52 protein-coding genes, 2 tRNA genes and 1 riboswitch are annotated in these 54,682 nt (G+C 73.7%); of the genes, 37 read left to right on the top strand and 17 right to left on the bottom strand.

Translation table 11 applies throughout. The annotated features are described in order from the left end of the window. Nucleotides 1-80: 80 nt before the first annotated feature. Both ACFV7Q_RS02020 and ACFV7Q_RS02015 read left to right on the top strand, forming a co-directional pair. Nucleotides 81-545, top strand: coding sequence for a heme-binding protein (locus ACFV7Q_RS02020; protein WP_385422561.1), 465 nt, complete (start codon nt 81-83; stop codon nt 543-545). Between the two features lie 66 nt (nt 546-611). Next, complete coding sequence (locus ACFV7Q_RS02015; protein ID WP_385422559.1) at nt 612-2,267, top strand: glycoside hydrolase family 20 protein; 1,656 nt, start codon at nt 612-614, stop codon at nt 2,265-2,267. Between the two features lie 28 nt (nt 2,268-2,295). On the opposite strand, the gene ACFV7Q_RS02010 is transcribed toward ACFV7Q_RS02015, so the two are convergent. Together ACFV7Q_RS02010 and ACFV7Q_RS02005 are read right to left on the bottom strand one after the other, a co-directional pair. Next, nucleotides 2,296-2,604 (bottom strand): hypothetical protein, encoded by a 309-nt coding sequence (locus ACFV7Q_RS02010; RefSeq protein ID WP_385422557.1) that lies wholly within the window; start codon nt 2,602-2,604, stop codon nt 2,296-2,298. Nucleotides 2,605-2,689: 85 nt separating this feature from the next. After that, a complete protein-coding gene (locus tag ACFV7Q_RS02005) occupies nt 2,690-3,526 on the bottom strand; it encodes an endonuclease I family protein (protein WP_385422555.1) in 837 nt (278 codons plus the stop codon). Nucleotides 3,527-3,794: 268 nt separating this feature from the next. On the opposite strand from ACFV7Q_RS02005, the gene ACFV7Q_RS02000 reads away from it, so the two are divergent. Together ACFV7Q_RS02000 and ACFV7Q_RS01995 are read left to right on the top strand one after the other, a co-directional pair. Continuing rightward, complete coding sequence (locus ACFV7Q_RS02000; protein ID WP_385422553.1) at nt 3,795-4,361, top strand: DJ-1/PfpI family protein; 567 nt, start codon at nt 3,795-3,797, stop codon at nt 4,359-4,361. 149 nt (nt 4,362-4,510) lie between these two features. Continuing rightward, nucleotides 4,511-5,500, top strand: coding sequence for an SMP-30/gluconolactonase/LRE family protein (locus tag ACFV7Q_RS01995; protein WP_385422551.1), 990 nt, complete (start codon nt 4,511-4,513; stop codon nt 5,498-5,500). Here the strand turns inward: ACFV7Q_RS01995 and ACFV7Q_RS01990 are convergent. Continuing rightward, a complete protein-coding gene (locus tag ACFV7Q_RS01990) occupies nt 5,484-6,296 on the bottom strand; it encodes a glutamate ABC transporter substrate-binding protein (protein WP_385422549.1) in 813 nt (270 codons plus the stop codon). The two genes, ACFV7Q_RS01995 and ACFV7Q_RS01990, sit on opposite strands and share 17 nt — an antisense overlap. Before the next feature lie 491 nt (nt 6,297-6,787). On the opposite strand from ACFV7Q_RS01990, the gene ACFV7Q_RS01985 reads away from it, so the two are divergent. From ACFV7Q_RS01985 to ACFV7Q_RS01960, 6 genes are all read left to right on the top strand, one after another. Then, nucleotides 6,788-6,860, top strand: a tRNA-Arg gene (locus ACFV7Q_RS01985). A gap of 58 nt (nt 6,861-6,918) precedes the next feature. After that, nucleotides 6,919-8,058: a gala protein gene (locus ACFV7Q_RS01980; RefSeq protein ID WP_385422548.1), complete on the top strand. Its 1,140-nt coding sequence runs from the start codon at nt 6,919-6,921 to the stop codon at nt 8,056-8,058. Continuing rightward, on the top strand, nt 8,055-9,881 hold the full coding sequence (locus ACFV7Q_RS01975; protein ID WP_385422546.1) for an ankyrin repeat domain-containing protein: 1,827 nt from the start codon (nt 8,055-8,057) through the stop codon (nt 9,879-9,881). Before ACFV7Q_RS01980 ends, ACFV7Q_RS01975 begins: the two co-directional genes overlap by 4 nt. Beyond that, nucleotides 9,878-11,068 carry an AAA family ATPase gene (locus tag ACFV7Q_RS01970; protein ID WP_385422544.1) on the top strand — a complete coding sequence of 397 codons (1,191 nt, stop codon included), beginning with the start codon at nt 9,878-9,880 and terminating at the stop codon, nt 11,066-11,068. The genes ACFV7Q_RS01975 and ACFV7Q_RS01970 overlap by 4 nt, the downstream gene beginning before the upstream one ends. Nucleotides 11,069-11,073: 5 nt before the next feature. Then, nucleotides 11,074-12,270, top strand: coding sequence for a VWA-like domain-containing protein (locus ACFV7Q_RS01965; protein ID WP_385422542.1), 1,197 nt, complete (start codon nt 11,074-11,076; stop codon nt 12,268-12,270). 130 nt (nt 12,271-12,400) lie between these two features. Continuing rightward, on the top strand, nt 12,401-12,955 hold the full coding sequence (locus ACFV7Q_RS01960; RefSeq protein ID WP_385422540.1) for a TerD family protein: 555 nt from the start codon (nt 12,401-12,403) through the stop codon (nt 12,953-12,955). Between the two features lie 163 nt (nt 12,956-13,118). Here ACFV7Q_RS01960 and ACFV7Q_RS01955 read toward each other — a convergent pair whose 3' ends face one another. Next, entirely contained in the window at nt 13,119-13,805 is a 687-nt protein-coding gene (locus tag ACFV7Q_RS01955) for a TetR/AcrR family transcriptional regulator (RefSeq protein ID WP_385422538.1), read from the bottom strand. Nucleotides 13,806-14,102: 297 nt separating this feature from the next. Here ACFV7Q_RS01955 and ACFV7Q_RS01950 point away from each other — a divergent pair, with 297 nt between their 5' ends. The 6 genes from ACFV7Q_RS01950 (at nt 14,103) to ACFV7Q_RS01925 (ending at nt 20,541) form a co-directional block, all read left to right on the top strand. Further along, a complete protein-coding gene (locus ACFV7Q_RS01950) occupies nt 14,103-14,978 on the top strand; it encodes a hypothetical protein (RefSeq protein WP_385422536.1) in 876 nt (291 codons plus the stop codon). Nucleotides 14,979-14,982: 4 nt separating this feature from the next. Beyond that, a complete protein-coding gene (locus tag ACFV7Q_RS01945) occupies nt 14,983-15,339 on the top strand; it encodes a hypothetical protein (RefSeq protein WP_385422534.1) in 357 nt (118 codons plus the stop codon). 73 nt (nt 15,340-15,412) lie between these two features. Further along, nucleotides 15,413-15,679 (top strand): GlsB/YeaQ/YmgE family stress response membrane protein, encoded by a 267-nt coding sequence (locus tag ACFV7Q_RS01940; RefSeq protein WP_385422533.1) that lies wholly within the window; start codon nt 15,413-15,415, stop codon nt 15,677-15,679. A 409-nt stretch (nt 15,680-16,088) separates the two neighbouring features. Then, nucleotides 16,089-17,738 (top strand): peptide-N4-asparagine amidase, encoded by a 1,650-nt coding sequence (locus ACFV7Q_RS01935; RefSeq protein WP_385422531.1) that lies wholly within the window; start codon nt 16,089-16,091, stop codon nt 17,736-17,738. A 27-nt stretch (nt 17,739-17,765) separates the two neighbouring features. Next, complete coding sequence (locus ACFV7Q_RS01930) at nt 17,766-19,532, top strand: serine/threonine-protein kinase (RefSeq protein ID WP_385422529.1); 1,767 nt, start codon at nt 17,766-17,768, stop codon at nt 19,530-19,532. 70 nt (nt 19,533-19,602) lie between these two features. Next, a complete protein-coding gene (locus ACFV7Q_RS01925) occupies nt 19,603-20,541 on the top strand; it encodes a squalene/phytoene synthase family protein (RefSeq protein ID WP_385422527.1) in 939 nt (312 codons plus the stop codon). On the opposite strand, the gene ACFV7Q_RS01920 is transcribed toward ACFV7Q_RS01925, so the two are convergent. Both ACFV7Q_RS01920 and ACFV7Q_RS01915 read right to left on the bottom strand, forming a co-directional pair. After that, a complete protein-coding gene (locus ACFV7Q_RS01920; RefSeq protein WP_385422525.1) occupies nt 20,525-21,274 on the bottom strand; it encodes a transglycosylase SLT domain-containing protein in 750 nt (249 codons plus the stop codon). The genes ACFV7Q_RS01925 and ACFV7Q_RS01920 overlap by 17 nt on opposite strands. Nucleotides 21,275-21,677: 403 nt before the next feature. Then, the gene (locus ACFV7Q_RS01915) at nt 21,678-22,634 is read right to left on the bottom strand and encodes a dihydrodipicolinate synthase family protein (protein ID WP_385422523.1); all 957 of its coding nucleotides are present in this window, start codon (nt 22,632-22,634) and stop codon (nt 21,678-21,680) included. A 71-nt stretch (nt 22,635-22,705) separates the two neighbouring features. On the opposite strand from ACFV7Q_RS01915, the gene ACFV7Q_RS01910 reads away from it, so the two are divergent. From ACFV7Q_RS01910 to ACFV7Q_RS01870, 9 genes are all read left to right on the top strand, one after another. Next, on the top strand, nt 22,706-23,689 hold the full coding sequence (locus ACFV7Q_RS01910) for a LysR family transcriptional regulator (RefSeq protein ID WP_385422521.1): 984 nt from the start codon (nt 22,706-22,708) through the stop codon (nt 23,687-23,689). 73 nt (nt 23,690-23,762) lie between these two features. Continuing rightward, complete coding sequence (locus tag ACFV7Q_RS01905; RefSeq protein WP_385422519.1) at nt 23,763-24,848, top strand: S-(hydroxymethyl)mycothiol dehydrogenase; 1,086 nt, start codon at nt 23,763-23,765, stop codon at nt 24,846-24,848. A gap of 188 nt (nt 24,849-25,036) precedes the next feature. Further along, entirely contained in the window at nt 25,037-25,798 is a 762-nt protein-coding gene (locus tag ACFV7Q_RS01900; protein WP_385422517.1) for a PIG-L deacetylase family protein, read from the top strand. 107 nt (nt 25,799-25,905) lie between these two features. Further along, a complete protein-coding gene (locus tag ACFV7Q_RS01895) occupies nt 25,906-26,883 on the top strand; it encodes an NADPH:quinone oxidoreductase family protein (RefSeq protein ID WP_385422515.1) in 978 nt (325 codons plus the stop codon). Further along, the gene (locus tag ACFV7Q_RS01890) at nt 26,880-28,067 is read left to right on the top strand and encodes an acyl-CoA dehydrogenase family protein (protein WP_385422513.1); all 1,188 of its coding nucleotides are present in this window, start codon (nt 26,880-26,882) and stop codon (nt 28,065-28,067) included. Before ACFV7Q_RS01895 ends, ACFV7Q_RS01890 begins: the two co-directional genes overlap by 4 nt. Next, nucleotides 28,064-29,182: an acyl-CoA dehydrogenase family protein gene (locus tag ACFV7Q_RS01885; protein ID WP_385422511.1), complete on the top strand. Its 1,119-nt coding sequence runs from the start codon at nt 28,064-28,066 to the stop codon at nt 29,180-29,182. The genes ACFV7Q_RS01890 and ACFV7Q_RS01885 overlap by 4 nt, the downstream gene beginning before the upstream one ends. Nucleotides 29,183-29,250: 68 nt before the next feature. Next, nucleotides 29,251-29,787 carry a GNAT family N-acetyltransferase gene (locus ACFV7Q_RS01880; RefSeq protein ID WP_385422509.1) on the top strand — a complete coding sequence of 179 codons (537 nt, stop codon included), beginning with the start codon at nt 29,251-29,253 and terminating at the stop codon, nt 29,785-29,787. A 61-nt stretch (nt 29,788-29,848) separates the two neighbouring features. After that, on the top strand, nt 29,849-30,220 hold the full coding sequence (locus ACFV7Q_RS01875; protein ID WP_385422507.1) for a tyrosinase family oxidase copper chaperone: 372 nt from the start codon (nt 29,849-29,851) through the stop codon (nt 30,218-30,220). A gap of 25 nt (nt 30,221-30,245) precedes the next feature. Further along, complete coding sequence (locus ACFV7Q_RS01870) at nt 30,246-31,109, top strand: tyrosinase family protein (protein WP_385422505.1); 864 nt, start codon at nt 30,246-30,248, stop codon at nt 31,107-31,109. 92 nt (nt 31,110-31,201) lie between these two features. Here the strand turns inward: ACFV7Q_RS01870 and ACFV7Q_RS01865 are convergent, their stop codons facing one another. Both ACFV7Q_RS01865 and ACFV7Q_RS01860 read right to left on the bottom strand, forming a co-directional pair. Beyond that, a complete protein-coding gene (locus ACFV7Q_RS01865) occupies nt 31,202-31,489 on the bottom strand; it encodes a chaplin (RefSeq protein WP_385422503.1) in 288 nt (95 codons plus the stop codon). A gap of 78 nt (nt 31,490-31,567) precedes the next feature. Beyond that, the gene (locus ACFV7Q_RS01860) at nt 31,568-31,912 is read right to left on the bottom strand and encodes a hypothetical protein (RefSeq protein ID WP_385422501.1); all 345 of its coding nucleotides are present in this window, start codon (nt 31,910-31,912) and stop codon (nt 31,568-31,570) included. A gap of 149 nt (nt 31,913-32,061) precedes the next feature. Here ACFV7Q_RS01860 and ACFV7Q_RS01855 point away from each other — a divergent pair, with 149 nt between their 5' ends. Continuing rightward, nucleotides 32,062-33,540, top strand: a complete 1,479-nt coding sequence (locus tag ACFV7Q_RS01855) for a carboxylesterase/lipase family protein (RefSeq protein WP_385422500.1) — start codon at nt 32,062-32,064, stop codon at nt 33,538-33,540. Here ACFV7Q_RS01855 and ACFV7Q_RS01850 read toward each other — a convergent pair. Continuing rightward, entirely contained in the window at nt 33,518-34,738 is a 1,221-nt protein-coding gene (locus ACFV7Q_RS01850; protein WP_385422498.1) for an alpha/beta hydrolase, read from the bottom strand. The two genes, ACFV7Q_RS01855 and ACFV7Q_RS01850, sit on opposite strands and share 23 nt — an antisense overlap. 309 nt (nt 34,739-35,047) lie before the next feature. Beyond that, nucleotides 35,048-35,734: a GNAT family N-acetyltransferase gene (locus ACFV7Q_RS01845; RefSeq protein WP_385422496.1), complete on the bottom strand. Its 687-nt coding sequence runs from the start codon at nt 35,732-35,734 to the stop codon at nt 35,048-35,050. Between the two features lie 452 nt (nt 35,735-36,186). Here ACFV7Q_RS01845 and ACFV7Q_RS01840 point away from each other — a divergent pair, with 452 nt between their 5' ends. Next, nucleotides 36,187-37,476: an MFS transporter gene (locus ACFV7Q_RS01840; RefSeq protein ID WP_385422494.1), complete on the top strand. Its 1,290-nt coding sequence runs from the start codon at nt 36,187-36,189 to the stop codon at nt 37,474-37,476. A 13-nt stretch (nt 37,477-37,489) separates the two neighbouring features. Next, a complete protein-coding gene (locus ACFV7Q_RS01835; RefSeq protein WP_385422492.1) occupies nt 37,490-38,170 on the top strand; it encodes a (2Fe-2S)-binding protein in 681 nt (226 codons plus the stop codon). 106 nt (nt 38,171-38,276) lie between these two features. Here the strand turns inward: ACFV7Q_RS01835 and ACFV7Q_RS01830 are convergent, their stop codons facing one another. Continuing rightward, nucleotides 38,277-40,076, bottom strand: a complete 1,800-nt coding sequence (locus ACFV7Q_RS01830) for a S8 family serine peptidase (RefSeq protein ID WP_385422490.1) — start codon at nt 40,074-40,076, stop codon at nt 38,277-38,279. A gap of 221 nt (nt 40,077-40,297) precedes the next feature. Then, nucleotides 40,298-41,653, bottom strand: a complete 1,356-nt coding sequence (locus ACFV7Q_RS01825) for a cation:dicarboxylate symporter family transporter (RefSeq protein ID WP_385422488.1) — start codon at nt 41,651-41,653, stop codon at nt 40,298-40,300. Between the two features lie 106 nt (nt 41,654-41,759). Between ACFV7Q_RS01825 and ACFV7Q_RS01820 the strand changes: the two genes are divergently transcribed. Both ACFV7Q_RS01820 and ACFV7Q_RS01815 read left to right on the top strand, forming a co-directional pair. Further along, entirely contained in the window at nt 41,760-43,379 is a 1,620-nt protein-coding gene (locus ACFV7Q_RS01820) for an ATP-binding protein (protein ID WP_385422486.1), read from the top strand. Continuing rightward, nucleotides 43,376-44,098, top strand: coding sequence for a response regulator (locus ACFV7Q_RS01815; RefSeq protein WP_385422484.1), 723 nt, complete (start codon nt 43,376-43,378; stop codon nt 44,096-44,098). The genes ACFV7Q_RS01820 and ACFV7Q_RS01815 overlap by 4 nt, the downstream gene beginning before the upstream one ends. Here ACFV7Q_RS01815 and ACFV7Q_RS01810 read toward each other — a convergent pair. From ACFV7Q_RS01810 to ACFV7Q_RS01800, 3 genes are all read right to left on the bottom strand, one after another. After that, nucleotides 44,053-44,901 (bottom strand): tyrosinase family protein, encoded by an 849-nt coding sequence (locus tag ACFV7Q_RS01810; protein ID WP_385422482.1) that lies wholly within the window; start codon nt 44,899-44,901, stop codon nt 44,053-44,055. The genes ACFV7Q_RS01815 and ACFV7Q_RS01810 overlap by 46 nt on opposite strands. Next, nucleotides 44,898-45,296, bottom strand: a complete 399-nt coding sequence (locus tag ACFV7Q_RS01805) for a tyrosinase cofactor (RefSeq protein WP_385422480.1) — start codon at nt 45,294-45,296, stop codon at nt 44,898-44,900. Before ACFV7Q_RS01805 ends, ACFV7Q_RS01810 begins: the two co-directional genes overlap by 4 nt. A gap of 315 nt (nt 45,297-45,611) precedes the next feature. Further along, nucleotides 45,612-46,139, bottom strand: a complete 528-nt coding sequence (locus tag ACFV7Q_RS01800) for a DUF3995 domain-containing protein (RefSeq protein ID WP_385422478.1) — start codon at nt 46,137-46,139, stop codon at nt 45,612-45,614. Nucleotides 46,140-46,210: 71 nt separating this feature from the next. On the opposite strand from ACFV7Q_RS01800, the gene ACFV7Q_RS01795 reads away from it, so the two are divergent. Continuing rightward, the gene (locus ACFV7Q_RS01795) at nt 46,211-46,807 is read left to right on the top strand and encodes a TetR/AcrR family transcriptional regulator (RefSeq protein ID WP_385422476.1); all 597 of its coding nucleotides are present in this window, start codon (nt 46,211-46,213) and stop codon (nt 46,805-46,807) included. 68 nt (nt 46,808-46,875) lie between these two features. Here ACFV7Q_RS01795 and ACFV7Q_RS01790 read toward each other — a convergent pair whose 3' ends face one another. Next, entirely contained in the window at nt 46,876-47,271 is a 396-nt protein-coding gene (locus tag ACFV7Q_RS01790; RefSeq protein WP_385422474.1) for a hypothetical protein, read from the bottom strand. A gap of 441 nt (nt 47,272-47,712) precedes the next feature. On the opposite strand from ACFV7Q_RS01790, the gene ACFV7Q_RS01785 reads away from it, so the two are divergent. After that, the gene (locus tag ACFV7Q_RS01785; RefSeq protein WP_385422472.1) at nt 47,713-48,207 is read left to right on the top strand and encodes a hypothetical protein; all 495 of its coding nucleotides are present in this window, start codon (nt 47,713-47,715) and stop codon (nt 48,205-48,207) included. A gap of 391 nt (nt 48,208-48,598) precedes the next feature. Continuing rightward, nucleotides 48,599-48,919, top strand: a complete 321-nt coding sequence (locus ACFV7Q_RS01780) for a hypothetical protein (RefSeq protein ID WP_385422470.1) — start codon at nt 48,599-48,601, stop codon at nt 48,917-48,919. A gap of 258 nt (nt 48,920-49,177) precedes the next feature. Here ACFV7Q_RS01780 and ACFV7Q_RS01775 read toward each other — a convergent pair whose 3' ends face one another. Next, the gene (locus ACFV7Q_RS01775; protein ID WP_385422468.1) at nt 49,178-50,929 is read right to left on the bottom strand and encodes a sigma-70 family RNA polymerase sigma factor; all 1,752 of its coding nucleotides are present in this window, start codon (nt 50,927-50,929) and stop codon (nt 49,178-49,180) included. A 370-nt stretch (nt 50,930-51,299) separates the two neighbouring features. Between ACFV7Q_RS01775 and ACFV7Q_RS01770 the strand changes: the two genes are divergently transcribed. The 4 genes from ACFV7Q_RS01770 (at nt 51,300) to ACFV7Q_RS01755 (ending at nt 54,630) form a co-directional block, all read left to right on the top strand. Further along, nucleotides 51,300-51,373, top strand: a tRNA-Trp gene (locus tag ACFV7Q_RS01770). Nucleotides 51,374-51,574: 201 nt separating this feature from the next. Next, a riboswitch (cobalamin riboswitch) is annotated at nt 51,575-51,711 on the top strand. A gap of 35 nt (nt 51,712-51,746) precedes the next feature. Continuing rightward, a complete protein-coding gene (locus ACFV7Q_RS01765) occupies nt 51,747-52,748 on the top strand; it encodes an ABC transporter substrate-binding protein (RefSeq protein ID WP_385422466.1) in 1,002 nt (333 codons plus the stop codon). After that, the gene (locus ACFV7Q_RS01760; RefSeq protein WP_385422464.1) at nt 52,745-53,815 is read left to right on the top strand and encodes a FecCD family ABC transporter permease; all 1,071 of its coding nucleotides are present in this window, start codon (nt 52,745-52,747) and stop codon (nt 53,813-53,815) included. Before ACFV7Q_RS01765 ends, ACFV7Q_RS01760 begins: the two co-directional genes overlap by 4 nt. Next, nucleotides 53,812-54,630: an ABC transporter ATP-binding protein gene (locus tag ACFV7Q_RS01755; protein ID WP_385422462.1), complete on the top strand. Its 819-nt coding sequence runs from the start codon at nt 53,812-53,814 to the stop codon at nt 54,628-54,630. Before ACFV7Q_RS01760 ends, ACFV7Q_RS01755 begins: the two co-directional genes overlap by 4 nt. The last annotated feature ends 52 nt before the right edge of the window (nt 54,631-54,682 follow it).

Genomic DNA, 54,682 nt, shown 5'->3' with positions numbered 1-54,682 from the left:
CCGGACCGACCCACCGCCGGACCGCCCGACCGCCCGACCGCCGGACCGTCACACGACCGCGCCACCCCAGGAGAACCGCCATGTCGACCGCCACCCGCCCCCGCACCGCAGTCGTCCCGCTGACCACGGACGACGCCGAGCTCCTCGTCACCGCCGCCCGGGCCGCCGCCGAGGCGGCCGGCGCCACCGTCAGCGTCACCGTCCTCGACGCGGGCGGCCACCTGCTCGCCTTCCGACGCGACGACCGGGCCGTGCTGATCTCCGGCGAGACCAGCACCCGCAAGGCCTTCACCGCCCTCCAGCTGGACGCCCCCACGGCCGACCTGGCCGACGCCGTCCGCCCCGACGGGCCGTTCCACACCCTGCCCACCGCCCTCGACCGGCCGCTGCTGTTCGTCGCCGGCGGGCTGCCCGTCCACCGCGGGGGCCGGATCATCGGCGCCGTCGGCGTGGGCGGCGCGGCGCCCGAAGAGGACCACGGCTTCGCCGCCGCAGCCCTCGCGGAGCTCGCCGCCCGCGACGGCGTCGGGGCGCGGGCCGCCTGAGCCCGGGCGGCCGAGTCGCGAGCCCGTGCCCCACGTGCCACGTTGGTACGGGGGCACGGGTGCATCATGAGGCGGTTCCGGCAGCACAGGAGAGGCCACACACTCGCGACGGCCACCGTCGCCGCGCTGGTCGCCCTTGCCGTCCCCGCCTGCACGGCCGCCCCGGACGACGGCCGCGGACCGGGCGGTGCTCCCGCCGGCCCGACACCTCCGACCGGGCAGGGGCCCGGCACCGGCCCGGCGGCCGTGCCGGTCGCCCCCTCGCCGACCCCCGTCCACCCGCTGTCCTCCGCCCCGCGCACCATCCCGGCGGTACGCGAGCACATCGCCGCCCGCGGCCCCGGATGGAAGCCCGCGCCGGGCGCACGGGTCGTCGTACCGGCGGCGAACGGCGCGGCCCTCTCCGACGAGGGCAGGCTGCTCGCCGGCGAACTCCGGCTCGGGTTCACCGACACGGCGGCCGCCCGCGCCGGAGACGTCGAACTCGCCCTCGCCGCACCGGACTCCGGGCCCCCCGAGTCGTACACGCTCACCGTGAAGGACGGCCGTGCCCGTGTCACCGGCCCCGACGAGGCCGGTGTCTTCTACGGCACCCGAACCCTCAAACAGGCGGTGAAGGCGGCCGGTTCGGCCCCCGAGGGCACCGTCCGCGACGCGCCGGCCAAACCGCAGCGCGGCCTCAACCTCGACATCGCCCGCAAGAACTACACCGCCCCCTGGATCGAGGCCCGGCTGCGCGAGATGGCCGACCTCAAGCTCAACCAGCTCGGCCTGCACTTCTCCGACGACCAGGCCTTCCGGATCCAGTCCCAAACCCACCCCGAGATCGTCTCCACCCCCCACCTGACCAAGGCGGAGGTCCGACGGATCAACCAGCTCGCCGCCCGCCTGCACATCGCCGTCGTCCCCGAGATCGACTCCCCGGGCCACCTCGGCGCCGTGCTGCGCGCCCACCCCGACCTGCAACTGCGCGACGCGCAGGGCCGGGCCGTCAAGGGCGCCGTGGACATCTCGAACCCGGCGGCGGCCCGGCTCATCGACGAGCTGCTGCGCGAGTACCTGCCGCTGTTCCCGGGCACCACCTGGCACCTGGGGGCGGACGAGTACCAGGCGTTGGTCCGCTCCGACCCGGAGGCCTCCTTCCCGCAGCTCGCGCAGGCCGCACGACAGCGGTACGGGCCCTCCGCGCAGGTGCGCGACCTCGCCACGGGCTGGCTGAACGACCGGGCGGGCGTCGTGCGCCCGGCGGGCAGGGTGCCCAAGGCGTGGAACGACGGCCTGTTCGCGGGCGGGGTGGCGCGGCCCGCCCAGGACATCCAGGTCGAGTACTGGACCGGCCGGGAGATCGGGGCCCGGCCGCCGCTCTCGTACCTGGCCGAAGGCCGCAAGGTCGTCAACCTCAACGACGAGTACCTCTACTACGTGCTCGGGGAGCCGAACCAGTTCACGTACCCCACCGGTCGGCGGATCTACGAGGAGTGGACGCCCCTGGTCCTGCGCGGGACCGCCCCCGTGCCCGCCCGGTACGGGCCGCAGATCGAGGGCGCCCGGCTCGCCGTCTGGAGCGACCTCGCCGGGGCCCAGACCCAGGCCCAGGTGGCCGACGGGATCCGGCTGCCGCTGGCCGCACTGTCCCAGAAGGTCTGGGACGCGCGGACCCCGCAGCAGCCGTGGGCCGGGTTCAAGGCCCTCGCCGACCGCCTCCAACCCCCCGCTCCCTGACCGGTGCGCCCGGCCCGGAGGCCCGGCGTCAGCCCGCCCTGCCCGTGTGCTCGCGGACCTGCCAGCGGTGCCGGAGCCACTGGGCGAACAGGGGCAGTGCCATCGCCACCGTCAGGGTCCAGGCGGCCGCGAAGCCCCAGACCAGCGGCGGGGACACGGTGATCGAGGCCGCGATGAGCAGCCCCACCGTGACGACGCCGAGCGCGCACGCCGCCATGGCGCGGTGACGCAGCCGGCCGAAGCGCAGGATCCGGTCGAGCGAGCGGTCCCGCCCCGCCTCCGCCTCGATCGCGGAGAGGGAGCGCTGCTCGCGGTCGGAGAGTCCGGCATCATCCATGACGACCTCCGTCGGCTGCCGCCGCAGGGTGCGTGCCGCAGCCTCCGACCTGCGAATACCCGGCCCACGGGGGGCCAATCCTGGGTCACCAGATGGAGTCGACCCACTCCGGGTGGTCGATGAACGGGTTCCGGTTGTGCTGGTAGGTGTCGAAGATGACCTGGTTGCGGCGCTTCTCGAAGGCGTCCGGCGGGTCCAGCCGGTTCCACTCCTTCAGCACGCTGATCCGGCCGGTCGCCGGAGCGCTGCCGTTGTTGACGCGGTCGTTCATCTCCAGGTCCGCGAAGCCGTCGCCGCCGTCGTAGCGCACCGCCATGTACAGCAGCATCCTGGCGACGTCGCCCTTGACCGCGTTCCGCGGCTCGAAGGAGTCGGCGTCGGTGTAGCTACCGGGGGCCTCGGCGACCGGGCTGCCGCCGCGGTCGAAGTCCTTGTTGCCACGGGTGCTGTTGACCGTGACGTCCTCGGGGCGCAGGTGGTGCAGGTCCGTGCCGGGTCCGGTGGCGGTGCCGAAGTCTCCGTGGCTCTTGGCCCAGACGTGCTCGCGGTTCCAGTCGTTGGCGCCGCCGCCGTTGGTCGACTTGGACTGGGAGCGGCCCGAGTAGACGAGGATGACGTTGTTCGGGTTCGCCGGGTCCTGGTCGGTGACCTTCAGCGCGTTCCACACGGCGTCGTAGCTGATCTTGGACTGGTTCTTGACGATGTCGTGGAGCGCGGCCTTCAGCGCCGCCCCGCTCTTGCCCTCGGCGGGCGCGTAGTACGCGTCGACGGGGGTGTACGCGGTGGTCGCGGCCCGCGCGGCGGCCGTGCCGGTGCTGCCGGCCGCCGGGTGCGCCGTACCCGCCGTGGCGGCGGCAGGTATGGCCACCAGGGTGACGGCGGCGAGGCCGGCAACCCAGTAGGTTCTCCGGGAGATGGTCATGACGTGGGGGATCCCTTCCGTGCGCACCGCCCCCCCGCCGGTGGGTCGACGGGGTGTCAGGTGACGGAGCGACGGTCACATTGTCATGTGCCGTACAGGTGAAGTGCACATGTCGGGAGCTCGGACATTCCTTGCGGGCCCGGTACGCCGATCGGGTGACGGTCCTCTTGGCAGGAGCCCCGGGCGCGGGCAGGGTGGCCAGGGCCCGGCAGCGGCCGGGTGGATGCGAAGACCACGACCGTGCGAACACCCCCACCGGGAGCAGCCCATGGCAGTGAAGATCCTCATCGTGACCGGCGACGCCGCGGAGTCGCTGGAGGTCCTCTACCCGTACCAGCGCCTGCGCGAGGAGGGGTACGAGGTGCACATCGCGGCGCCCGAGGTGAAGCGGCTGCGGTTCGTGGTGCACGACTTCGAGGAGGGCTTCGACACCTACACCGAGAAGCCGGGCTACACCTGGCCCGCCGACGTGGCCTTCGCCGACGTGGACCCGGAGCAGTACGCGGCCGTGGTCGTGCCGGGCGGCCGGGCGCCGGAGTACCTGCGCAACAACGTCGACGTGCAGCGGATCCTGGGGGCCTTCGCCGGCTCCGACAAGCCGATCGCGCAGATCTGCCACGGCCCGCTGATCACCGCCGCGACCGGCTCGCTGGACGGCCGCCGGGTGACCGCGTACCCGGCGCTCCAGCCGGACATGAAGGCGGCCGGCGCCGACTTCGAGGACTCGGAGGCCGTCGTCGACGGCACCCTGGTCTCGGCGCGTGTCTGGCCGGACCACCCCGCGTGGATGCGGGCGTTCCTCCAAGTGCTCGCCGTCAAGGCCCCGGTGGCCTGATCCCACCGGTGGTGAAGGGGACGTTCCCCCTTTGCTTGTGAAGGTCCTGGCCGGGGACTGACGGGGCCGCGGTGGTGTGCTGAGGTGGGAAGCGCCCACCGAAGCCGCTCCCACCACCGCTGTCCTCACGGCGGTTGAAAGGACACATCGTGACCGGACCCCTGGCCCGACGCAGGTTCATCGGCGCGGCAGCAGTCCTGGCCGGCGCGGCGGTCGCGGGGCCGCTCGCCCCGCTCGCCGGGGCCCACGCAACCGGGCAGGACCCCGACGGCGGCCGGGGCGGTGCGGTCCGCCCGCGCCCCGATGCCGTCGCCACCCCGCCCGGCTTCCAACCGGAGGGCATCGCCGTGTCGTCCGGCGGGCTCCTCTACACCGGCTCCCTGATCGACGGCTCGATCTACCGGGCCGACCTCGCCACCGGAGCGGGGCGGGTCATCACCCGCGGCGAGGGCCCCATGTCGGTGGGGATGAAGCTCGACGGGCACGGCCGGCTGCTCGTGGCGGGTGGCGACAGCGGACAGATCCGCGTCGTCCACGCCGGCGACGGCCGCGTCCTCGCCACCCACCGGGCGGCCACCGGCACGGCCTTCGTCAACGACGTCGTCGTCGGCTGCGGGGGAGCCTGGTTCACCGACTCCTTCAACGACGTCCTGTACTTCCTGCCCGCCGGCCGCGACCGGGACGCCGCCCCGCGCACCCTGGCGCTCGGCGGAGCATGGACTCCCACCCCGCCCGGCGGCGGCCACTGGGGCGCCAACGGGATCGAGCGGACCCCGGACGGTCGGGCCCTGCTGGTCGTCAACGACAACGCACAGGCGCTGTTCCGCGTCGACCCGCGCACCGGCGCCGCGGCCGGGGTCCCGCTCGACGGGGGCGGGTCCGTGGGCAACGGCGACGGCCTCGCGGTCCACGGGCGCACCCTGTACGTGGTCCGCAACTGGGATTACGCGGTCGACGTCTTCGCGATCGGCGCGGACGGCCGGCGGGCCCGCTTCGTGAAGCGGATCACCGACCCGCGCTTCGACGAGCCGACGACGGCGGCGGTGCACGGCGGGCGCCTGTGGGTGGTCAACGCCGCCTTCGACTCCGACTGGTCGGACCCCGCCACCGCGTCGGGCGTCGTCAGCTGCCCGTTGTGATCTGCGGGGCGGGCTCGCTGCGGTAGGCCGGGCCGAAGTTCTTCTTCACGGCGGCGTCCCAGGAGCCGTCCGCGACCATCTTCTTCAGGGCGGCGTTGACCTTGTCGACGAGCTCCTTGTTGCCCTTCTTGACGCCGATGCCGTAGCTCTCGTTGCTCAGGCTCAGACCGACGAGCTTGAACTTGCCCACGTTGGCCTTCTGGGCCGCGTAACCGGCGAGGATGGAGTTGTCGGTGGTCATGGCGTCGACCAGGCCGTCCTGGAGGGCGATCACGCACTCCGAGTAGCCGCCGAGCTCCAGCAGGCTCGCCTTGGGCGCCAGGTTCTCCTTGACGTTCTGCGCCGAGGTGGAGCCGGAGACCGAGCACAGCTTCTTGTTGTTGAGGTCCTCGGCCTTGTTGATCGTGGCGTCGTTGGCGCGGACGAGCAGGTCCTGGTGGGCCGTGAAGTACGGGCCGGCGAAGTCGACCTTCTCCTTGCGCTTGTCGCTGATCGAGTAGCTCGCGGCCACGAACTTGACCTCGTTGTACTGGAGCAGCAGCTCGCGGTCGGAGCTGTCGACCTTCTTGAACTCGATCTGCTCGGGCTTGTAGCCGAGCTCCTTGGCGATGTAACTGGCGACGTCCACGTCGAAGCCGGAGAAGGCGCCGCCGGTCTCGCGCAGGCCCACACCGGGCTGGTCGAACTTGATGCCGATCGACAGGGTCCCCTTGGGGCCTTCGTCGCCGCCGCAGCCGGTGGCGGTCAGGGCGAGGCCGAAGACCACGGCCATCGCACCAGCCTTGGGAACCCTCATGTTGTGCACTCTTTCTTCGGGGGACGCGGGACGCGGAGCGGGATCGCCGGAACGCGTGGAACCGCGGGAACGTAAGGAGCGTCAAGACGCGTGTACGAGGAAGCTAGGAATGCCGCCGCCGCGGTGTCACTGCAATTGAGCGAAACTTGAGGTAACGATCCGGCTCGACCGGCGTTTCTGCGGCGATTGCGTCTCCGAAGGGGATAAAGGCGGGCGCACTCGGTGGCGCCTTCGGTGCGGGTCGACGGAAATGCCCCACTCGTGGCGAAGGGGCGGGTATCCGCTTCATCCGGACATGAGGCCTGCCGGAGCCGGGTGCCCACGCCCAGTCGCCCGGCCTCGGCGCATCCCCCGTGGGGGCGGGGTCGCGTCTGGTGGCGTGGCGCCGCCCGTCGTGTCGCGGGGCCCGCGCGTCACCCCGGGCAGTCGGTCGAACACGGATTCAAACTGGTGATCGACTCTGGCCGAAAAGCAGCTATGATCTCCGCAGCAAGGCCGTAGCGCAGAGGTCGTCGCGCCCAAGCATCGAGCTGGAGGACGTCGGTTCGAATCCGACCGGTCTTGCGTCTTCTTCAAGTCGTAGTGGACGCCGGGCACCGGCGAAGGAACCGGTGGAGCGGTGATGACACGGTCGATACCCGTACGGTGCCCCGCGATCGAGCACCCCGACCTGCCCCTCGCCGACCCGGCGGGCCTCGACCCGCTGCTCGCGCGGCTCTCCGCGGCCGAGGAGGTCGCGGTCGACGAGGCCTTCACGATCGGCACCCTGCGCGCCGACGGCCGGGTCGACCTGTGCAAGCAGGGCCTCGGACCGGCCGGCGCGGCCCGTGTCGCGTCCGTCGCCGTCCGCTCCCCGCACGCCCGCCACCTCCTGCTCGGAACCAACTCCATCGGCAACGAGGGCGCCCGCACGCTCGCCGGCGCCCTCGGAGACGGCCACGGCCTGCACACCCTCTACCTCGGCTGCAACAGGATCGGCCCGGACGGCGTCGCCGCCCTCGCCGACGCCCTCGCCGACGACACCTCCGTCAAGGCCCTCTGGCTCAAGCGGAATCCGGTCCTCGCTGACGGCGCCGCCACCCTGGCCGCCCTGCTCCGCCGCAATCGCACCCTGCGCACCCTCGACCTGGTCAACACGGGCATCGGCAGCGACGGCGTCCGCCTCCTCCTCGACGCCCTCCGCACCCGCGAGACCCCCCTGGAGCGCCTCTTCCTCGGCGGCAACGGCCTCACCGCCGACGACGCCCCGCTGCTCGCCGCCCTCATCCGGGACGCCGGCGTCCGCGAGCTGTACCTCCCCGCCAACCACCTCGGCGACGAGGGCGCCGCGGTCCTGGCCGCCGCCGCGGCCGCCGACCCCACCCGCCCGGTCCGCCTCGGCCTCGGCGGCAACGGCATCGGCCCCGACGGCGCCCGGGCCCTCGCCGACGCCCTCGGCGGCATCGAAGCCCTCGACCTCGGCCGGGCCCTGTCCGAGCGCAGCCTCGGCTCCACCGGCAACGCCACCGGTGACGACGGGGCGTACGCGCTCGCCGCCGCCCTGCCCGGGAGCCCGCTGCGCCGTCTGGAGCTGCGCCACACCGGGCTCACCGGACGCGGCGCGAAGTGCCTGCTGGCCGCCGTCCCCGACGGCTCGCCCCTGGAGTACGTCGGCCTCGGCCCCGGCCTGCCCCGCAAGGTGAAGCGCTCCTTCGCGGGCCGGCTGCGCCCCGCCCGGGGTGCCCACCCCGACCTCAGCGCCATCACGAGCGTGTACCGATGAACGCGCGCCCCGAGAACCGCGACCTCGCGCAGCTGCCCGGCGGCTTCCTCCCGGAGGACGGCCCGGCCTGGCAGCGGATCCGCCGCTACGCCGTGCCCGGCTGGATGATCGAGCGCGCGACCGAGCACCGGCTCGCCGGCGACTGGCGGGCCGCCTGCGCGGCCGCCGCCGTCGACGTCACCTTCGAGCTGTCCGAGATCGCCGCCGAATACGGCCGGTCGGTCGCCGAGGCGGTGGAGGAGGACCTGCACCACCTGGCCCCGGACCTGGTGCGCTGGCACCTGCCCCGCCTGCTGGGCGGTCGTACCACCTACGCCTCCGAGACGCGCGTGCTGTTCGCCCGCTACGGAGCCGGCCACGACGCGCCGGTCCTCTCCGTCACGACCGGCCCGATGGCCGACGGGGCGCAGCGGCTGAGACTGCGCTGCACCCCCGTGGACCCCCTTGAAGAGAACCACCTCGTCGACCACACCCGGGCGAGCTACACCCCCGAGAGCTGGATCGCCGCCCGACCCCTCTGGGACGCCCGGCACACCGCCGAGCTCCGCGAACGCTTCACCGGCGGCGCCGACCGGCTGCCGTTCTTCCGCCCGGACGGCACGCCGCTCGACACCGAGGAGCTGCCCACCGCCGATCCCGGCCCGGCGGACCCGGCCGCGCTCGCCGAGTGGGTCGCCCTGCTGCAGGCCCGCGGCGAGTACGACGCGGCCTACGAAGCCGTCGGTGCCGAACGCGACATGACCGTCCCCGAGTCCGGGACGACGTACGGCCGCCCGGTGGACCCGCGGGCACTCATGGCCACCGACGTCTTCGATCTGGCCCGCCTCGAACCGGAGGTCCGCCGCCTGGCGGAGGCGGGCGAAGGCAGCAGGTTCCGGATCCCCGTGCGGTGGAACGGCGCCCTGGCGGTGGAGCCGGTGGGCGCGCGCGGCCTGCGCCTGTCCGCCATCGCAGCGGGGCGCTGGGACACGCCGCAGGAGATCGCCAGGATGCCCCTGTTCGCCCGGAAGCGGCTGCCCGACCTCGAACTCGTCCGCACCGGTCGGATCACCCCGCGCGAACTGCACCCCCTCGTCGCCGAGGCCCTCTTCCCGCAGGCCGGCCCCGCGTCCGGCCCGCCCGGGACGTCCCCGGCGCGACCGGTACGGGTCCGCTGCCGCGGCGCGTGGCACGAGGTGCGCTCGCAGGGCGGCGTACTGGACCTGCTCGCGCACACCGCGGAGGAGCAGCAGCGCGAGCGCGCCATGCGCGCGTTCGGCGGCGCCGTCGCCGGCTGCTTCGCGGTACAGCACGACTGGACCACGGGCGAGGGGCGGCTGCCGCGCGCCCTGCGGGCCGAGATGCGCGACCTGTTCCTGCGCGCACAGCACGGCGACACCCCGGGCGTCATCGCGCTGCTCGACGCCGGCATGGACCCGCGGGTCCGCGACCGCCGCGGGCACACCCTGCTGCACGTGCTCCACCTCGTGGACCACGACGTGCTGCTGCCCCGGCTGCTGGCGGCGGGACTGGACGTGGAGACCAAATCGACGGCCGGCCTCACCCCGCTGCAGGTGGCGGTCCAGAACGGCGGCTCCGCCGACCTGGTGCGGGCGTTCATCGAGGCCGGCTCCCGGATCGACGTCATCGACGACATGGAACTGTCGCTGGCCCAGGTGGTCCGCCGTTACAGGCGCACCGACCTCGCCTTCCTGCGCACCCGTGTCGAGGAGGAGTTCCCCGACATCGGCTCCGAGTGGTTCGACGAGTACATGGAAGAGCGCGAAGCCGAGCTCGCCGACCTTGAGGAAGACGACGAGGACGAAGAGGACGAGGACGCATGAGCACCCGCCCGCCCGCCGCCCTCGCGGCCGCCGACGCCCTCGGCGCCCGGCTGCGCGCCACCCGCTCCGAGCCCGCCGCCAACCCCCAACTGGAGGCACTGGCCCTGGCCGTGACGGCCAACCAGCCCGTCCTGCTGTGGGGCGAGCCCGGCATCGGCAAGTCCGCGGGCATGCAGCAGCTCGCCGACGCCCTCGGCATCGGGCTGGAGACGGTCATCGCCAGCGTCCACGAGCCCTCCGACTTCGCCGGCCTGCCCATCGTCGGGGACGACCCGGCCACCACCGGCGTGCCCATGGCCCCGCCGGACTGGGCCGTGCGCCTCGCCCGCACCGGACACGGCCTGCTCTTCTTCGACGAGCTGTCCTCCGCCCCGCCCGCCGTGCAGGCGGCCCTGCTGCGCGTCGTCCTCGAACGCCGGGTCGGCAGCCTCGTCCTGCCCGAGTCGGTGCGGATCGTGGCCGCGGCCAACCCGCCCTCCAGCGCCGCCGACGGCTGGCACCTGAGCCCGCCGCTGGCCAACCGGTTCGTCCACCTCGACTGGACCCACAACCCGCGCACCGTCGCCCGCGGCATGGCCGGTACCTGGCCCGAGGTGGCCCTCCCGGCCGTGGACGCGGCCCGCGTCTCCGGCGCCGTCGCCCGGGCCCGCGGCGTGGTCTCCGGCTTCCTCACGGCGCGACCGGGCCTCGTCCACCACATGCCGGCGGAGGCGGAGGGCCGTGGCCGAGCCTGGCCCTCCCCGCGCACCTGGGAGATGGCCCTGCGCCTGCTGGCCACCGGCTACGCGGCCGGGGCGGGACGGGAGGCCCTGGCGACCGCGCTCACCGGCGCCGTCGGCGAGGCCGCCGGCATCGAGCTGCTGTCCTACCTGGAGAACCTGGACCTGCCCGACCCGGACCGGGTGCTGGCCGATCCGGACGCCTTCGCCCTGCCCGAACGGGGCGACCGGCAGCTGGCGTTCCTCATCGCCGTGGTCGCGGCCGTCCAGGGCGAGCTCACCCGCCCCCGCTGGGAGGCGGGGTGGGCGGTGCTGGCCAAGGCCGTGGACGCGGGCGTACCGGACGTGGCGGCACGGGCCGCGGCGGACCTCGCCGCCATGCGCGACCTGGACTGGCCGGTGCCCTCCGGCATCGACGCCTTCGTCGAACTGCTCCAACTGTCCGGCGCGCTGCCCGGCAGCGGCTGACGGCCGTGGACACGCCGCAGCCCCGACTGGACCGGGCCAAGCTGCTCGCCGCCCGCTACCGGGCGGCGGAGGCCCGGCCCTACCTGGCCTCGGCCCTGTACGCGCTCACCGTGGTCCCCTCGACGGCAGTCCCGACCATGGGCGTGGACCGGCACTGGCGCTGCTACGTCTCGCCCGCCTTCGTGGACGCGACGCCCGTGGCGCAACTGGCCGGCGTGTGGATGCACGAGGTGGCCCACCTGCTGCGCGACCACCACGGCCGGGCCGACCGGCTCCCGGCCGCCGACCAGGCCGACCACGTGCGGGTCAACATCGCCGAGGACTGCGAGATCAACGACGACCTCCTCGCCGACGGGATCGCGCTGCCCGAGGGGCGGATGGAGCCCCGGCTGTTCGGCCTGCCCACCGGCGGAATGTTCGAGACGTACCTGCCGGCCATCCCGCGCACCCCGCAGCACGGCGTCGACTGCGGTTCGGGCGCCCACGGCGTGCCCGTGCCCTGGGACCTCGGCGAGGCCGCCGGCACCGCCCGGATCAGCCCGGTCGAGGCCGAGGCGCTGCGCCGCCAGACCGCCCAGTCCATGCGCGCCCACCAGCGCAGCCGCGGCACCCTCCCGGCCGGTTGGGAGCGCTGGGCGACGGAGGTGCTGGAGCCCACAGTCGACTGGCGGCGCGCGCTGACCGGGGCGGTGCGGGAGGCCGCCGCCTGGGCGGCCGGAGCCGTCGACTACACCTACCGGCGCCCCTCGCGCCGCACGCCCGCCCTCGGCGGCCGGGTGGTGCTGCCGAGCCTGCGAAGGCCGCTGCCGCGGGTCGCGATCGTCATCGACACCTCGGGGTCGATGGGCGTGGACGACCTGGCCGCCGCGCTCGCCGAAGTGACCGGCGTGCTGCGGGAGGTGGGGGTGCGCGGCAACCGCGTCGCGGTGCTGGCCTGCGACGCGGACGTGCAGGCCGTGGCCCGGGTGACCAGCGTCGACCAGGTGGCCCTGGCCGGTGGCGGCGGGACGGACATGCGGGTCGGGATCGGTGCCGCGCTGGCGGCGCCGGACCGGCCGGACATCGTCGTCGTGCTGACCGACGGTTTCACGCCATGGCCCGACGAACCCTCGTCCTGCCGGCTGATCGCCGCACTGATCGGCGAGGACGCCCCGCAGCCCCCGGACTGGGTGGAGACCGTACGGGTCGCCCCCGGAACGTAGCGTCCGCCGGGCGGAACTGGGCCGCGCACCCCGGAGCCCGAATGGCCGGGAACATGCGGTCGCCCGCGCCGGAGCCGCCCCCGCATGACAGCATGGCCGGGCAACACCCGAAGAGCGGAGGGGGAGTTCGGTGACCGGTTCGGCGAGCGGAGTACGCAAGAGCCTGGCGAAGATCGAGATCGCGCTGCGGTGGGACCCGAGCCCCGCGGGCGCGCCCCCGCACGACCTGGACATCGTGGCGGCGGTCTACGGCGCCGCCGACCCGTACGGGGAGCCCGTCCAGGTCGTCCACTTCGGCAGCCGTTCGCCCGACGGCACCATCACGCTCAACCGCGACAGCCGCACCGGCCAGGGCTTCGGCTTCGACGAGGTGATGACCCTCGAACTGGACCGGATGCGGCCGGAGTCGGTGCGGGTCGTGGTCGGCGTGCTGATCCAGGACGCCGGTCCGCGCGGCGGCCGGCGCAAGACGTTCGCCGCCATAGGGGGTACGGGCGTCCGGATCCGCGAGGGCCACACCGACCTCGCGGTGACCGATTTCGAGGCCGTCCCGCACGCCACCGCCGCCACGATCGCGCGGTTCACGCGCGACGGCGGGGGCTGCTGGCTGCTGGACACCGCCGTACGGGGCTACGACGCCGATGCGGAGGAGTTCGTCCGCGCGATGGGCGCCGAACACGTCTGACCCGCCAGGGGGAGGGGTCGGCCGTGCGGACCGGGCGGCCGCCACCTCGCGCGCGGGTGGCCGCCGCCCGGTCCGGCCGGCGCGCTGCCGCCGTCCCCACGAGGCAGCGCGGGCGGGCTCCGTCCGGTCATCGTGACGGGGGCCCACCGGTTCAGGGGCAGGATCAGAGCCCGCCGGGCGCACGCCGCGGGGCTGCGCCGGGTTCGGACGCCCCCTGCGGGGCGGGGCGGTCGGAACCGGCCCGGGGCGCCGGGGCGGCGGGCAGGCCCAGGGCGGGCAGCACGGCCGCGTCAACGAACCGCACCAGGTAGTCGGCGTCCGCGTACCGCCCCTCCAGAACCGGCCGGATCCGCAGGACGCCCATGAGCTGCGCCGGCAGGAACTCCAAGGCCGGATGGTCCGGAACGATCTCCCCCCGCTCCACGGCCCGCGCCACCATCGCCGCGAACGCGGCCAGCTCCGGCTCGACCAGTGCCTCGCGCAGGGCCGCCTGGAGCTTCTCGTCACTGAGCACCGCGTGCCCGAGGGCCTGGGTGAGCCGGGTGTCGCGCCCCGAGGTGCCGGCGGCGATCCGGGCCGCCTCGCGCAGGTCGCCGGTCAAGGAGCCGGTGTCGACCGCGGCCAGGGTGCCCTGCCGGTGCGCGCGCAGGGCCGCCGCGACCAGGTGCGGCTTGGTCTTCCACTGCCGGTAGAGCGTCGATTTGCCGCAGCAGGCCCGCGCGGCGACGCCCTCCATGGTCAGGGCCTCGTAGCCGTGCTCGCGCAGCTCGTCCAGGACGGCGTCGTAGAACTCCTGCATCCGCTCGGGGGTGATCTTGGAGCGGCGCCCGGCGGGCTGCGTCGACGACATGGGTGCTGCTCTCCTCGGGCTCCGCAGCGGATGCTTCCGTCGCCGAAGTGTAGAGGAACGCTTGCGTATCGGTACACCCGCGTATCGATACGTGCATGTATCGATACACTGGCGTCTCGGTGTTGTAGCGGTCCGGACCAGCCGCTGGTCACCGCCGGACTCGCGCTCGGGCGGCGCCCGCACGCAGGACCGATGAGAGGAAGCGAGGCCGGGAATGAGCTGCCACACCACGTCGGCCGGGCCGGCGGACGGGCCCGGGTCCCCCGGCCGCGTCGCCGGGCCCGCCGGAGCCGGCCGGTGAACGCCACCGTCCTCGCCGTCGCACTCTGCCTCGCCTCCGCCGCGGCCTACGCCTGTGCCGCGGTCGCCCAGGAACGCCTCGCCAGCGCCGCCGTGGCCCGCACCGCCCGCGCCCTGCTCGGTCACGGCGCCTGGTGGTGGTCCGCGGGCCTCAACACCGCCGCCGCGCTGCTGCACGCCGCCGCCCTGCGCTACGGGCCGCTCACCCTGGTCCAGCCGCTCGGGGCGCTCACCCTCGTCGCCGCCGTGCCCATGGGTGCCCGCCGGGCCGGCCGCCGCGTCGCCGCCACCGAATGGCGCGGCACCCTGGCCACCGTCACCGGGCTCGGCCTGCTGCTGCTCCCGGCTTCCGGGCCGGCCCCGGACGACACCCTCACCCTGGCCGAAGCGCTCGCCGTGTCCGGCGCCACCGCCGCCGCGATAGGCCTGCTGACCGTACGCGGGGGCGTGCGCTCGGGGCTGCGGCACGCGACCGCCTCCGGGCTGGCCTCGGCCGTCGCCTCCGCGCTGACGCAGACGGTGGCCGTGGCGGCCGGCCGCGGGGGCTCCCCGTTGAGCGGGCGCGTCCTCGCCGTGGCGGGGCTCGTCGTCGTCTTCGCGGTCGGCGGGATGCTCCTGTCGCAGCGGGCCTACCGGGGCGGACTCGGCGCACCCCTCGCCGTGGTCAACCTGGCCAACCCGCTCGCCGCGGCCGCGATCGGCACGGTCCTGCTCGGTGAACGCCTCCAGGGAGGCGCCGTCGGCCTCCTGCTCGCCGTCGCGGGCGCGCTGGCGGCGGCCCGCGGGGTGCTGCTCCTGACCCGTACGGCACCGGACGGCGGGCGTACGCACTGCGCCGCGAACCCCGGGGAGGCCGGCCGTGTGGCAGCATGACCGCATGAGGCACAAGACGGGTGCGGCTGCTGACGGATCGTTCCTCTCGCTCTGGTCCCGGAACTCGGTGCTGTCCATCGGCTCGGTGGGCTCGGTGCTCTCCGTCGGCTCCCTCGGCAGCGTCCTGTCCGTCGGCTCGGTCGGCTCGGCGCTCTCCCTCGGCTCCGTCGGATCCTGGCTGAGCTCGGGCTCCCTGCTCAGCGCCCTGTCGCGCCGCTCGGTGCTGTCCTACCGGTCGAACCGGTCGGTGCTCGCCGCCGGTTCGCCCGGCGCGGTGCGCTGCCGGCGCGCTTGCGGGGGCCTCGCCGCGGCCGCGGTGTTGGTCACGGCGATCGCCGCGTCGCGGACCCGCCGGGGCTGAGAACCGTTTCGGCCCTCCCCGCGTCCTCCTCCTCGAGACCGACCACGCACGGGCAGAGCGGAGTGAACACGGCATGGGGATCGTCAGCTGGATCGTGCTGGGGCTGCTGGCCGGCGCCGTCGCCAAACTCCTGCTGCCGGGGCGCGACCCCGGGGGTCTGATCGGCACCACGCTCATCGGCATCGCAGGGGCCTTCACCGGCGGCTGGCTCTCCGCGAAGTTCCTCGACAAGCCGATCGCCAACGAGTTCTACGACCCCGCCACCTGGGGCTCCGCGATCGCCGGGTCACTCGTGCTGCTCATCGGCTACCGCATCCTCTTCGGCCACTCCCGCGACTGACAGGGAACCCGGGCCGGCCGGTTCCGCACCACCGTCTTCCGTTCGGCGGGCGCCGGCTCTTCGCCGGGCCGGTGTGCGAACCGTCTCCTTCACGGACGCCGGAGCCGCGCAGCGCAGCTGGACGGGACGGGCCGATCATCAACGGCGCGGTCCGCGAGGGGGGCGCACTCGGCGGCCTCGACCCCGGGGTCACGGCCCCGGGCACCGTGCCGCGCGAGAGGGCAAGACGGCGCCGGCACGGTCGACGAGCCCGTTACCGTCGGCGGGGCCGTCTTCCGCCCGGGGGACACGGTGTACGCGGAACGCACCCCGTCGTTCGATGAAGGGCCCCCGGCGGGGGCGGGATCCGGCCAGGGCGCGGGCGGAGGGCCTGGCGGGGGGCGACGCCGGCGGGCTTCACTGCGGGGCCATGACACGACACCGGATCACCGGCCTGCTCGGCGCGCTCGCGCTCGCCGCGGCCACGCTGGCCGCCGCGGGGCCCGCGCACGCCGCCGGGCCCCCGCCCGCCCCGTCGGCCGCCGCCGTCGCGGCCGACCCGCCCGCCGAGTTCGGCACCGACTGGCACGACCCGCTCACCGCGGCCCCGCCGCTGGAGCGCCCCGCGACCCGGTCCTGCGAACTGACCCTCGTCGAGGCGCAGTTCCGTGACTTCACCCCGTACACCGGTACCTACACCCCGCCCGCCGGCTGTGGCACCGGTCCCTGGGCCAAGGTGGTCCTCCGCCTCGAAGGCAAGGTCAAGGGCCGCCAGTACGACCGCCTCGGCCACCTCTCCCTCGGCGGCGTCGAGATCCTGCGCACCTCCACCCCCGAGCCCTCACCCGACGGCATCACCTGGTCCGTCGAGAAGGACGTCACCCACTACCGGGACACCTTCAGCAAGTCCCGGCCCGTCGAGATGCTGATCGGCAACGTCGTCAACGACACCTACACCGGCGTCATCGACGTCAAGGTCACCCTCACCTTCCACACGGTCGAGCGGCACACCGCGGTCCCCGACACCCCCGACCGGGTCCTCCCGCTCACCCGCCCCGCCGTCACCACCCCGCGCAACACCGAGCGGATCCTCGCCGAGGTGTACGCGACCGGCTCCGGCGGCGGCTGCGAGGAGTACTGGTACATGACCACGCCGGACGCCGCCCCCTACTCCTGCAAGGCCTCCGGCGGCCCCTACCGGGAGGTCCGGATCTCCGTCGACGGGCGGCTCGCCGGCATCGCCGCCCCCTTCCCGCACGTGTGGACCGGCGGCTGGTCCAACCCGTTCCTCTGGTACGTGGTGCCCGCGCCGCGCGCCTTCGACGTCCGGCCGATCGTCTACGACCTGACCCCGTTCGCCGCGCTCCTCAACGACGGCCGCGAGCACCGGATCGAGGTCTCCGTCGACGGAGTCCCGGCCGGGCAGACCGGCTGGAGCACCCCGGCGAACCTCCTGCTGTGGCAGGACGAGGGCCGGGCCGTCGTCACCGGCTCCCTGACCCGGCACGAGGAGGGCGAACCGGCCAACTCCAGTCGCTTCACGCCCGGTACGGGCACCACCGCGCACCGCCTCGACACCGAAGGAGGGCACCGCCTGACCGTCTCCGGCCGGCTCGACACCTCCCACGGCCGGGTCACCACCACCGTCACCCGCAGCGTCCGCAACACGTCGGTGCACCGCTGGACGGACGGCGAGGGCCAGGACGCCCTGACGGCCACGTGGACGGACGAGGAGAGCGTCACCCGCGGCCACGCCACCACCCGCACCGCACGCACCTACACGATGGACGGCGAGACGGTCCTCGGCGCCGGGGACCGGCTGCGCACCGTCATCACCCTCGGCGACCGTGCCGAGAAGACCACCCTGCGCGGCGGCCGGACCGTGGACCGCACCCGCCTCGACGACACCTACACGGGCGACGCGAGCTACACGGTGAACGTGCCGCGCGAGCAGCGGCACGCGGTCGGCACCAGCACCGAGCGCTACCGGCTGTACGGGGCCGAGGCGCCGCGCGGATGTTACGACCGCACCGTGTCCACCGTGCAGGGCATGCTGACGGAGGACCGGCGACGCTGTTGACGGCGGCGCCGCCTACGATGTCCCGCCATGGACAGAAGTGAGGCCGGCAGACAGCTGGTCGACGGCCGATTCGAACTGGTGGCGCCCCTCGGCGCCGGTGGCATGGGCACGGTGTGGCGCGCCCGCGACATCGCCCTGCACCGCGATGTCGCCCTGAAGGAGGTGCGCCCGCCGGACCCGGCGACGGCCGAGGCCCAGCCCGGCCTCACCGTCCAGTTGCGGGAGCGCGCGGTGCGCGAGGCCCGGGCCCTGGCCCGCCTCGCGCACCCGAACGTGGTGACCATCCACCACATCGTCGAGCCCGCGGCCGGCACGGACGGGCACCCGTGGATCGTGATGGAGCTGGTCAAGGGCGGCTCCCTGCACGACCGGCTGGAATCGGGGCCGATGCCGGTCGCCGACGTGATCAGGATCGGCCTCGACGTCCTGTCCGCGCTGCGCGCCGCGCACGCCGAAGGGGTGCTGCACCGCGACGTGAAGCCGGCCAACGTGCTGCTGCGGGCCGACGGCTCGGCCGTGCTGACCGACTTCGGCATCGCCGCCCTGCACGGCTCGACCGCCCTCACCTCCACCGGCGTGCTCATCGGCTCGCCGGAGTACATCGCGCCCGAGCGGGCGCGCGGCGAGGAGGGCCTACCGGCCTCCGACCTGTGGTCCCTCGGCATGCTGCTGTACGTGGCTGCGGAGGGCACGCACCCGATGCGCCGCGCCACCAGCCTGGCCACCGTCGTCGCCGTGCTGGAGGACCCGGTCCCCGCCCCCGTGCGGTCCGGTCCGCTGGGGCCCGTCCTGGAACAGCTGCTCGTACGGGACCTGGCCCTCCGGCCCGACGCAGCCCGGCTGGAACAACTGCTCCGGGACGCGAGCGCTGCTCTCGGGGCTTCGGCCGTCCCGCGGACGCCCCCGGCGGGCCTCGGCCAGTACGGCCCGCCGAGCACCCAGCTCTCCGCGCCGCAGCCGGCTGCGGCCCCGCCGGCGATGCCCGTTCCCCCGGCCGTCCCCCCGGCCGGGGCAGGCCCGGTACCGCCCGGCGGGACGGCCCCCGCCGGACCGTACGCCCCGCCGCCGTTCACCCCCGGCGGCGGATCGCCGTACGGGGCCACCGCACCCGTGCCCACCGCTGCTGCACGTCGCCGCCCGGCCCTGATCGGCGGCCTCCTCGTGGTGGCCCTGGTCGGCGGCGCGGTCGCCCTCGTCAACGGGCTTCCCGGGGGCAAGACGGAGGACGGCGCCAAGGGCGGTGGCTCGGGCGGCTCCGGCGGCTCCAGTGCCTCCGCGCCCGCCACTCCGGCCGCGACCGGCGGCGCCAAGTCGGCCGCGCCCAGCGGAAAGGGCGGCCCCGCCGCAGCGAAGGGAAGCCTGCTCACCCCCGCCAACGTCCGGACCGCGATCGAGGCGTTCAAGCAGAAGACGGGCACGACCACCTTCGTCGAGATGACCGTCTACGAGGAGTACGTCATCGCGTCGATCCCCACCAGCCCCGGCGCCAAGACCTACGACCGCTGGGACTACCGCGACGGCGAGGCCAAGCGCAGCGGCCCCGGCGGCACCGTCAAGCCCGACGAGCCGCCGATCGACATGGGCGGCGTCAACTGGGACGCGTTGCCCGGCCTGCTCGACACGGCCAAGCAGGAGCTCGGCGTCGCCAACCCGACCTCGCGCTACGTCATCATCGAGCCCTGGCTCTTCGACGCCAGCCCCTCCATGCGGCCCTACCTCAGCGACGAGTACGGCCAGGGCGGCTACATCCACGCCGACACCCAAGGCAAGGTGAAGAAGGTCTACCGCCTTTGAGATCGTGTACCCGTACGCACGTCGTACGCACGTGCGTACGGTCCGACACGGTTGGAGGAGCACGACCACCATGCCCACCTGGCGCACGACCCTCACGGCGGCCGGCATACGCGACCCCCGGCTGCGCGACGACTACACCCGCGTCGCCCGCCGGGTCCTGCGCCGGGAGCCGGCCCCGTACCTGACGCTGCGCCTGCTCGCCGCGCCCGCCCTGGTGCCGTGGATGACGGCCGGGGTCGGCTTCATGAACCTGGTCGACGACGTGGCCGAGACCGGCACCCCGCAGCAGCGCCGCCACGGCCTGGCCGAGCTGTCCGGCCGCGTCGACACGGCCCTGCGGACCGGGGACAGTCCCGACCCGCTGCTGCGCGCCTACGCGCACGCGGTGGCATCGCGGGGGCTGCCCGCACAGTGGATCGCCCGGTTCCTGGACGGCGCGTCCACCGCCGAGGCCGGCTTCGACGGCTTCGGCACCGAGGAGGACTTCCAGGCCTACCTCGACGCCTACGCCTGGCCGGGCCTGATGGCCTTCACCGGCCTGCAGTACGAGGGCGGCCCCGACGGGGAACAGGCGGCCGGCTGGCGTCGGTTCGTGGACGCCGCCCAGCGCGTCGACTTCCTCGCAGACCTCGCCGGGGACCTCGCCGACGGCCGGCTCTGCCTGCCGCGCGCCCTCCTCGCCGAGCACTCCGTGACCCGGGCCGACCTCGAACAGGCCCGGGACACCCCCGCCGTCCGCGCCCTCCTCGACGCGGCGACGCAGCGCGCCCGGACCGCCCTGGAGGCCGTCGACGGCATCCTCGGCCTGGTCGAGCCGGGACTGCGCCCGGTCGTCGCCACCATGACCGAGCTGATGGGACACCAGCTGGCGGCGGTGGAGCGGGCCGGCGCGGGCGCCCTGCGCCGCGACGTCGGCTACGGCGTGGCGGCACCCCTGCGCACCCTGGCCCGCGCCCGCGCGTCCCGGGCGGCCGCCGCCCGGTCCGGGTCCGTCAGTACGGGCCGTTGACGTTGTCGATGGAACCGTAGCGGGCGGCCGCGTAGTTGCAGGCGGCCGTGATGTTCGCGACGGGGTCGTACGAGTCGGTCGAGGTGCCGGGCACGTGGTAGGCCCGGAAGGTGGGGTCGATGACCTGGAGCAGGCCCTTGGAGGGAATGCCGGCCGCGGCGTTGGAGTCCCAGTTGTTGATGGCCCGCGGGTTTCCGGAGGACTCGCGCATCACATTGCGGTAAATGCCGTTGTAGGTGCCGGGGATTCCGTGCTTGGCCATGACGGCCAGGGACTCCCGGATCCACCCGTCGAGGTTGTTCGGGTACGTGGTGGCCGGCTTGACCGCGGCCTTCGCCTTGGCCACGGCCGCCTTCGCGGCGGCGCCGATGCTCAGCTTGGTGCCGGGGCGGATGACCGAAGGGTTGGTGCCGATGACGCTGCGGTTGGCCTCGTACAGGGCCTGCCAGCCGCCGCTCACCGAGTGCTGGGCGGCGATCTTCGAGAGGGTGTCGCCGGCGGTCACGGAGTAGGTGGTGGGCGTGGCCGTCTTGACCGCGGGAGCCTTGGCCGGCGCCGCCGCGGGCAGCGACGCGGGGGTCACGGCGGGGGAGAGCGCGGGCTGGCCGACCGCACCGGCCGTGGTCGCGCCGATGAGCGGGAGGGCCAGGGCCGCGCCGCCGGTGCCTGCGAAGGCCAGCTTGCGGGTGATCGGACGCTGCTTGGGGCGGCGGTGCTTGCCGTGACCGGGCATGGCGGAATTCCTCACGTGCGGGTGCGGGGGGAGCCCTGGCGGCGGCCGGATTCGGCAGCTGCCCGCCGGGAACGACGTGACCGTAAGCGAGTCCGCGGGAACGGAACAAGGCTCGAAATCCCCCGGGTGATCGAATGGCCCGCGCGGATCCGGAAAATGACCTTGGGGGGACGCTTCGGGAAATGCCGGAATTCCTTTCCAGAAAAGGGAACCCGGCCTACCGGATAAATGATGTTGAGGCTGCGCGCGTGACCCATATCACGGGTTTCGGGCGCCGAGTGCAAAACGGGCAACTCGCCCCTCTATGTGTCCGATTCGGGCATCCAGGTCGTTCCTTCCCAACCGCCCGCGGCGGGCGCAATCCGGCGCGCCCGCCATGGTCCGGGGCATTCCCCGACGCGTCTCAGCCCCGCGCCGGCCGACCCGTGCGCTCGGGCCCCTCCAGCCGCTCCGGCTGCCCCGGCCGTTCCAGTCGTTCCAGCCGTTCCAACGCCTCCGCCACCGCTCCCGGGCCCGCCGGCAGCAGCGGCAGCCGCACGTCCGGGGTCGGGATCCGGCCCTGTGCGTGGAGCACCCCCTTGACCACCACCGGATTGGGCTCGGCGAAGGCGGCAGCCGACAGGGCGGCCAGGGCGTGGCCCAGCGCCCGGGCCCGCGGCAGGTCGCCGGCCCGCCAGGCCGCGGCCAGCTCCGCGTACCGCGCCGTCGCCAGATGTGCCGAGGCGAGGATCCCGCCGGTCGCGCCCATCGCCAGCATCGGCGACAGGTAGACGTCGTCGCCCGCCAGCACCGTGAAGGAGTCCGGCAGGTCGCCGAGGAGCGCCACCGTGTCCTGGTCGATGCCGCCGGCCGCGTACTTCACGCCGATCACCGCAGGCAGCTCGCCGAGCCGCCGCAGCGCTGCCGCGTCCAGCTGCTGACCGGTCCGGTACGGGATGTGGTAGACGACCAGGGGTACGGGGCTGACCTCCGCCAGCCGCGCGAAGTGTGCCACCACCCCTTCCACCCCGGGCCGGACGAACGGCGGTACGGTCACCAGCGCCGCCCGCACCTCGGGCCGGTCCGCGAGCCGGCGCAGCGCGGCCTCGGCGCCCCGGGTGCCGCTCCCTCCGGCTCCCACGGTCAGCACCGCCCCCCGCTCCCGGCAGACCCGGGCGCAGACGTCGGTGACGAGCTCGCGCTCGGCCTCCTCCAGGGCGGCGGTCTCGGCGGTGGTCCCGAGGGCGACGATGCCGGCGGCCCCCTCGTCGAGCACCTGGTGGGCGAGTGCCTCCAGCGCCTCGGCGGCCACGTCCCCCGTGCGTGTGAAGGGGGTGATCAGCGGTACGTGAATCCCGTGAAGGGCGGTGTCCTGTGCCATGTCGAAGATCTTCGAACGCCCCGACCGTCAAATCCAGTTCGCATTTCTTACCCGAACCGTAAGCTGGGCCGATGCTCGACGTACGACGCCTGCGCCTGCTGCGCGAACTCGCCCGCCGCGGCACGATCGCCGCCGTGGCGGAAGCGCTCGCCTTCAGCCCTTCGGCCGTCTCCCAGCAACTCGCCGTCCTCGAACGCGAAGCCGGCCTCCCCCTGCTCGAACGCACCGGCCGCAGCGTGCGCCTCACCCCGGCCGGCCAGAACCTGGTCCGGCACGCCGAGGCCGTGCTGGAACGACTGGAGGAGGCCGCGGCCGATCTCGCCGAGGCGCGCAGCGGCCTGGCCGGCGCCCTGCGCATCGGCGCCTTCCCCACCGCCACCAGGGCCATCGTCCCGGCGGCCCTGGTCGCCCTGGCCCGGCGCCATCCGGGGCTGGAGCCGATGGTCTCGGAGACCGACCCGGCGGCCGTGGCGCACGCCCTGCGCGCCGGCGACCTGGACGTGGCCCTGGTGCACGAGTACGACTTCGTCCCCGCGCCGCCGGAGCCCGGCCTCGCCACCGAACCCCTCTTCCGCGAGGCGATGTACCTGGCCGCACCCGCACCCGCACCCCCACCGGCATCGGCACCCCGACCCGGATCCGGGGCCGTATCCGGACCGGCATCCGGAACCGGGGCGGCCCTCGACCAGGGCGCCGTCCTGCGGGCCCACGCCGACGCCCCCTGGATCACCGCCACCCCCGGCACCCTTTGTCACGCCATGACCGTACGGGCCTGCCGGGCGGCCGGCTTCACCCCGCGGGTGCGCCACCGGGTCGACGAGTTCGCCACCGTGCTCGCCCTCGTCGCGGCAGGCCAGGGCGTCGCGGTCGTACCGCAGCTCGGCATCCCGGAGGACGCCGCCCCCGCCGTGGCCCTCACCCGGCTGCTGATGGAGCGTCGTACCCGGATGGCCTTCCGCAGCGGAGCCGCCGCCCACCCTGCCGTGGCCGCCTTCGGGGCGGCACTGCGCGCCGCCCTACCGCCGGAACTCGCCACCACGGGAGCGAAGGCGTGACACAACTCCCTTAGCCGGCCCCGCCCGTGTACGTTCGTGGATCCAGACAGATCCGAACAGAGCGGGGTATGACGTGACGCATCGCGTACGCGGGGTCATCGCACGGAGCAAGGGCGCACCGGTGGAGACGACGACGATCCTCGTACCGGACCCCGGGCCCGGCGAGGCGCTGGTCCGTGTCCAGGCCTGCGGGGTCTGCCACACCGACCTGCACTACCGCGAGGGCGGCATCAACGACGAGTTCCCCTTCCTCCTCGGCCACGAGGCCGCCGGCATCGTGGAGGCGGTGGGGCCGGACGTCACCGCCGTCGCGCCCGGCGACTTCGTGGTCCTCAACTGGCGTGCGGTGTGCGGCACCTGTCGGGCCTGCAAGCGGGGTCGCCCCTGGTACTGCTTCGCCACGCACAACGCCACCCAGCCCATGACGCTGGAAGACGGCACCCCGCTGTCCCCGGCGCTCGGCATCGGCGCGTTCGCCGAGAAGACCCTGGTCGCCGCCGGCCAGTGCACCAAGGTCGACCCGGCCGCCTCGCCGGCCGCGGCCGGCCTCCTCGGCTGCGGGGTCATGGCCGGCCTCGGTGCCGCGCTGAACACCGGCGGCGTCGGGCGGGGCGACTCGGTCGCGGTCATCGGTTGCGGGGGAGTGGGCAACGCGGCCGTGGCCGGGGCCCGCCTGGCCGGTGCGTCCCGCATCATCGCCGTCGACCTCGACGACCGGAAGCTGGAGTGGGCCCGTGGTCTCGGTGCCACCCACACCGTGAACGGCCGCACGGAAGACGTGGTCAAGGCGATCCAGGAACTCACCGGTGGGAACGGCGCGGACGTCGTCATCGAGGCGGTCGGCCGCCCCGAGACCTACCGGCAGGCCTTCTACGCCCGGGACCTGGCCGGAACCGTGGTCCTCGTCGGCGTGCCCACGCCGGAGATGAAGCTCGAACTCCCGTTGTTGGACGTCTTCGGCCGCGGCGGCGCCCTGAAGTCCTCCTGGTACGGGGACTGCCTGCCCGAGCGGGACTTCCCGCTGCTGGTCGACCTGTACCTGCAGGGCCGCCTCGACCTGGACGCCTTCGTCTCCGAGACCATCCCGCTCGACGGGGTCGAGGACGCCTTCGCCCGGATGGAGCGCGGCGAGGTGCTCCGCTCGGTCGTCGCGTTCTAGGATCCCCGCCCCGACCTGCCAGCCGCCAATGCCACGGGCCCCGGCTACTGCCGGGCCCGTGCGCCGGACCGGCAGGAGGTGCGCCGGCAGCCACGTCCCGGACCGCCCGGCCCGGCACTCGTCCGCGGCGGGGCGCTGGCCCAGGACGGGTCGCCCGATGTGCTCATGTCTGGCCTATTGTGCGGGACATGACCCAACATCAGGAACAGCCCGCCCAGCTCGCACCCATGCCCACCGACTGGCAGCGCGCCCTCGCGGTGGTGGCCCACCCCGACGACCTGGAGTACGGCGGGGCCGCGGCGATCGCCGACTGGACGGACGGCGGACGCGAGGTGATCTACCTCCTGGCCACGCGCGGCGAGGCCGGCATCGACACCATCCCCCCGGAGGAGTGCGCCCCACTGCGCGAGGCCGAGCAGCGGGCCAGCGCCGCCGTCGTCGGGGTCTCCACCGTGGAGTTCCTCGACCACCGCGACGGCGTCCTCCAGTACGGCCTCGACCTGCGTCGGGACATCGCAGCCGCCATCCGGCGCCACCGGCCCGAACTCCTCATCACCCTCAACCACCGGGACACCTGGGGCGGCGAGCACGGCGGGTTCTGGAACACCCCCGACCACAAGGCCGTCGGCCGGGCCGCGCTGGACGCCGCCGCCGACGCCGGCAACCGGTGGATCTTCCCCGAGCTGCTGACCGAGCAGGGCCTCGAACCGTGGAACGGCGTGCGCTGGATCGCCGTCGCCGGATCTCCCACCCCGACGCACGCGGCGGACGCCACCGCCGGACTGGAACGCTCCATCCAGTCGCTGATGGAACACAAGACCTACATAGAGGTCCTCACCGATCAGGATCCGCACGAGTACTGCCGCACCTTCCTGACCGGATTCGCCGAGCGGGCGGGGGCCCGCTTCGGGGGCCGCCCGGCCGTGACCTTCGAACTCTTCTCGCGCTGATCCACCGTCCGGGGCGCCAGCCCCGTCACACCGTTCCCAAGAGGGCAAGCGACCGCTTAGTATGCGCGGCGGAGCGTGGTTCCCCCGACGGCGGCTGGAGGCCCCGGATGCAGGCTTGGCGCGTACACACGACCGGCGAACCCCGCGAGGCCATGCGCCTCGAAGAGGTCCCCGAACCGGTGCCCGGCGAGGGAGAGGTACGGCTGCGCGTCCTCGCCGCGAACGTCAACTTCCCCGACGCACTCCTCGTGCGCGGCCAGTACCAGATCCGCCCGCCCCTGCCCTTCACCCCCGGCGTCGAGGTCTGCGGCGAGACCGAGGACGGCCGCCGGGTCATCGCCAACCCCAGCCTGCCGCACGGCGGGTTCGCCGAGTACGTCACCGCCCCCGCCCGCGGCCTGCTGCCCGCCCCCGAGGGCCTCGACGACGCACAGGCCGCCGCCCTGCACATCGGCTACCAGACCGGCTGGTTCGGCCTGCACCGCCGGGCCCGCCTCCAGGCGGGCGAAACCCTGCTCGTGCACGCGGCCGCCGGCGGGGTCGGCAGTGCCGCCGTCCAGCTCGGCAAGGCCGCCGGAGCCACCGTCATCGGCGTCGTCGGAGGCCGGGCCAAGGCCCGCACCGCCGAGGAACTCGGCTGCGACCTCGTCATCGACCGCACCACCGAGGACGTCGCAGCCCGGGTGAAGGAGTTCACCGGCGGCCGCGGCGCCGACGTCGTCTACGACTCCGTGGGCGGCAGCGCCTACACCGCCTCCGCCAAGTGCGTGGCCTTCGAGGGCCGGATCGTCGTCGTCGGCTTCGCCGGCGGCACCGTCCCCGCCCCCGCGCTGAACCACGCCCTGATCAAGAACTACTCCATCCTCGGGCTGCACTGGGGGCTCTACGCCGCCAAGGATCCGGCCGCGGTCCTCGCCTGCCACACCGAACTCACCCGGCTCGCCGCCGAGGGCGCCGTCACACCGCTGGTCAGCGAACGGGTACCGCTCGCCGGAGCCGCAGACGCCGTGCAGCGCGTCGCCGACGGCACCACCACCGGCCGGCTGGTCGTCGTACCGGGCCCGGACGGAGGTGCCCGACGGTGACCACCCCCGAGGAACTCGCCCGGCGGGTCCGGGAGCTGCTCGCCGCGCACCCGCCCGCCACCACCGACCGCACCGCCTTCCTGCGGGCCCGCTTCGACGCCGGCCTCGCCTGGGTCCACTACCCCGAAGGGCTCGGCGGGCTCGGCGCGCCCCGCTCCCTCCAGGCCGCCGTCGACGCCGCCCTGGAGGCCGCCGGGGCCCCCGACAACGACCCGCGCCGCATCGGCATCGGCCTCGGCATGGCCGCCCCGACGATCCTGGCGTACGGCACCGAGGAGCAGAAGCAGCGCTTCCTGCGCCCGCTGTGGGTCGGCGAAGAGGTCTGGTGCCAGCTCTTCAGCGAGCCCGGCGCGGGCTCCGACCTCGCCGCCCTCGGCACTCGGGCCGTCCTCGACGAGGCCGCGGGGGAGTGGGTGGTGGACGGCCAGAAGGTGTGGACCTCCAGCGCCCACACCGCCCGCTGGGCCATCCTGATCGCCCGCACCGACCCCGCCCTGCCCAAGCACCGGGGCACCACCTACTTCCTGTGCGACATGCACGCCCCCGGCGTCGAAGTCCGGCCGCTGCGCCAGATCACCGGCGAGGCCGAGTTCAACGAGGTGTTCCTCACCGGCGTCCGCATCCCCGACTCCCACCGCCTCGGCGCCGTCGGCCAGGGCTGGGAGGTCGCCCGCACCACCTTGATGAACGAGCGGGTCTCCATCGGCGGCATGCGGATCCCCCGCGAAGGCGGCATGATCGCACCCGTCGCCGCCGCCTGGCGCGAACGGCCCGGCCTGCGCACCCACGCCCTGCACCAGCACCTGCTCCGGCTGTGGGTCGAGGCCGAGGTCGCCCGGCTGACCGGCGAGCGGCTGCGCCAGCAGCTGGCCGCCGGACAGCCCGGCCCCGAGGGCTCCGGCATGAAGTACACCTTCGCCCGGCTCAACCAGGAGATCAGCGGACTGGAGGTGGAACTCCTCGGCGAGGACGGCCTGGTGTACGAGGACTGGACGATGCGCCGGCCCGAGACCGTCGACTTCACCGGCCGCGACGCCGGATACCGCTACCTGCGCGCCAAGGGCAACAGCATCGAGGGCGGCACCAGCGAAATCCTCCTGAACATCATCGCCGAACGCGTCCTCGGACTGCCCGCCGAGCCCCGCGACGACAAGGACCTCCCCTGGAAGGACCTCTCCCGATGACGACCTTCCCCGCGGCCGAGCTCGACCTGCTCTACTCCGACACCGAGGAAGCCCTCCGCGCCGCCGTACGCGCCCTACTCGCCGACCGCTGCACCCCCGCCGCCCTGCTCGCCCGCGTCGAGACCGGCCGGCCCCACGACCCCGCCCTCTGGCGCATCCTCGCCGCCGAGATCGGCACGGCCGGGCTGCTCGTCCCCGAGAAGCTCGGCGGTCAGGGCGCCGGCCACCGCGAGGCCGCCGTCGTCCTGGAAGAGCTCGGCCGCGCCGTGGCCCCGGCGCCTTACCTGACCAGCGCGGTGCTGGCGACGGAGATCCTGCTGGGCTGCGACCCGACCGAGGCGCAGCCGCTGCTGCGCGAACTGGCCGCCGGCCGGCGGGTCTGCGTACCGGCGCTGCCGCTGACCCTGGGCCCGGGGGCGCCCCTGCCGCCCCCCGTACGGGACGCCGGGGGCGGGATGCTCACCGGTCGGGCCACGACGGTGGCGGACGCGGCCGCCGCCGACGTGCTGCTGGTCCTCGCGGACACCGGGCTGTACGCGGTCGAGGCGGCCGCCGTCTCGCTCACGCCGCAGGTCCCGCTGGACCTGACCCGGCCGCCGGCCCACGTCACCCTGGACCGGGCGCCCGGCACGCGGCTCGCCGACCCGGGAACGGCCCGCGCGGCCGTGGCCGGGGCCCTGCTGTCCGGGGCCGGGCTGCTCGCCTCGGAGCAGGTCGGGATCGCCGAGTGGTGCCTGACGCAGACCGTGGCCCATCTGAAGACCCGCCACCAGTTCAACCGGCCCCTCGGCTCCTTCCAGGCCCTCAAGCACCGCCTCGCCCGGCTCTGGCTGGACGTCGCCTCCGCCCGTGCGGCGGCCAGGGCGGCCGCCGACGCCCTCGCCACCGCCTCCGCGGACGCACCGCTCACGGTGGCCGTGGCGCAGGCCCACTGCTCCGGCGTCGCGGTGCGGGCCGCCGAGGAGTGCGTCCAGCTGCACGGCGGCACCGGCATGACCTGGGAGCACCCGGCCCACCTCTACCTCAAGCGGGCCAAGGCCGACGCGCTGGCCCTCGGCACGGCCGGACACCACCACGGCCTGGTCGCGGACTTCACGGAACTCCCCGCCCCGTAGGCCGCCCAAGCGGCCCGCGCCGTCCACCCCGGCGGCAGCCGCCCGGTGGCGGTCCCTATGCTCGGCCCATGACCGCGCTCATCTCCCGCATCACCGCAGACCGGTTCCCCCTCCACCGCGACGAACTCGCCGACCTGCTCGTCGCGGTGGTTCGGGGCGGCGCCTCGATCGGCTTCCTCGCCGATCTCGACCGCGCGGGCGCCGTCGCCTGGTGGGACGGCCTCCGGCCCGCCCTCGACGACGGCTCCCTCGCCCTGTGGGTCTCCCGCCCAGCAGCCGGCGCCCCCGTCGACGGCACCGTCAGCTGGCAGCGGGAGACCAAGCCCAACGGCCGGCACCGCGCCGAGCTGCGCAAGCTGATGGTCCACCCCGGGGCCCGTGGCCGCGGCACCGCCCGCGCCCTGCTCGCCGAGGCCGAACGGGCCGCCGCCCGCGCCGGGGTGCTGCTGCTCTTCCTCGACACCGAGACCGGCAGCGGCGCCGAGCGCGTCTACCGGGCCGCCGGTTGGACCGAGGCCGGCAGCATCCCCGATTACGCCGCCGACCCGGAGGGCCGTCTGCAGCCCACGACCCTCTTCTACAAGCGTCCCGTGCAGCCGAGGTGACCTCCCCCGCCGCGCCGCGTTAGACCCGGTGGCGCGAACCACCGAGCGAGGGAGAGAACGTATGCACGCCGCATCCGCCTGGGCACGACCGACCCGCCGCACGGTCCTGCGCACGGCCTTCACCGCGGCGGTGCTCGCCGGCACCGCTGCCGCCCTGGCCCCCGTCCTGCGCGCCCGCCGCCCCCGGCAGACCCTCACCCCGGCCCCCCTGGCCGAGGAGACGGAAACGTACCGCGGCCGGCACATCGCGGTCACCGAGGCCGGGGTCAGCATCGACGGCCGCCCCCTGCACGTGATGCGCCGCGCCGACGGCAGCTACCTCAGCGGGATCAACCACTTCCAGTCCTTCGCGACCCCGCTGGAGCTCGCCCGCGCGGCCGTCGACGAACTCGGCACCACACGGCTGGCGCTCGCCGCCCCGCACCACGGCTGACGCACGGATCGGGAGGAGCCCCGCGTTGTACACCAGGCAGAACCAGCGGAACCTGACCAGCGCCCAGAAGAAGCGGTTCACCGCGGCCGTCCTGGAGGTCAAGCGCACCGGCGCGTACGACGACCTGGTGCGCACGCACGACAGGTACTTCGTGCCCGACCGGGACACCAAGCTGCGGGTGGGCCACATGTCCCCCTCGTTCTTCCCGTGGCACCGGCGCTACCTGCTGGAGTTCGAGCAGCTGCTCCGGGGCGTCGACCCGGGGGTGAGCATCCCGTACTGGGACTGGACCACCGACACCAGCCCGGCCTCCCCGCTGTGGGCCGAGGACTTCCTCGGCGGTACCGGCCGGGAGGGCGACCGGCAGGTGACGACCGGCCCGTTCGCCCACGGGCGGGGCAACTGGGAGATCACGGTCGGCTTCTCGGAGGCCCGCTTCCTCACCCGCAACCTGGGCCGGCCGCAGAACCCCATCACCCTGCCCACCCGGGCCGAGTTGCAGTGGGCGCTCGACGACCCGGTGTACGACACCTCGCCCTGGAACTCCACCGCGCGCGACGGCGGGTTCCGCAACAAGCTGGAGGGCTGGGCCGCCCCGAAGAGCGAGCGCTGGCGCAACCACAACAAGGTCCACCAGTGGATCGGCGGCCACATGACCGGCGGCACCGCCCCGAACGACCCCGCCTTCTGGCTGCACCACGCGTTCGTCGACCTGCTCTGGGACCGCTGGCAGCAGCAGCACCCCGACTCCGGCTACTTGCCCGCCGCCCCCCTTGCGCCGGGCGATCTCCAGCGCGGTCGGGTGATCTCCCTGGACGAGCCGATGCCGCCGTGGAACGTCACCCCGCGCGAGTTGCTCGGCCACCGGGGCCTGTACCGCTACGAGTGATGCGCCGCCCGTTCCGCGCGGCGCGGGCACGGGGAAGGGCCCCCGCCGTCCGGCGGGGGCCCTTCCCGGGAATCAGCCGTGGCGGTGGCCGGTCAGCCGCCGTAGCCCTCGGTGTGGTGGTCGGTGTGCTTCGCGTCGCCCGACGCGTTGATGCAGGTGTTGCCGAACGCGGGGTTCAGCAGGGCGATCACGTTCACGGTGTTGCCGCACAGGTTGATCGGAACGTGCACCGGAACCTGGACGACGTTGCCCGACAGGACACCGGGCGAGCCGATCGCCGCAGCGTGCGCTCCGGCATCGGCGACGGCCAGACCCGCACCGGCGGCCAGAACGCTACCGGCGGCAGCGGTGACGGCGACGGCCTTCGCGATACGCGACATCAAGAATCTCCTCCTGAGATGGGCGCCGCAGGAACTGCGGCCTTTGACATGGCGTACAACGCGGCGGCGGGCCGGGGGTCACGGCCGCTGGGCCGTCGCGGTGATCTCGAACCGGACGGACGCGAACCGCGGGGTGATCTGGCCGCCCGCACCGGGCCGGAGCACCGCGACCGCACTGCCCCTGCAGCCCGGTTCCGCGTAGAGCGTCGCGGTGGCGGGCGTGTTGTTGATCACCCCGCGGGCGCCGCCGCCCCGGGCCTCCTGGCAGCCGTCCGGCGTCGCCACCCGGGCGATCCGGTCGCGCTGGTCGACGTACTGGAAGTCGCCGGAACCCGCTTGGGCGGTGCCGGCGGCCGCGAGCAGGAGCAGGGGGACCGCGCCGGCCAGGGCGAAGGGGCGGACGGGGGCCGGGGGGATGCGCATGGATGCCATGCCGGTCCAACCCGGGCGGCCCCGGGCCGGGCACGCCCCGTCACCCGTGGGGCGCCTGTGCGAAAGGCATGCCGTGGGGGGACGGCACACTGGAAGACCGCGCCGGACATGCCGGACGCAACGGTTCCACGGAGGACGCGATGAGCACAACGGGCGTCGGCGGTCGGCCCCGGGCCAGTACCCGGCACGGCGTGGTCGAGGGCCGGACCGGCCCCGGCGGGATCGCCGTCTTCCGCGGCGTCCCGTACGCCGCCCCGCCCGTCGGGCCCCTGCGGTTCGCCGCCCCCGAGCCCCCGGCCGGCTGGGAGGGCGTCCGCGACGCCGGGGCGTACGGGCCCACCGCCCCCAAAGTCCCCTACCCGCCTCGGTTCGCGGCCCTGCTGGCCGACCCTGACGTCCCCGGAGACGATTGCCTCAACCTCAACGTCTGGACGCCCGCTCCCGACCCCGCGGCGCGGCTGCCCGTCATGGTGTGGCTCCACGGCGGGTCGCTCACCCGCGGCTCCTCGGCGGTCCCCGTCTACGACGGCTCGGCCTTCGCCCGCGACGGGGTGGTCCTCGTCTCGGCCAACTACCGACTGGGGGTCCTCGGGTACGGGCTGTTCCCCGACGCCCCCGCCAACCGGGGCCTGCTCGACCAGATCGCCGCCCTGACCTGGGTACAGGAGAACATCGAGGCCTTCGGTGGGGACTCCGGCCGCGTCACGGTCTTCGGCGAGTCCGCCGGGGCGATCAGCGTCGGCGCCCTGCTCGCCGCCCCCCGGGCCGCCGGACTGTTCGCGCAGGCCGTGCTGCAGAGCGGCGCCCCCGAGGCCCTGCCGCGCGACCGGGTGCGCGCCATGGTGAGGAGGATGGCCTCCCTGCTCAAGGTGCCCGCGACCGCCGCGGCCTTCGCCGCGGTCCCGCTGCCGGACCTGCTCGCCGCACAGGGCGTTGCCTCGCGCCGCTCGGGCCCCCTGGCCGCCGGACCGGCCTTCGGGCTGGTCACCGACCCGGGCACGCTGCCCGGCGACCCGCTGCGGGAGGCCGTCGTCCGGGGCGCCGACCTGCCGCTGCTGCTGGGCTGGACGAGCGAGGAGTACCGGCTCTGGCTCGTCCCCACCGGCGCCATGCGGTTGCTGGACCGGCTCGGTCCGCTCGCCGTGGCGCTGGCCCGGGCCCACAGCGGCAAGGACCGCACCACGGTGCAGGCCCTGCGCGAGGCGCTGCCCGGGGCGAGCCCGGCCGAGATCGCGGGCCAACTGCTCACGGACCGGCTGCTGCGGGACCCGCTGCGCCGGCTCGCGGGGGCGCGGGCGGCGGACCCGGCGGCGGCCCCGAGCTTCCTGTACGAGTTCGCCTGGCCGTCCGGCGTCCCGGGGCTGGGCGCCTGCCACGCCCTGGAGCTGGGTTTCGTCTTCGACACCCTCGCCGTGCCGGAGGTGGCGCACCTGGCCGGGCCGGGTGCCCCGCAGGAGCTGGCCGACCGGATGCACGCGGCCTGGGTGCGCTTCGCCGTCTCCGGCAGCCCCGGCTGGGCGGCCTGGGACGGCGGCGGCCCGCCGATGGTGTTCGGCGGGCCGCGGAGCGGGGTGTCGGAGGGGTCCGTACCGGCGGCTATTCCACCGGGCCCTCCATGACCTTGCTGATGAACTGGATCGGGCCCTCGCCCATGCTGGGCACGTAGGACTTGGCGTTGTGCTGGCCGTTCGGGATGACCCTCATGCTGGTGTGGACCGGGCCCTTGCCGTAGGTCGCGATCCACTTCTGCACGTCGGGCAGGGTCTTCTTGTTGTTTTCGTTGTCGCCGACCTGGAAGGCGAGGTAGACCTCGGGGCCCTTCTTGTCGACCAGGGCCTTCGCCAGTGTCCCCGGGTCGTTCTCGGTCTTCTCCTTGTCGTGGCCCTTCCACAGCGGGGAGTCGGGCACGACGTCCGGACCGGAGCAGATGGCGGCCTTGAACTTGTCCGGGTGCTTGAGCACCGACTTCAGGCTCGCGAAGCCGCCGGTGGAGGAGCCCATGAAGGCCCAGCCGTCCCGGGACTTGATGGTGCGGAAGTTCGCCTTCATCAGGTCCGGCACGTCTTCCGTGAGCCAGGTCCCCATCTTGGGCTGGCCGGGGATGTCGGAGCCGTCCCAGTAGATGCCCTTCTCGTCCCCGGACGGGTTGAGCACCGGCATGGCCAGCAGGAACGGCTTGCTCTTGCCCTCGGCGTACCACTTGCTGATGCTGGTCTGGAGGCCCAGGTCGGTGCCCATCCAGTAGTTGTTGGGGTAGCCGGCGCCGCCCGGCAGGGCGATCAGGACCGGGAAGCCGCTCTTGGCGAACTTCGGGTCGTTGTACTCCTTGGGCGCCCACACCCAGACCTTGCCCTTGAAGCCGGACTTCTTGCCGTCCAGCACGGTGACGGCCACGTGGGTGCCGTCGTTCAGGGTCATGGAGTTCTTGAACTCGGCCGCCGGGCCGGTCGGCATCAGTGCCTTGGAGTTCGGGTCCTGCTTGGCCCCGGTGGCGCCCTTGCCGCTCGCGGCGGGCTTCCCGAAGGAGACGTCCTTGCCCTTGTCGGTGAACGGGGGTATCTCGAAGTGCCACATCACGCCGGCGGCTATGCCCGCCAGGGCGAGGAAGGACACGCCCGCCATCAGCCAGCGGCGGCCGCGCCGGGGCCGCCGTACGTCCTCGGGTTCCTGCTCCCCGTGGTGCGGTTGCGGGGGACCGTAAGGGGGCTGGCGCTGCTGGGATTCGTACGGCTGTGCGTACGAGGTGCCGTAGGGCTGCTGGCGGTACTGGCCTTCCGATCGGTACGGCTGGTGCTGTCCGTCGGGTGAGTACGACATGTGCGGTTGCTCTCCGGCTGGTGCTGCCCCATCGGGGGGTCGGTCTCTTCCGTTCGAAGGATGAGCCTACGTGTTCCCCGGTTCCGCTTTTTTCCAGCTCTTGGGTTGCTCTGGGGGCGCCCGTTGCCGAACACCTGACGGAGCGACGGAATTCTGCGCGCTCCCCGATCGAGGCCCGCGGGGTCCGCACGCCCCCTACCGAGTCCTGCTTCCGCTTCCGCTTGTGCTGCCGGACGGCAGCGGCCCCCGCCCCGGACCCACCTTCGGCGGAGCCGGGAGGGGGAGGGGCGGGGGCCGCGTGCAGGACCGTTACGCCGGAACGAGGGTCTTCCGCCGGCGCTTGCGCGGGGTCCGGGCCGAGAGCCTCAACTCGATGATCGACCGCACGGCCGGCCACTCCTCGTCGAGGATCGAGTAGAAGGCGGTGCTGCGCACGACCCCGTCGAGCCCCCGGGAATGGGCCCGGCGCACCCCCTCGGGGGTGAACCCGAGGCGCTCCATGGCGGCCCGCGAGCGGACGTTGCGGGCATCAGCCCGCAGGGAGATCCGCCGCACTCCCCAGGTCTCGAAGGCATGGCGCAGCATGAGCAGCTTCGCCTCCGTGTTGATCCCGGTCCCCTGGGCGCTCGGGGACAGCCAGGTATTGCCGATCTCGGCGGCATCGGGGATCGCCGTCAGCGGATCACCGAAGGGGACGCCCGGCACGGCGGGCCACACCAGCGGCCCCTGCCAGTAGTCCAGCTCCAGGAACCGGGTGGAACCGACGACCAGGCCGTCCGCGGCTCTCACCACGGCGAACGGGAGCGATCGGCCCGCCGCCTGATCGGCGAGGGCGCGTTCGATGTACTCGTGGGACGCCTGCACTCCGTGGGGTACGGGGGTGAAGGCGTAGGTCGTACGATCCTCGGCCCCGGCCATGGCCAAGGCCTCGGCATGGTGGGGGGCGAGGGGCTCCAGCCGCACGGTGCGGCCGGCGAGGAGTACGGGTACGGGCACGGAGCCTTCGGTCCTTCTGGGCGGTGGGGTGGTTGTACAGTCTGCGCTCCTGACGTCACCCCCCGCGCAAAACGCGGGTGAAAGGCAACGAGATGTCAGGTGAACGCGAGTGGCTCAATGTAGCCCGATAACGGGCTCGCATGAACCCCCAAAATGGCAACGGCACGGCCATGTTTTCCGACGGCCCCCCGGACGGCGGCCCCGAGGGCTGCCGAACACCCGACTCAACGGCTCTGACCTGCGACGATGCTCGCGGTCCGAAGCGGCGCCGGACACCCGCCCGGCACGGCCCGGCCGCCGCTCGTCAACCGGACGTTGCCGGACATCCTGCCGGGCCCGCCGGAAGGGCAGCCGGCGGGGGCCGGCGGGGCCCTGAACGGCATGCAATGGCCCGCCGAAGAGCAGCCGGAGTGGACCACTCCCGTGGGCCACTCCACTGGTGGAATGAACCGGTGACGACACGGATACTCCCCGCGCCCGGAGCACCCCGCCGGCTCGCCGCCGCCCAGCTGGCCAACTCGGTCGGTGACGGCGCCTACTACGTCTGTTCGGCCCTCTACTTCACCCGTGTGGTCGGCCTCTCACCGGCCCAGATCGGCCTGGGCCTCACCCTCGCCTGGGCCGTCGGCTCGGTCGCCGGGGTCCCGCTGGGGGCCCTCGCCGACCGGCGCGGCCCGCGCGGCGCCTCCGTGCTGCTGGCACTGGCCACCGCCGCCTGCGTCGCCTCCTTCCTGCTGATCCGCTCGTACGGCGCCTTCCTCGTGGCCGTCACCGGCTACGCCACCGCCCAGTGCGGGCTCTCCGCAGCCCGCCAGGCCCTGCTCGCCGGCCTCGTGCCCGCGCAGGAGCGCACAGGCGTGCTCGCCCACCTCCAGGCCGTGCTCAACGCCGGACTGGCGCTGGGCGCGGCCCTGGGCGGCCTCGCCCTCGGCGCCGGCACGCAGCGGGCCCACCTGGCGGTGCTCGCCCTCGACGCGGTGAGCTTCCTGGTCTGCGCCGCCGTCCTGCTCCGACTGCCCCGGGTGGCCCCCGCCCCCGGGCGGTCGGCGGGGGAGCCGCGGCTCCAGGTCCTCCGGGACCGGCCCTACGCGCTGGTGACCCTGCTGAACGCGGTCCTGCTGCTGCGGATGCCGCTGCTCAGCCTTGCCGTCCCGCTGTGGATCGTGGAGCGCACCACTGCCCCCGGCTGGCTGGTCTCGGCGTTGTTCGTGCTCAACACGGTGGCCGTCATGCTGTTCCAGGTGCGGACGGCGCGGCCCGTGACCGACCTGGACGGCGCACGGCGCGCGGTACGGGCGTCCGGCCTGGTCATGGCCGCCTCCTGCGTGGTGTTCGCCCTCTCGGCGCTGCCCGGGGCCGGCTGGGCGGCCGCGGCCCTGCTCGTCGCGGGTGCGGTGCTCCAGGTGGACGGGGAGATGCGGCAGTCCGCCGGGTCCTGGCAGATCGGCTTCTCACTGGCCCCTGCCGAGCGCATCGGCCAGTACCAGGGGTTCTTCGGGACCGGCGTGCCGATCGCCCGCACCCTGGGCCCCACGGTGCTGACGTCCCTGCTCCTGGTGTGGGGACTCCCCGGCTGGCTGCTGCTCGGCGCGGTGCTGCTGGCCGCCTCCTGCGCCATGGGCCCGGCGGTCCGGTGGGCGCAGGGCGGCCGGCGCGGCCCCGGGCCCGCCCGGGGCGGCGTACCGGTGCGGGAGCCGGAGCGGCAGGGGGCGGGGGCCGTCGGCGACGCGTCCGCCGCCTGAGATCATCTCCGGCATGGACATGGACGACGTACTGCGCCGCCTGGCGGCCGTGGGGCCGTTCTTCGCCGTGCCGTTCGGGGCGGATCCGCCCGGGGACGGCTTCCGGCCCCTGAGCGTGCTGTACGGGGAACGCCTCGGCCCGTACGTGGCCGAGGTGGGCCGGCGGATCGGCACCGGCCCCGGCCGGGTGGCGGCGTCGACCGCACAGTTCGGGATCGCCTCGCGGCTGTGGTCGCTGGGCCTCGGCTGCGCCGCGCTGGGCGGCCGGGTACCGGACCTGGCGCCGGACCGGGTGTGGTGGCGGCTGCCCGCCGCCGGCTCGCTGGAGCTGTGGCTGCCCGCCCCCGGCGAGGGGGCCCGGCCGGCCGCGGAGCTCGGCGAGACCGTCCTGGGGAACGTGGCACTGCTCGACGCGGGTCTGCGGGAGCACTACGGCGTCTCCCCGCAGGTGCTGCGCGGGAACGCGGCGTCGGGCCTGGTGGGGGCGCTGCGGGTGCTCCTCGACCGGGTTCCGGGCGGCGCGGCGGTCACCCTGGCGGCCGGCCTGCTGGCCGAGGTCGGGCCGCTCGGCGGCACCGGCACCTTCCTCCACGAGGAGGGCCTCGGGGTGGCCTTCGTGCGGCGCAGCTGCTGCCTGTACTACAAGGTGCCCGGCGGCGGCCTGTGCGGGGACTGCGTGCTGCGGACCCGTTAGCCCCTGCGGGCGGGAACGGCGCGGGCCACCGGGGTGCGGACGGCCGCTCCCCGATGGCCCGCGTGTGTGCGTGCGGTAACGCCTGTGACGCCTATGACGTCCTGTGTCAGAAGGTGAGGTTCCAGGCGTCGATCCGGCCGGTGTCGCCACCCGCGTTGTCGTTCACCCGGAGCTTCCAGGTGCCGTTCGCCACCTCGGAGGAGGCGTTGACCGTGTAGACCTGGTTGATGTTGTCGGTGGTGCCGCCGGCCCGGTTGTGCACCGTGTACACGGTGCCGTCCGGAGCGATGAGGTCCACCTTCAGGTCGCCGATGTAGGTGTGCACGATCTTCACGCCCACCTTGAGGGTGGAAGGCGCGTTTCCGGTGACGCCGCTGACGGTGATCGGGCTCTCCACGGTGGTGTTGTCGCCGATGGCGAAGTCACCGGTGTTCTCGAAGAACTTGCCGGGCGGCGGCGTGCCCACCGCCTTCAGCGCGTCGACCTGGCCCTCGCCGAAGAAGCCGTTGTTGGCGGTGGTGCCGGTGCAGCGGCCGTCGGCCGGGCAGGGGATGTCGTTGGCCTGCACGGCCAGCTTCTCGCGGATCTGCGCCGGGGTGATGCCGGGGTTGGTGCTGGCGATGAGCGCGGCAACACCCGCCACGTGCGGGGAGGCCATCGAAGTACCGCTCTTGGAACCGTACTTGCCGCCGGGGACGGTGGAGTAGACGTTGCTGCCCGGAGCGGAGACGTCGATCACACCACGGCCGAAGTTGGAGAAGGAGGCCTTCGTGACGCCGTCGCCGTTGGCGGCGACCGTCACCACGCCCGGCAGCTCGGTCGGGATGTCGAGGCAGGCGTTGGTGATGGTCCGGGTGACCGGCGTGGAGTCGTTCGGGCTGGCGCTGTCGGTCGTCTTGTTGGCGAGGTCGTAGTTCTCGTTGCCCGCCGCGGCGACCTGGAGCGAACCCTTGCCCTCGGCGTACTCCTGGGCGCGCCGCACGCCCTCGATGATGGCGGCCTGGTCGGCGTTGTCCGGGCAGTTGAACTGCCACGGGTCCGTGTAGTAGCTGTTGTTGGTGACCTTGAAGCCGTGGTCGCCGGCCCACATGAAGCCGCAGATGGTGTTCTCGGCGAAGAAGAGCGAGGTGTTCGGCTCGGCGATGCGGACGGAGGAGATCTTCACGCTCGGGGCCACGCCGATGACGCCCTTGCCGTTCTTGGCGGCCGCCACCGTGCCGGCGACGTGCGTGCCGTGGTCGCCGACGTCCCGCCAGGCTCCGGCGCGCGTGTCCGGCTTGCCGTAGGCGCAGGAGACCGAGTCGGCGGCGTTGAAGTTCGGGGCCAGGTCCTGGTGCTGGTCGTCCACGCCGGTGTCGAGGATGCCGACCTTGACCGCGGACGAGCCGGTGGTCACGGCCCAGGCCTGGTCGGCCTTGATCTGGCTCATGTCGGCGCGGACGGGCTCGCCGGCCGGGGTCGTCGACTGCGACGGGTTGGCGGGCAGCGCCGGGTTGTAGGCGTCGGCCGGAATGTCCGAGGTACGGGTCGCACCCACCTGCTGCACGCCGGTGACGCCCCGCATGGCGGTCGCGAAGTTGGCGGAGGAGGAGTGGGCGACGATCACGCCGATGGCGTCGAACGCCGAGAAGACCGTGCCGCCGTTGGCGGTGACGGCCGAGCGGATCGCCGAGTTGTCACCGGGGGCGGTGATCACGAGGTAGGCGCGGGTGCCGGCGGCCCAGGTCGCACTCTGGGAAGCCGGCGCCGCGGCCGGGGCCTTGGCGGCGGGGGCCGCGGCCGACGGGGCGGACGGCACCACGGGGGTGCCGGCGAACGCCGCGGGGGCGCCGAAGGTCAGGGCCGCGCCGAGTGACGCGGCCAGAACCAGGGTACGTCGGGGTCGGCCGGATATGTGGGGTATCAATGCGTCCTCCGATGACCCGGTGTGCCGTGGGCAGTTACCGGGCGGTACGAAACGAGTGGTGGACGCAAGATGTCAGACGCGTGCCCCTCGACGGAAGTAACTTTTAGCGCAGCCGAATTGAAGTTCGAGTGGCTGAAAATGATCGGTGGAATCGACGGGCCGGCCGGGCTGGGCACCGTGGGGGCGAGCCCAGCCCGACCGGCCCGCGGCCGGCGCACCGGTCAGGCCGGTACGCCGTCCCTCGCGGCGGCCGACTGGCCGGGTACGGAGGGGGGTTCCGTACCGTGCGCGTCGTCGACCAGCGTGGCTTCGTCGAACTGCAGCCGGCCCGCGAGGACTTCGGCGGCCCGCTCGCGGTCGAACTCCTTGGTCCAGGTGCCGATGAGCACCGTGGCCACCGCGTTGCCGGCGAAGTTCGTCAGGGCGCGGGCCTCGCTCATGAACCGGTCGATGCCCACGATCAGGCCGACGCCCTCGACCAGCTCCGGCCGGTGCGTCTGCAGCCCGCCGGCCAGGGTGGCAAGACCCGCGCCGGTCACACCGGCGGCACCCTTCGAAGCGATGATCATGAACAGCAGCAGCGAGACCTGCTCGCCCAGGGCGAGCGGCTTGCCCATGGCCTCCGCGACGAACAGCGAGGACATCGTCAGGTAGATCGCGGTCCCGTCCAGGTTGAAGGAGTAGCCCGTCGGCACGGTGATGCCGACCACCGGCTTGGAGACGCCCAGGTGCTCCATCTTGGCGATGAGCCGCGGAAGGGCCGATTCGGACGAGGAGGTCGACAGGATGAGCAGGAACTCCCGGCCCAGGTAGCGCAGCAGCGCCAGGACGCCGATCCCGGTGCACAGCCGCAGCAGGGCGCCGAGCACGACGAACACGAACAGCAGGCAGGTCACGTAGAAGCCGATCATGATGACGGCCAGCGACTTCAGCGCGTCGATCCCGGTGGCCCCGACCACCGCCGCGATCGCGCCGAACGCGCCCACCGGCGCCGCCCACATGATCATCGCCAGCACCCGGAACACCAACTTCTGCACGTGCCCGATCCCGCGCAGCACCGGTTCGCCCGCCCGGCCCATGGCCTGCAGCGCGAAGCCGCACAGCAGCGCCACCAGCAGGGTCTGCAGCACCTGCCCGCCGGTGAAGGCGGACACCAGCGTCGTCGGGATGATCCCGAGCAGGAACTCCTGCGTCGTCTGCGCCTCGCCCGCCTTGGCCTGGGCCTCGCCCGCGTGCTTCGCCGCCTCCGTCAGGTGCAGGCCGCTGCCCGGCTCCAGCAGGTTCCCGACCACGAGGCCGATGGCCAGCGCCACCGTCGACATGATCATGAAGTAGCCGAGGGCGAGTCCGCCCACGGCACCCACCTTCGCAGCCTTGCGGACCGACCCGATGCCCAGCACGATCGTGCAGAAGATCACCGGCGAGATCATCATCTTGATGAGGTTCACGAAGCCGGTGCCCAGCGGTTTGAGCTCCACGGCCATGCCGGGGGCGGCGAAGCCGACGGTGATGCCGAGGACCACCGCGGCGATCACCGCGATGTACAGGTAATGGGTCTTGTCGCGTCTGGCGGCCACGTTCGCCTCCTGGTGGGGAAAATCGTCCCGCAGACCATCGCCCAGCACTGTGACCCCGGTCACCGTTGCGTTCATTGAGTTCATGCCGCGGTGCACACTGAGCGCCATGCTCCGCTTCCCCCGTCCGCCGCGCAGCCTCGCCGGCCAGCTCTTCGCCATGCAGGTGCTGCTCGTCGCCGTGGTCGTCGCCGGCTGTGCCGTCTTCGCGTACGCCACCGCCCGCGGGCAGGCCGAGGACGCCGCCCGGCGCCAGGCCGGGGCCGTGGCCCGCGCCGTCGCCGACTCGCCCTCCGTGCTGGAGGCCGTACGGGAGGCCGCGGGCGGCAACGGTCCGACGGCCCGGCTGCAGCCCTACGCCGAGCGCGTCCGCGTCGACTCGGAGGTGGACTTCGTGACGATCATGGCCCCGGACGGGCGGCGCTGGACCCACCCCGACCCCCAGCGCATCGGTGAGCCCTTCCTCGGCAACACCGCCCCCGCCCTGCGCGGGGAGACCTTCAGCGAGACCTACACCGGCACCCTCGGCCCCTCGATCCGCGTGGTGACCCCGCTCCTCGACGACGGTCGCGTCGTCGGCATGGTCAGCTCCGGCATCACGGTCCGCGTGATCAGCGCCCGCCTGGCCGCCCAGCTCTCGGCCCTCGTCTGGGTCGCGGTGGGAGCGCTCGCCCTCGGCGCGGTCGGCACGTACGTCGTCAACGCCCGGCTGCGCCGGCACACGCACGGCATGAACGCGGCCGAGCTCAGCCGCGTCTACGACTACCACCAGGCGGCCCTGCACGCCGTCCGCGAAGGCCTGTTGATGCTCGACGGGCAGCGCCGGATCACCCTCATCAACGACGCCGGCCGCGAACTGCTCGGCCTGCACGGGGACCTGCGGGGCCGGTCGGTCGCCGACCTGGGGCTGCCGCCGCCGCTGACCGGGGCGCTGCTCGCCGACCGGTCGCGGGTGGACGAGGTGCACCTGACCGCGGAGCGGGTGCTGGTCCTCAGCAGCGCGCCCGTCGCGGGCGGCGGCCGCCGCGGCACCGTTGTCACCCTGCGCGACCATACGGAACTGCAGTCCCTGACCGGCGAGTTGGACCACGAGCGCGGGTTCACCCAGGCGCTGCGGTCCCAGGCGCACGAGGCGGCCAACCGGCTGCACACCGTGGTGTCGCTCATCGAACTCGGCCGTGCTGACGAGGCGGTGGAGTTCGCCACCGCCGAACTCCAGCTGGCCCAGGCCCTCACCGACGAGGTCGTCACCGCCGTCGGCGAGCCGGTGCTGGTGGCCCTGCTGCTGGGCAAGGCCGCCCAGGCGCACGAGCGCGGGGTCGAGCTGGTCGTGACCCGGGACAGCCACGCCGTAGAATCCGGCCGCGGCGCCGGCGCAGTCCAGGAGCTGCCGGCCCGCGACCTCGTCACCGTGCTCGGCAACCTCCTCGACAACGCCGTGGACGCGCTGACCGGTGTTCCCGGGGCCCGGATCGAGGTCACGGTCCGTCCGGAGGAGGAAGGGCTGCTGATCCGCGTGGCCGACAACGGGCCCGGCCTGCCCGAGGGGGTCGCGGCCGAGGTGTTCCGGCGGGGCTGGTCGGGAAAGGGGGAGGGGCGGGGTCTCGGCCTCGCGCTCGTCCGGCAGGTCGCCCTGCGGCACGGAGGTAGCGCGGAGGCCGCCGAAGTTCCGGGTGGGGGAGCCGAGTTCACCGTACGACTGCCCATTGCGAAGGGGGTGCCGGCATGACCGGGACGGGTGCGGGCACAGGGTCCGCGGTGCGCGTGCTGGTGGTCGAGGACGACCCCGTCGCCGCCGATGCGCACGCGCTGTACGTCGGCCGGGTGCCCGGCTTCACCGCGGTCGGCGCGGTCCACTCGCTGGCGGAGGCCACCCGGATCTTGGAGCGGACCCGCGTCGACCTGCTGCTGCTGGACCTGGGACTGCCCGACGGCCACGGGCTGCGCTTCGCGCGCGGGCTGCGGGCCGCCGGGCATCCGGTCGACGTGATCGTGGTGACCTCGGCGCGGGATCTGGCCGTGGTCCGCGAGAGCGTCTCGCTCGGGGTGGTCCAGTACGTGCTGAAGCCCTTCGCCTTTCCGACGCTGCGCGAACGGCTCTTGCGCTACGCCGAGTTCCGTTCGGCGGCGGGGGAGGCGGCGGGACAGGACGACGTGGACCGGGCGCTCGCCGCCCTGCGCACCCCGCTGCCCGCGGAGCTGCCGAAGGGGCTCAGCGCGCCGACCCTGGACCGGGTCGCCGCGCTGCTGCGGTCCTCACCCGAGGGGCTGACCGCGGCCGGGGCGGCGGAAGCGGCCGGGATCTCGCGGATCACCGCCCGCCGCTACCTGGAGCACCTGGTGGACACCGGCCGCGCGGACCGCACCCCCCGGTACGGCCAGGTGGGCCGCCCCGAGCTGCACTACCGCTGGCTGGCGGCGGCGGCCGGCTCGGTGTCGAAGGTGTAGAACTTCCGGTGGTCCAGCATGTCGGCCGGGGTGACGTCGTTCCACGGCCGCATGGTGTCGTTGAGGTCCACCACGTTCGCCGTGCCGGCGGCCGGCAGGTAGGCCGACTGCGGGTGGCGGGCCTGCCACTCGGCCCACAGCTTGTCGACGTAGGCGTGGTGCATCCAGAACACCGGGTCGTTGGGGGAGACGCCGGTCGCCATCTGCCCGCCGACCCATACGTGCACCCGGTTGTGCAGGTTGGCGCCGCGCCAGCCCTCCAGGTGGTTGCGGAAGCCGTTCGAGGAGCTGTTCCAGGGGGCCGTGTCGTAGACCGGCATGTTCAGGACGGCGTCGACCTCGGCCTTGGTCGGCAGCTCGGCCACGCCGGAGCCGAGCGAGCGCCGCAGGTAGTTGCGTCCGTCCACCCGTACGTTGATGGGGAACTTCCCGCCCGAGTACGCGAACGGCCCGTCCATGACCTGGCCGTCGCGCGCCCGGCCGGTGCCGCCCATGAAGTCGGGGGACCAGATGGAGGCGCGGGAGGTGCGGTCGACGGTCCAGTCCCAGTACGGGAGGGCGACCTTCGGGTCCACCTTCTGCAGCTCGGCCTCGAACTCGATCAGGAAGCGGCGGTGCCACGGCAGGAAGGAGGGGGAGCGGTGGCCGACCCGGTCGCCGGAGTCGGTGTCGCTCATGATGAAGCCGTTGTGCGTGGTGACGAACCGGTCGAACACCCCGGTGCGCTTGAGTTCGAGCACCGCGTTGGTGAAGGCGCGCTTCTCCTCGGCGGTGAGCGTGGCCTGGTTCTTGCGGACGGTCATGCCGAGCCTCCCATGGGCGCGAACGGGGCGAGGACGGCGCCCTGGAGCTCGCGCACGGCGGCGCGGGCGAGCGTGCGGGGGTCGGTGAAGGTCTCGTAGTGGTTGACCACGCTGATCCAGGTGCCGTCCGCGTTGCGCATCACGTGCAGCTCGCGGCCGTCTATCCGGACCGTGGGCAGTCCGGCGGAGTGGCCACCGTGGTGGCCGCCGTGGTGGCCGCCCTGGGCGGGGGTGATCTGGATGCGGCGGCCCTGGTACACCTCGTCGACCGCGCCTACGGGTTGCGAGGCGCGGGAGTCGGTGGCGGCTGCGTGCGCGGTGGCGCCGGCGATGCCGAGAGCGGTGAGTGCGCCGGCGGTGGTGCCCAAGGCCTGCCGGCGGGTGATCTTGTTCATGGCCCGAAGGGTTATCAGGCGGTCACGGAGAGTTGACCTCTATCCGGACATGGGGCGATAAGTTGCCAATAGAACAATTTGGTCGATCTTCCCGTTCCGGCCGGTTCGAACGGTCGGAACGGGAAGATCCTCGAAAATCATCTTACTGGACAGTAATTTCTTCTGCTGCACCCTGCCGGGTATGTGCGGGGTCACACCGCGGAGTCGGCTGGAACTCGAAGCAGGGCTATGGGGGATTTGTCTCGATGGTCTGCATCCGGTTCCCTCCGACCGAAAGGTGCAGTGTGAACCTATCTCGCGCGGCGGGTGCGGGCGCTACTGCGTGACGCGGGTCCGGGCCTGGTCGCGGCCGGTCCGGCGGGCGGTGGTCCGGCGGTCGGCGGTGCGGCGGGCCACGAAGCCCGTCAGGCCGGCCAGGGCCAGGCAGAGCGGCGAGTACAGGACCAGGTCCCAGTGCCGGTAGGTCTCGGGGGCGGAGCCCACCCCCAGTCCCGAGGTGGCCAGGCCGCCCATCCCGCGGGCGGCCAGCACTCCGGCGAGCGTCCAGAGCCCGGCCCGGTTGAGCTTCTGCGGCCCGACGGTCCGGGTGATCCCGCCGTTGCTGAGGACGAGGTACCCGGCCGCGCCGAGGGCCGCGGCGACGGCCAGGGTCAGCGGAACCGGGGGCAGCCGGTCCTCGGTCACCCCCACCACCGTTTCGGCGAACTCGGCCGCCGAGCCCAGCGGCCACGGGTCGACGGTCCACAGCGCGTGCAGCGCGCCCGCGGCGATCAAGCCGGTGGCGGCGACCCCCGCCGCCGCCTTGACTCCGGCTTCCGTGCGCTCGTTCTGGTTGGCGGGCATGACTGGTCCCCTTCCCCGAAAGGCGTTCCATACAGTGCTGTATGGATGATCCATACAGTAGCGTACGGAACATGGCGAAGGGGAAGGTCACCAAGGACGACTGGACGATGGCGGCGCTCGCGGCGCTCGCCCGGGGCGGCGTCGCCGCGGTCGCGGTCGACGTGCTCGCCAAGGAGCTCGCCGTCAGCCGCGGCAGCTTCTACTGGCACTTCAAGAACCGCGAGGCGCTGCTCGTCGCCGCGCTGGAGGCATGGGAGCGCCTGGCCACGGGCGAGGTCATCGAGGAGGTCAATGCGGAGCGGGACCCCTTGAAAAGGGCCAGGGCGCTGTTCGCCGTGGCCCTCGGGGACGAGGAGATCGCCGGCCTCGAACCGGCCATCGTCGCCCAGGTCGACCACCCGGCCGTCGCCGAAGTGCTCCAACGGGTCACCCGTACCCGGCTGGACTACCTCACCGCCCTCTTCTGCGACCTCGGGCTGCCGCCCAGCAGCGCCCGGCAGCGTGCGGTCGCCGCCTACGCCGCCTACCTCGGGTGGATCGAGCTCCGGCGGGCCGTGCCCCACACCGCACCGGAGACCGTGGCCGACGGCGAGGGTGCGGCGGAGGCACTGGACCACCTGGTGGACATGCTCACCGCGGGCGTTCCCCGGGCGGCGGAGGCGGGCTGACGTCGCGCACGGCGCGTCGGTGCCTTGCGGGGGTTGCTGGAGTGCGGCTCCGCTGCGGGGTTGCCGGGTCAGGTGAAGCGGACGTAGCTCTCGCCGTCGAGGTACAGGATGTGGCCGTCCTGGGTGACGGCCCATTGGAAGGTCAGGGGTGCGCCGCCGCCCTCCGGGTACATCGCCAGCCGGCTCCCCCTGACCGTGAAGCGGCCGGTGAGGACGCCGCCGCCGATGTTCTGCCGGTACGAGCCGTCCGGGCGGAAGCTCCACACGGAGGACCGGAAGCCGTCCGTGCCCCCACCGCTCCAGTCCCCGACGAGGACCGACGGGATCTGCGGTGCGGGCTGCCCCCGGGCGGGCACCCCGCCGTTCCCGTCGGCAGTAGATCCCCCCTGGTCCTCGCACCCGCCGAGAAGGAGGACGGCGCACAGGGCGGCTGTGAGGACGACACTGCGTCGGACTGATGTCACCAGGCCTCCCCGGGCCTCGCGGACCGCACGCTTACAGCGCTGTACTTCTCCGAATTCCGGCTCATCACACGGCAAGCCGCCGATGTGCCGCGAATTGAGCGAAGCCGACCGATCGGTGTGCCAATGCGGGCGGTTCGGCCACTCCGGCGGGAGGCCGGCCCCCGCCCCGGGCCTGCCGGTCCTCATCCGACAGCGAACCCGGGCCCCCGCACGGGTATTGCGCGGCCCGCCGGTCCTCCACCCGGACCCGCCCGGCGCCCCCCCGGGCGGCGTCGTCGGCGGCACCAAGCGGTTCCGGTGGGGTCGAGTACTGATCCATTGGCCGTCCATGCCGACGACCGGTGGGCCCGTCCTGTGCCCGGCTTGGCCTGGCTGGCCGTTGTTCCGGCGAGGGCGGGCGGCCACGTGGCCGTGTCAGGGGGTTCCCCTACGGTGCCCGGTATGACGGACTGGATACACGGCGCGCTCCCGCACCACGAAGAGACCAACGTCGTCTTCTTCCGAGGGTCGTCCCTGGACGCGCTCACACGAGGACTCCTCGGCCAGCGGCGGATGCCACTCGCTTACGGCAAGGGAACCGACTGGGGGCTGATGATGCATGACATGCTCAGCTGGGACAGCGGCGACCACGACCTTGCCGACTACCGGCGGCTGTGCCCGGACGGCGGCGAACTCGTCGTCTTCGTGACCGAGCCGTGCTTGGTGAAGGCCCACCGTCCCTGGTTCGAGTACTACCGCGACGGGAGCCTGCTCACCGGCTTCAGCTTCGAGAACCTGTGCGGCCGAGTGGGCGAGGAGCCCGATCTGCTGCTGCCCGTCCTCATGGCGGCGAACCTGATCGGGCCGAAGGCGGATCTTGACAGGGATGACAACGAGGAACGAACGGTGCAGGCGATCGCCGATTTCTTCTCCTTGCCCGAACTCGAGACGCCTTGACTGGGAGCTCTGAACGGTCTCGATGCCGTGTGGTGCCGTAGTAGCCCGCCATGACCGTGGGGCTTACGCCGCCCTGCTGGACGAATCCGACCGGCAGGGCCGGACCTGGACTGCCGCCGCGTAGGACCCGGAACACGCTGCGGCACAAGGCCGACCCGTCCTCCAGCACGCAGCCCGGGCCGAGTTGGAGGATGGGCGGCCTTTACGGCTGGGCGTGAGTACGGGCGTTCGTCAAAGCCGCCCAGTACCTGCCCGACGGGCCGTGTGCGGTGGCTGGCCCGTGCCCTAGTGTTCGGTGCCGAACGAGGGGGGCGGCGTGTCGACGTATGCGGCTGAAGCAGGGTCAGAGATGAGGGGGATCACTTTCCGTGCCTGGCGGGAAGGTCATTACGTGACGCTGGCCGAGCTGTTGGTTCGGCTCGGCAGCTTCGGCCTCGGGTTGACGTGGCGCGTTGAGATCGACGAGATGGTGGATCCGCGCTGTGTCGAGATGGAACGACGCTCCGCCGGCTCTGGGATGGACACCATGACGCTGCTGTCGCTGACGAGCCCGGGCCTGCAGTTGATCGACGCGGAGGCTTGTGGGTTTGCCGAAGACGTGCTGGTCGTCGTCCTCACCGAAGTGGACAGTTCGTGGTGGGAGATCAAGGCCGCCGACGAGCGCGTGCTCAGCGAACTCCAGCGCCACTACCCGGACGCCGAGGAGCTCTGAGCAGCTCTCGCATGCAGTGCTGAGCCAGAGGCGGCGGCCGGGCGTCCGCGCCCGAGCGTGTGGGCTCGGGCACCCGGCCGCCACGGCGTGGATCCGGCCTGTCTCCGCCCCCCGCCACCCGTTCTCGTGCTCCGAGCACCGGACCCGCAGGCGCACGCCGTGGTGCTCACGCCCTCCCGGAGCACTGCGCGCCGAGGAGCTGGGCCTGCCGGCCGCGCCCCGGGAGGGCCCGGCCCCCGCCGCCGGGGTGGCGCGGTGTCACCGGGCGCCGAAGTTCTGCGTCCACCAGGGGCCACCGGAGCTCCGGTGGATTCCTACGCCTATGTCCTTGAACGAGCAGTTCAGTATGTTCGCGCGGTGACCGGGGCTGTTCATCCAGGACTCCATCACCGACTCGGGCGTCTGCTGCCCCTTGGCGATGTTCTCCCCGTACGTCGACCAGCGGTACCCGGCGGCCGTCGTCCGGTCGCCCGGGTCGGTGCCGTCGGGGCTGGTGTGCGAGAAGAAGTCCCGGCCCGCCATGTCGTCGGAGTGCCGCTGGGCCGCGGTACGGAGCTGCGCGTCGTCCTTGAGCGGGCCGCAGCCGGCCTTCGCCCGCTCGGCGTTGACCAGGGCCACCACCTGGCCCGCGGGGCCCTGGGGCGCGGGAGCCGGGTCCGGGGCCGTGGAGCGGGGGGCCGACTTGGACGGCGTCGGCTTCGGGCTCGGGCTCGTGCTGCTGGCGGACGGGCTCGGCGAGGCCGAGGCAGACGGGGACGGGGAGGCCGAAGCGGAGGCGGAGGCGGACGGCGAAGCCGACGAGGGGGCCGAAGCGGCCGCCGACTCCGGGGCGGAGAGCGCGTTCACCGGGGCGGCGGTGTCCTGGCCCTCCTTGCCGCCCGAGCCGGGGAAGCCTCCGAGGTAGGCGAGGCCGCCGCCCGCGACGCACGCGGCGAGCACCGCCCCGCCGACCGCGCGGCGGCGGCTGCGCCGGCGCTTGCGCAGCAGGCTGCGGCCGCCGACCGTGGCCGGGTCGGGCTCCGCGAGGCCGCCGTTCGCGGAGACGGTGGGCGTCAGCTGCGTGGCGGCGTCGGCCAGCTCCGTGTCGCCGCCCCCCGGGATGCCGAAGCCCGGCCCGCCGGGGCCCGTGCTGCCGAAACCTGCGCCGGCGCCCGTGCCACCGTCGCCGCCCGGGTAGGCCGGGTAGGCCGCGCCAGCGGGGGCGAAGCCGCCCGTCGCGGCAGCCGCCGACCGTACGCTGTCCAGCAGGACCGCCGAGACCGGCACCAGGGCCAGGCCCGCCAGCAGTCCCTCCGCCGGGAGCAGCCCGCCCCACAGCCCCGCGCACCGCATGCACTCCCGGGCGTGCCGGGCTATTCGCTTGCGCCACAGCGTGGACGGAAGCCCGTCCCAGCCGGCCGTCACCGACTGGAGCATCTCGCACGGAGGGTGCGCCTCAAGCGCCCGCTCCACCACCCGGGCCGACTCCAGCTGTGCCTTCATCCGCTGGACCCGCACCGCCGTGTGCTGGGGGGACAGCTCCAGCGCCGCGGCCACCTCGGCCCGCGTCAGCTCACCCGCGCACTCCAGCCACCAGAGCGACAGCAGCGCCCGGTCGTCGGGCTCCAGCCAGCGGGTGGCACGGGCCGTCTCGCGTCGCTGGCCCTCCAGCTGGAGCCGCACGACGGTCAGGTCCACGAAGTCGGCCCCCGGGTCGGCGAGTTCCCAGGCCGCCTCCAGGCCGCTCTCGCCGGGAGCGGTGCGGCGGGCCTGCCAGTACGCCCGTACGCGGTTCATCGCGATCGCCACCAGCCAGGACCGGAAGCTGTCGTCCGAGCGGAGGGTGCCCAGACCGTCGAGTGCGCGGAGCATCGTGTCCTGCACGACGTCGTCCACGTCGACTGACCCGTTCAGAGCACGCCCGACGACGTTGTAGACGAGCGGCAGGTAGGTGCCGACCAGCTCGTCCTGCGCGCGGGGATCGCCCGCGCGGGCGGCCGCGACCAGCTCTGCCGTGTGCTGTGTAGTCATATGAGGTTCCCTGTCCGTACCGGCGGTCGATGATGCCCGATACCTGGGAGACCGTCGAGCGGTGACCGGATAACAGTTATTCGGAGGAGATCTTCGAAAACAGGTCCGGGGCGTCCCGCCCTCGCCGGACACCGCCCACATCCACCGGCCTGGTGGGGGCCCGCTGACCGGAGCCGAGGCCCTGATCCCCCGCGGCGCCACCAGCGGGATCCACCAGAGCCCTGTCGGCGGGCAGCGGTGGGGCGGTCGTGCCCGCCGCCGAGGCCGTCGCCCCGGGGCAGGGAAGTGGGCCGTGACGCCGCTCCTGCGGACACGCACCCTTAATCGAGTGGATCTTCTCGCCGCGCCATGGCATGGTTGTCCTCACCAAAGGGGTGTAGCTCAGCTGGCCAGAGCGTCGGTCTCCAAAACCGAATGCCGCAGGTTCGAATCCTGTCGCCCCTGCTGTGGCGAAGGCCCGGGTCGGGTAGGTGGACCTGGGCCTTCCGCATTCCACTGCGCAGTGGCGTTGGTCAGGACCCGCCGGCGTTCCGTCGGCACTGCCCGCCCCCACCACCCACGTTCCCCCCAAATGATCTAGGCGTCCGATGGGCCGGGCGGTGGGTCGTCTCCGGGAGGGGCGGCGGCCGCATCGGCCGGTCGTGGCGGTCTGGCAAACTGGTGTGGACCAACTCGGCGGTGCAGGACAGGAAACCGGTGCGAATCCGGTGCGGTCCCGCCACTGTGACCGGCCCCCTCGCGGAGCCGGGAGCCAGATACTGACGTGCCGCCTCTTCACGTCGACCAGGGGACGAGGATCCCCCGGAGAGGCTTCGCCATGTCGCGTTCCCGCGCCCTGCTGCGCGCACTTGCCCCGCTTCCCCTCCTGATACCGCTCGCCGCGTGCGACGGGCCCGGTGGGCCCGGCGGGCCGGGGCCGGGTACGGCCGCGGGGGAGGCCGCCGCGCCCGGGTTCCCGTACACCGCCACGAACTGCGGGGTCAGCAGCACCTACCAGGCCCCGCCGCAGCGGGCCGTCACCATGAACCAGCACGCCACGGAACTGCTGCTCGCCCTCGGCCTGCAGGACCGGATGGCGGGCACCGCCTACCTCGACGACGCCGTGCTGCCCGCCTACCGGCCCGCGTACGACCGGATCAAGGTGCTGGCCGAGGAGTACCCGTCCAAGGAGGTGCTCCTCGGTGCCAACCCGGACTTCGTCTACGGCGGTTACACCAGCGCCTTCGACAAGGCGCAGGGACGCGACCGCGAGACGCTCGCCAAGGCGGGCATCAACACCCGGCTCAACGTGGAGTACTGCACCGGTGGTCCGGTGGGCCTGGACCAGCTGAAGACCGAGATCACCGAGCTCGCCCGCACCTTCGGCGTCCCCGAGCGGGGCGAACGGCTCATTGCGGAGGAGCAGCGCCGTATCGGAGCCGTCACCGACCGGGTGAAGGACCGGGCCCGGCCCACCGTCTTCGTCTACGACTCAGGCGAGGACAGTGCCTTCACCTCGGGCGGCCACGGCATCGGCAACGAGATCGTCTCCCTCGCGGGCGGGACGAACACCTTCGCCGACCTCAAGGACACCTTCGGCGACGTGTCGTGGGAGAAGGTCATCGAGCGCAAGCCCGAGGTCGTCCTCATCTACGACTACGGCGGCACCACCGTCGAAGCCAAGAAGCAGCGCCTGTTGAACGATCCGGCGCTCGCGGAGGTTCCCGCGGTCAAGAACCGGCGGTTCGCGGTGCTGCCGCTGTCCTCGGCCGTCCTCGGCGTGCGCGTCGCCGACGCCGTCGAGGCACTGGGACGCCAGCTCCACCCCGACGCCCCGTGACCCGGCCCGGGACGAGGGGGACCCGCCGCGGCGCGCGCCCGCCCGTCGCCCTGGTCCTGCTCCTCCTCGCCGCCGCACTCCTCGCGTCCGCCGTGGCGGGGCTCGCCCTGGGGCCGGTCCGGATCGCTCCCGGCCAGGTACTCGACCTCGTGCTCCGCGGACCGGGGCCGGGCGGCGGGGCGTTCGCCTCCATCGTGTGGGACGTGCGGATGCCGCGGGTGCTCCTCGGCGCCGTCGTCGGAGGCGGGCTCGCGGTGGCCGGCACGGTCCTGCAGGCCCTCGTGCGCAACCAGCTCGCCGATCCGTTCCTGCTCGGCGCCTCCTCTGGCGCTTCGGCCGGCGCCGTCCTGGTCATCGTCCTCGGGGCGGGAGCCGGGACGGCGGGCGCCGCGGGTGGGGCGGGGGTGCCCGCGGCCGCGTTCGCCGGATCGATGTGCGCGCTCGTCGCCGTGTATGCGATGGCCCGGCGAGGCGGAACCATGACCACGGGGCGGCTGGTCCTCGCCGGCGTCGCCGTCCAGTACATCCTCTCGGCGCTCACCAGCCTGGTGCTGGTGCTCGCCGCCCGCCCCGACCAGGTACGGTCCGTGCTCTTATGGACGCTGGGCGGCCTCGGCGGCGCCCGCCCCGACGAAATGGCCCTGCCCGCCGCGGTGCTGCTCGCCGGTACCGCCCTGCTGACCGCTCTCGCCCGGCCGCTCGACCTGCTCCTGGCCGGGGAGGAGGGCGCGCACACCCTGGGGCTGGACGCGGGCCGCTTCCGCGCCGCGGTCTTCGTCCTCGTGTCCCTCGTCATCGGGGTGCTCGTGGCGTACAGCGGGGCGATCGGCTTCGTGGGGCTGATGGTTCCGCACGCCGCCCGCATGGTCGTCGGGGCCGGCCACCGGGCCCTGCTGCCGGTCGCCGCCCTGGGCGGGGCGGTGTTCCTGCTCCTGGCCGACCTGGTCGCGCGTACGGCCGCGGCGCCCGAGGAGATACCGGTCGGCGTGGTCACCGCGCTGGCCGGCGGACCGTTCTTCCTGTGGATGCTGAGGCGCTCCACGCGCACCGAGGGGGCGCTGGCATGACCACGACCGGGGCGAACGGGGCGCACCCTCTGGAACTCATCGTGGAAGGCGTGCGTTACACGACCGGTGGACACACCCTGCTCGACGGGGTCGACCTCACCGCCCGGCCCGGTGAAACCGTCGGCGTGGTGGGCCCCAACGGCAGCGGCAAGACCACACTGCTGCGCTGCGTGTACGGCACCCTGCGGCCCACGGGCGGTCGCGTCCTGATGGACGGCGCGGACGCGGCGACGCTCGGCGTCAAGGACCGGGCCCGCCGCACCGCGGTCGTCCCGCAGGATGCCACGGGCATGCTCGGGCTGACCGTACGCGAGGTCGTCGCCATGGGCCGCAGCCCGCACAAGCGGTTCTGGGAGCAGGACGGCCCGGACGACGCCCGGCGCGTCGCCGAAGCCCTGGAAACCGTCGGCGCGACCGCCTTCGCGGACCGCCGCTTCGACGAGCTCTCCGGCGGCGAACGCCAGCGCGCCCTCGTCGCCCGCGCCCTGGCCCAGGACACCGGCCTGCTCGTCCTGGACGAGCCGACGAACCACCTCGACATCCGCTACCAGCTGGACGTCCTGGCCCTGGTACGGGCCCTGCCCGCCACCGTCCTCCTCGTGCTGCACGACCTGAACCTCGCCGCCGCGTTCTGCGACCGCCTCTACGTCCTGGCAGCAGGCCGTACGGCCGCCTCGGGTCCCCCGGCCGAGGTCCTCACGGAGGCCCTGCTGGCCGACGTCTACGGAGTCCGCACCCACATCACGACCCACCCCCTCACAGGCACCCCGAACATCGTCCACCTCCCCCGGGAGGGGACGGGCCCAGAACGCTGAAGGGTTCCGGGTCGGTACGGGGAAGGGCGTCCGGGCCAGGGGGATCCTGGCC

It is taken from the genome of Streptomyces sp. NPDC059851 (genome assembly GCF_042732005.1).
Taxonomy (GTDB): domain Bacteria; phylum Actinomycetota; class Actinomycetes; order Streptomycetales; family Streptomycetaceae; genus Streptomyces.
The sequence above is the reverse complement of the archived record's forward strand: the minus strand, read 5'-3'. Positions and strand labels throughout refer to the sequence as shown.

Excerpts from the sequence above, each read along its gene's own strand:
- ACFV7Q_RS02020 (WP_385422561.1), top strand. The coding sequence starts at position 81 with ATGTCGACCGCCACCCGCCCCCGCACCGCAGTCGTCCCGCTGACCACG.
- ACFV7Q_RS02015 (WP_385422559.1), top strand. The coding sequence starts at position 612 with ATGAGGCGGTTCCGGCAGCACAGGAGAGGCCACACACTCGCGACGGCC.
- ACFV7Q_RS02010 (WP_385422557.1), bottom strand. The coding sequence starts at position 2,604 with ATGGATGATGCCGGACTCTCCGACCGCGAGCAGCGCTCCCTCTCCGCG.
- ACFV7Q_RS02005 (WP_385422555.1), bottom strand. The coding sequence starts at position 3,526 with ATGACCATCTCCCGGAGAACCTACTGGGTTGCCGGCCTCGCCGCCGTC.
- ACFV7Q_RS02000 (WP_385422553.1), top strand. The coding sequence starts at position 3,795 with ATGGCAGTGAAGATCCTCATCGTGACCGGCGACGCCGCGGAGTCGCTG.
- ACFV7Q_RS01990 (WP_385422549.1), bottom strand. The coding sequence starts at position 6,296 with ATGAGGGTTCCCAAGGCTGGTGCGATGGCCGTGGTCTTCGGCCTCGCC.
- ACFV7Q_RS01980 (WP_385422548.1), top strand. The coding sequence starts at position 6,919 with ATGACACGGTCGATACCCGTACGGTGCCCCGCGATCGAGCACCCCGAC.
- ACFV7Q_RS01975 (WP_385422546.1), top strand. The coding sequence starts at position 8,055 with ATGAACGCGCGCCCCGAGAACCGCGACCTCGCGCAGCTGCCCGGCGGC.
- ACFV7Q_RS01970 (WP_385422544.1), top strand. The coding sequence starts at position 9,878 with ATGAGCACCCGCCCGCCCGCCGCCCTCGCGGCCGCCGACGCCCTCGGC.
- ACFV7Q_RS01955 (WP_385422538.1), bottom strand. The coding sequence starts at position 13,805 with ATGTCGTCGACGCAGCCCGCCGGGCGCCGCTCCAAGATCACCCCCGAG.
- ACFV7Q_RS01945 (WP_385422534.1), top strand. The coding sequence starts at position 14,983 with ATGAGGCACAAGACGGGTGCGGCTGCTGACGGATCGTTCCTCTCGCTC.
- ACFV7Q_RS01940 (WP_385422533.1), top strand. The coding sequence starts at position 15,413 with ATGGGGATCGTCAGCTGGATCGTGCTGGGGCTGCTGGCCGGCGCCGTC.
- ACFV7Q_RS01935 (WP_385422531.1), top strand. The coding sequence starts at position 16,089 with ATGACACGACACCGGATCACCGGCCTGCTCGGCGCGCTCGCGCTCGCC.
- ACFV7Q_RS01930 (WP_385422529.1), top strand. The coding sequence starts at position 17,766 with ATGGACAGAAGTGAGGCCGGCAGACAGCTGGTCGACGGCCGATTCGAA.
- ACFV7Q_RS01925 (WP_385422527.1), top strand. The coding sequence starts at position 19,603 with ATGCCCACCTGGCGCACGACCCTCACGGCGGCCGGCATACGCGACCCC.
- ACFV7Q_RS01920 (WP_385422525.1), bottom strand. The coding sequence starts at position 21,274 with ATGCCCGGTCACGGCAAGCACCGCCGCCCCAAGCAGCGTCCGATCACC.
- ACFV7Q_RS01915 (WP_385422523.1), bottom strand. The coding sequence starts at position 22,634 with ATGGCACAGGACACCGCCCTTCACGGGATTCACGTACCGCTGATCACC.
- ACFV7Q_RS01910 (WP_385422521.1), top strand. The coding sequence starts at position 22,706 with ATGCTCGACGTACGACGCCTGCGCCTGCTGCGCGAACTCGCCCGCCGC.
- ACFV7Q_RS01900 (WP_385422517.1), top strand. The coding sequence starts at position 25,037 with ATGACCCAACATCAGGAACAGCCCGCCCAGCTCGCACCCATGCCCACC.
- ACFV7Q_RS01895 (WP_385422515.1), top strand. The coding sequence starts at position 25,906 with ATGCAGGCTTGGCGCGTACACACGACCGGCGAACCCCGCGAGGCCATG.
- ACFV7Q_RS01885 (WP_385422511.1), top strand. The coding sequence starts at position 28,064 with ATGACGACCTTCCCCGCGGCCGAGCTCGACCTGCTCTACTCCGACACC.
- ACFV7Q_RS01880 (WP_385422509.1), top strand. The coding sequence starts at position 29,251 with ATGACCGCGCTCATCTCCCGCATCACCGCAGACCGGTTCCCCCTCCAC.
- ACFV7Q_RS01875 (WP_385422507.1), top strand. The coding sequence starts at position 29,849 with ATGCACGCCGCATCCGCCTGGGCACGACCGACCCGCCGCACGGTCCTG.
- ACFV7Q_RS01865 (WP_385422503.1), bottom strand. The coding sequence starts at position 31,489 with ATGTCGCGTATCGCGAAGGCCGTCGCCGTCACCGCTGCCGCCGGTAGC.
- ACFV7Q_RS01860 (WP_385422501.1), bottom strand. The coding sequence starts at position 31,912 with ATGCGCATCCCCCCGGCCCCCGTCCGCCCCTTCGCCCTGGCCGGCGCG.
- ACFV7Q_RS01855 (WP_385422500.1), top strand. The coding sequence starts at position 32,062 with ATGAGCACAACGGGCGTCGGCGGTCGGCCCCGGGCCAGTACCCGGCAC.
- ACFV7Q_RS01850 (WP_385422498.1), bottom strand. The coding sequence starts at position 34,738 with ATGTCGTACTCACCCGACGGACAGCACCAGCCGTACCGATCGGAAGGC.
- ACFV7Q_RS01835 (WP_385422492.1), top strand. The coding sequence starts at position 37,490 with ATGGACATGGACGACGTACTGCGCCGCCTGGCGGCCGTGGGGCCGTTC.
- ACFV7Q_RS01820 (WP_385422486.1), top strand. The coding sequence starts at position 41,760 with ATGCTCCGCTTCCCCCGTCCGCCGCGCAGCCTCGCCGGCCAGCTCTTC.
- ACFV7Q_RS01815 (WP_385422484.1), top strand. The coding sequence starts at position 43,376 with ATGACCGGGACGGGTGCGGGCACAGGGTCCGCGGTGCGCGTGCTGGTG.
- ACFV7Q_RS01810 (WP_385422482.1), bottom strand. The coding sequence starts at position 44,901 with ATGACCGTCCGCAAGAACCAGGCCACGCTCACCGCCGAGGAGAAGCGC.
- ACFV7Q_RS01805 (WP_385422480.1), bottom strand. The coding sequence starts at position 45,296 with ATGAACAAGATCACCCGCCGGCAGGCCTTGGGCACCACCGCCGGCGCA.
- ACFV7Q_RS01800 (WP_385422478.1), bottom strand. The coding sequence starts at position 46,139 with ATGCCCGCCAACCAGAACGAGCGCACGGAAGCCGGAGTCAAGGCGGCG.
- ACFV7Q_RS01795 (WP_385422476.1), top strand. The coding sequence starts at position 46,211 with ATGGCGAAGGGGAAGGTCACCAAGGACGACTGGACGATGGCGGCGCTC.
- ACFV7Q_RS01785 (WP_385422472.1), top strand. The coding sequence starts at position 47,713 with ATGACGGACTGGATACACGGCGCGCTCCCGCACCACGAAGAGACCAAC.
- ACFV7Q_RS01775 (WP_385422468.1), bottom strand. The coding sequence starts at position 50,929 with ATGACTACACAGCACACGGCAGAGCTGGTCGCGGCCGCCCGCGCGGGC.
- ACFV7Q_RS01765 (WP_385422466.1), top strand. The coding sequence starts at position 51,747 with ATGTCGCGTTCCCGCGCCCTGCTGCGCGCACTTGCCCCGCTTCCCCTC.
- ACFV7Q_RS01755 (WP_385422462.1), top strand. The coding sequence starts at position 53,812 with ATGACCACGACCGGGGCGAACGGGGCGCACCCTCTGGAACTCATCGTG.